This window comes from Brucella tritici (assembly GCF_008932285.1).
Taxonomy (GTDB): Bacteria; Pseudomonadota; Alphaproteobacteria; order Rhizobiales; family Rhizobiaceae; genus Brucella; species Brucella tritici.
In genome coordinates this window covers 853,301-910,367 of sequence record NZ_WBVY01000004.1, presented here as the reverse complement: position 1 = coordinate 910,367, position 57,067 = coordinate 853,301, and the positions used below count along the sequence as shown (strand labels likewise).

The window sequence follows — 57,067 nt, the reverse complement described above, 5'->3', positions numbered from 1 at the left end:
CAGTCGCCGTCATCGCGCAGCTTTCGCACGAAGATGCCATCCGTCTGCTTGACCAGCCGGAACTGCACCGTGCTACCGAAATCATCGCTACCCTCCCGCCCGGCCTAGCAAGCCTTCTGCTCGACGGCATGTCGGCCGACCGCGCAACCGACGTTTTTCAGGAACTGGAAGACGATGATCGTGCACGCCTGTTTCCCATTCTCGCGCCTGAAACCAAGGTCGCGCTGAAGAAACTGATGGGCTATCCGCCGAATACGGCGGGATCGCTCATGACCATCGAGTTCATCGCCGTGCCTTCCAACTGGAATGTTGGCCAGACGCTGGAACATATCCGCAAGGTCGAACGCACGCGCGAGACGGTTTATGCGATCTATGTGGTCGATCCGTCCAGCCGTGTCCTGTTGGGTGTGGTCAGCTTGCGCCGCCTCATCATCCGCCAGCCGGACGAACCGATTCTGTCCATTGCCCGCGACGAAGAGCCGATTACCATTTCGCCTCTCGCCAGCCGTGAGGAAGTGGCGCGCCTGTTCCGCAAGCACGATCTTCTGGCCGTGCCTGTCGTGGACGAAAGCCGCCACATCATCGGCATTGTGACTGTCGACGACGTGCTCGACGCCATGACGGAAGAGGCAAGCGAGGACGCGTATCGTTTCGGCGGTATGGAGGCTCTGGACCGGCCTTATATGCGCATTGGATTCGGCGAGATGCTGAAGAAGCGCGCCGGCTGGCTTGGTATCCTTTTCCTGGGCGAGATGCTCACCGCGAGCGCGATGCAGCATTTCGAGCTGGAGCTTGAAAAGGCTCTGGTGCTGACGCTGTTTATCCCGCTCATCATGTCATCCGGCGGTAATTCCGGTTCGCAGGCGACGTCGCTGATTATCCGCGCGCTGGCCTTGCAGGAAATCAAGCTCAAGGACTGGTGGCGTGTCGCCCTGCGCGAATTGCCAACGGGGTTGGCCCTTGGCAGTTTCCTCGGCGTCATTGGCATCATTCGCATCGCCATCTGGCAGACGCTCGGCATATACGACTATGGCGAACACTGGATTCTGGTGGCCGCGACCGTCGGTATGGCGCTGGTCTGTATCGTGACTTTCGGCTCGCTGACAGGCTCCATGCTGCCTTTCATACTGCAAAGGCTCGGATTCGATCCGGCCAGCGCATCGGCGCCTTTCGTTGCAACTCTGGTCGATGTGACCGGTCTTGTGATCTATTTCAGCGTCGCGCTGGTCATTTTGTCAGGCACGCTTTTATAAGGCTCAGGCATGTCGCGAAAAAGTGGAAACCGGTTTTTCGATAACGACATGCCCGAAAAGAATTCAAAAAACTGTCAGAATGACAGTGTAAAAACGCAATGAAATTCGGGTTTTTCGGGTTAATTGAGGGGCAGTTTCGCGCTGCCCCTTTCTAAAATGCAAAAAAACCTGTAAGAGCGCCGCATTGTTTTTCCGCGCGGGTCTGTTGGCGCGGCTCCCAACTCATATAGAAGTGATCTCCATATGGAATTGCGTAATATCGCTATTATCGCACACGTCGATCATGGCAAAACCACTCTGGTCGATGAACTCCTGAAGCAGTCCGGCTCGTTCCGCGACAACCAGCGCGTCGCAGAGCGCATGATGGATTCCAACGACATCGAAAAGGAACGCGGGATCACCATTCTCGCGAAGGCCACTTCGGTTGTCTGGAAAAACACGCGTATCAACATCGTCGACACGCCAGGCCACGCCGACTTTGGCGGTGAGGTTGAGCGTATCCTTTCGATGGTGGATGGCGCTATCGTTCTCGTTGACGCTGCCGAAGGCCCGATGCCACAGACGAAGTTCGTCGTTGGCAAGGCGCTGAAGGTTGGCCTGCGTCCGATCGTTGCGATCAACAAGATCGACCGTCCGGATGGCCGTCATGAAGAAGTCATCAACGAAGTGTTCGACCTCTTCGCCAATCTCGACGCGACCGACGAACAGCTCGACTTCCCGATCCTTTACGGTTCAGGCCGTAACGGCTGGATGGCGCTGAACCCGGAAGGTCCGCAGGACGAAGGTCTGGCTCCGCTGTTCGACCTCGTGTTGAAGCACGTGCCTGCGCCAAAGGTTGCTGAAGGTCCGTTCCGTATGATCGGTACGATCCTCGAAGCCGATCCGTTCCTGGGCCGTATCATCACCGGTCGTATCCATTCCGGCTCGATCAAGCCGAACCAGGCCGTCAAGGTTCTCGGTCAGGATGGTTCGCTGCTCGAAAATGGCCGTATCTCGAAGATCCTCGCATTCCGCGGTATCGAGCGTCAGGCCATTGACGAAGCCCATGCAGGTGACATCGTCGCTATCGCCGGTCTTTCCAAGGGCACCGTTGCCGACACCTTCTGCGATCCTTCGGTAAGCGAGCCTCTGGCTGCGCAGCCAATCGATCCGCCGACCGTGACCATGTCCTTCATCGTCAATGACAGCCCTTACGCGGGCACCGAAGGCGACAAGGTGACGAGCCGCGTTATCCGTGACCGTCTGCTCAAGGAAGCTGAAGGCAACGTTGCGCTCAAGATCGAGGAATCGACCGAAAAGGATTCGTTCTTCGTTTCCGGTCGCGGCGAATTGCAGCTTGCAGTTCTGATCGAAAACATGCGCCGTGAGGGCTTCGAGCTTGGCGTTTCGCGTCCGCGCGTCGTCATGAAGGACGGCGAGAACGGCGAAAAGCTGGAGCCGGTGGAAGAAGTCGTCATCGACGTCGATGAAGAATATTCCGGTACGGTTGTGCAGAAGATGTCCGAACGCAAGGCCGAAATGGTCGAACTGCGTCCTTCGGGTGGCAACCGCGTTCGCATGGTGTTCTACGCTCCGACCCGTGGCCTTATCGGCTATCAGTCGGAACTCCTGACCGATACGCGCGGCACGGCGATCATGAACCGCCTGTTCCACGACTATCAGCCGTACAAGGGCGAAATTGCTGGCCGCAACAACGGCGTTCTGATCTCCAACGATCAGGGTGAAGCTGTTGCTTATGCATTGTTCAACCTTGAAGATCGCGGCCCGATGATCATCGACGCTGGCGTCAAGGTCTATCAGGGCATGCTGATCGGCATTCACAGCCGTGACAACGATCTGGAAGTCAACGTGCTCAAGGGCAAGAAGCTCACCAACATCCGCGCCGCAGGCAAGGATGAAGCAGTGAAGCTCACCCCGCCGATCAAGATGACGCTGGAACGCGCCCTGTCGTGGATTCAGGACGACGAGCTGGTTGAAGTGACGCCGAAGTCGATCCGTCTTCGCAAGCTCTACCTCGACCCGAATGAGCGCAAGCGTTTTGAAAAGAGCGGCAAGTCCAGCGCTGCGTAAGTTCGACAACATAAAAGAGAACGGTGCCTTCGGGCGCCGTTTTTGTTTGCACGTTTAACGTGAACTTCAGCTCTTTGGTCGATTATGAGATCAATTGGGGGCGCTGATGATATTCTCGCGTTATGAGCGATTTGTTCTGACTGTCGTTGGTGCGTTGGGCGCAATCGACATTCTTCTGATTGCCGCGAAGGGCATTCGCGTAGACTGGACAGGCTACGGGATGATCGGGATGATCGGTCTCGGAACGATCATGCTCGGCTTGTTTTATCGCTTCATAAGGAATGATGCCCGGATTGCGGAGACACTCATTCTGACTGCGGGCTTCATATTGTTCACGCTGGTGGGGTCGGTCTTCAACTATGTGTTGCTGCCGATCCATTTCCCGCGAATTGACGACTTTCTGGTCGGCGTTGATCGACTGATGGGGTATGACTGGCCAGGTCTGGTCACATACATTGCGCAGTGGCCCGATGTTTCAGCACTGTTGAAGATAGTTTACTTCACTTCCCTGCCGCAGTTGGTGATGGTTGTTCTGTTGCTCGGCTTTTCGGGGCAATCGGAAAAACTTGCTCATTTCCTGGTGACTGGAATTGTCGGCGCCCTTCTCAGCATCGTGGTGTGGGCCTTTTTCCCCACATTCGGTACATCGGCTGTATGGAACCTGCCTGATGACGTTGTGAGACGTGCAGGATTGGCTGTCGGTCCGTCCTATGGACTGGAATTGGTTCGTTTGTCGAAAGAAGGGGTAGATTATCTGACGCCAGCCAATGTGCTTGGTCTGATCGGATTCCCGTCATTCCATACCGTCATGGCTGCAATGTCCGTGGTCTTTACATGGCGCATCCCATGGGTGCGTTTGCCGGTGCTGGCTCTGAATATAATCATGGTGCCCGCGATCCTGCTGCACGGCGGACACCATCTGAGCGATTTCTTTGGTGGACTGGCAGTTTTCACCATCGCCTATTTCATCGCGCACTATGTGATCAACGTTCTCCGCGACGATAGGGCTGCATCAGCGCCTGCGGAACACGTGCACGTCGCGCCATGACGATGAGCGCCAAAATCGACATGATATAAGGGATCATCAGGAAAAGCTGGTAAGGCACCACCTTACCGTAAACCGTTTGCAAGCGGAGCTGGAAAGCATCGAACAGCGCGAACAGCAGCGCACCCAGAAGTGCGCGTGCAGGCTTCCATGACGCGAAGACGACGAGCGCAATACAGACCCACCCGCGCCCCTGCATCATCGTCGGGAAGAACGAATTGAAGGCGGAAAGCGTAAGGAACGCGCCGCCGACAGCCATGAGCGCGCTGCCGAACATGATCGTAAAGATGCGCACGCGGATCGGGTTGATGCCCTGCGCTTCGGCTGCATGCGGGTTTTCGCCAGTCATGCGGATCGCAAGGCCGAGCGGCGTGCGGAAAAGCACATAACCAAGCAGCAGTGCCAGAGGAATGGCGATCCACGTGAGGGCCGTTTGCGTGCCAAGCACCTGTCCGACGAACGGGATATCTGCAAGCCAGGACGGATTGACCGGCTGGAATGGTGTGATCGTCGGCGGAGTTGAAGAGAGAGGCACCAGAAGACGAAACAGGAAATAGCTGAGGCTCGATGCAAATAATGTGATGCCCAAGCCCACGACATGCTGCGACAGGCCGAGCGGCACAGTGAGGGCTGCATGAAGCAGGCCGAACACGGCGCCCGATGCTGCTGCCGCAAGCACGCCCACCCAGAGGTCTGCGCCATTATAAACCGTCAGCCAGCCGATCATCGCGCCGAAGGTCATGATGCCCTCAATGCCGAGATTAAGCACACCCGCCCGTTCGCAATAAAGTGCGCCGAGCGTGCCGAAGATCAGCGGCGTTGCAATGCGCAGGACCGAGACCCAGAGGCCTGCGGAGAGCAGGATATCCATCAACTCGTTCATCGGGCGATCCTGTATTGTGTGAAGAACAGAGCGACCAGCATGGTCAGAAGTGACAGCGCCACAGTCACATCGGCAATGAAACTTGGAATGCCGATGGCACGGCTCATGCCGTCAGCACCGACAAACATGGCGGCTGCAAAAAGTGCCGAGAATATCGCGCCGATGGGATTCAAATTGGCCAACATGGCGACAATGATACCGGAATAGCCGAAGCCCGGTGAGAGGTCAGTTGTGACGTAACCCTTAACGCCCATGACCTGTATTGCGCCTGCAAGGCCCGCAAGACCACCGGAAATGCAGGCGACTTTCACCAGCGTCTTGCCAAGCGGAACGCCTGCAAAGCGCGCGGCTTGCGGATTGAGACCGGCGGCCTTGGTTTCAAGCCCGAAGACGGTGCGCTTCTGTACATAGGCGATGATGAGCGCCAGAGCGATTGCGATGACGATACCAATGTGCAGTCGCATGCCCGCCATGATTTTCGGCAGCACCGCCGCATCCGGCACAGGCTCGGATTGCGGCCAGCCAAAGGCGAGGGGGTCTTTCATCGGCCCTTCGATCATCATCGAGACGATGAGCACGGCAACAAAGTTCAAGAGTAGTGTTGTCACCACTTCATCGACACCGAAGCGCAGGCGAAGCCCGAGCGGAATAAGCAGGAAAATCATGCCTGCAATCGCACCGACCACGAGCAGCAGCGGAATGAGAATAGCGGCTGGAAGCTGCAATTGCGTGCCACAGGCGACGACCGCAAGAGCCCCCATATAAAACTGGCCTTCGGCGCCGATATTCCAGAGTTTTGAGCGAAAGGCGACGGCAGCGGCAAGGCCGGTCAGCATCAAGGGTGTTGCGCGGGTGAGTGTTTCGGTGATCGAAAGCTTGTTGCCGAAAGCGCCGATGGCTATCTGGCGGAAGGATTCCAAAACAGGCGCACCAGCCGCGGCGATCAGCAGACCGGCAAGCACGAAAGCGGTCAGGACAGCGATAATAGGTGCGGTTGCCACCAGAGCCATGGGCCGTGTTTCGCGTCGTTCAATACGCATCAATTGAGCCCCTTCTTGGTATTTGTCTGCCATTCGCCAGCCATCATCAGGCCCAGCCTCTGTGCATCGGCTTCTTCCGCGTCAATGGGTGGGGAGAGGCGCCCCTTGACAATCGCTTGAACACGATCCGCCAAGCCAATGATTTCATCCAGATCTTCCGAGATCAGCAGTACTGCCGCACCTTTGGCACGCGCCTCCAGAATGCGGGCATGGATGGCCGCAACGGCACCTTCATCAAGGCCACGCGTCGGCTGCGCCGCAATCAGGATACGTGGAGCGGTTTCCAGATTACGACCCAGAATGAGCTTCTGCATGTTCCCGCCGGAAAGCAGGCGAATGCGACTATCAGGCGTGCCGCCGCGCACATCGAAATCCTTGATGATGCGGTCGGTAAATTCCCGCGCGGCTGTGCGGTTGACAAGAAGACCATTGGAGAACTGCGGATCGCGCACGCGTTCCAGCACAGCATTTTCCCAAAGTGTCAGGTCACCGATTGCGCCTTCCGCATTGCGATCTTCCGGAATGCGGCCAATACCTTCCGCCACAAACTGGCGCGGGTCGAATTTGGTAACTGTCTGCCCGAACATGACAAGTGAGCCGCTCGCAGGCTGGCTTAGGCCGGAAATGAGACGCCCGAGCGCTGCCTGCCCATTGCCCGACACGCCAATGATGCCAAGCGTTTCGCCAGCGCGGAGGTGAAAGTCGAGATCGCTGAGGCGTGTCGCGCCATCTTCCACGACCGTTACATTCTTTGCTTCCAGCAAGGTTTCGCCGGGCGAGGCCGCCGCACGCGAAGGGCGCGAAACGCGACGGCCAACCATCAGTTCGGCGAGTTCCTCTTTTGAGGTTTCGGAGGCCTTGCGCTCAGCGACAAGCTTTCCGCCGCGCAGGACGACAACACGGTCGGCTGCCGACATGACTTCATGCAGCTTGTGCGAGATGAAGATCAGCGACAGCCCCTGACGTGCCATCTCTTTCAGTGTCGCAAACAGGTTTTCGGCTTCCTGCGTGGTCAGAACGGCGGTCGGTTCGTCGAGGATCAGAATATCGGCGTCGTTATAAAGCGCTTTCAGGATTTCCACGCGCTGTTGCTCACCCACCGAAAGATCGCCAAGCCGTGCATCGGGATCAACCTGCAGGCCGAAGCGTCCGGCGATGTCGGCAATCTTGGTGCGCGCGGGTCCATGTGCCGATTTAAGTTTCCAGAGGCTTTCAGTGCCGGTGATGATATTTTCAAGCACTGTGAGGTTGGGCGCGAGCGTGAAATGCTGGTGCACCATGCCCACGCCCGCATCGATGGCAGCGCGCGGCTTGCCTTGCGGGATTTCCTCGCCTTTGACGAAGACGCGGCCTTCGTCCGGCACATAATGGCCGAACAGGATGTTCATCAGCGTGGTTTTGCCTGCACCATTCTCGCCAAGAAAAGCGAGGATTTCGCCGCGCTCAAGTTTCAGGGAAATATCGTCATTGGCGGTAAGCTGGCCAAATCGCTTGGTGATGTTCTGCAGTTCAAGAACGGTCGTGGTCATATGTTCAACCCCGCAACGGGAAATCTGTGCTGCCAGCGCTGATCCTCCTCCAGACGCTGGCCAAGGTTCAGAAGCAGCCGGTCAGCGCCCATTGGCGCCACGAGCTGCAAGGCGACTGGCATGTCATTGGCGTCGGTTCCAAAGGGAAGCGAGAGCGCCGGGAAACCGGAAATATTCGCAAGCGCCGCATAAGGCGCGAAGGCATTCATCTTCTGCCAATGCGCATCGACATCGCCGTGATCCATGGGAAAGGAGCCGAGCGGCATCGGCCCGCGCGCGAGCATAGGCGTAATCAGCACGTCGATGTCGCGGAAAATCTGCCAGAGCATATGTGCGGTGCTGACGCCTCCGTTCATGGCGCGGTAAAGCGCGGTGGCTTCCATGCGCCGCCCGCGCTCCGCAACCGCACGGGTAAGCAGTTCAAGCTTGTCTTCATCAAGGGCCAGAAAATCGATTGCAGCCGCAAGATTGACGGAAATGATGCGGTCGAAAGCGCGTGCGCTGGAAGCGATCAGCGGGCTGAATTCCGAAGCCGGGATTTCGCGGATTGTATGACCTTGTGCTTCCATGAAATGCGCTGCATCGGCCACAATCTGCAGGCGCTCCGATGTGATTGGATAGTTTGCGAGATCGCCGGTCACGATGCCCACACGAAGGCGGTCCGGCAAATCACCTGCCTGCATTGCCGGGTCGGGCAGAAAACCTTCTGTTTTGCCTTCGACAAGCGGCAGAAGCGCTTTCGCATCACGGACGGAGCGACAAAGCGCAAATTCGCTCGCAATGCCTGCAAGATAATTGCCGAAATGCGGACCCGCTGGCATGGCGCCACGGCTTGGTTTCAGGCCGACAAGACCGCAGGTTGCGGCGGGCACACGGATGGAACCGCCAGCGTCGGTGGCGTGCGCAATTGCGACAATCCCGGCTGCAACCGCTGCTGCCGCTCCGCCGGATGACCCGCCAGGTGAAAGCGCTTCATCGAAGGGATGGCGTGCAGGCGGTGCTCCCGCTGGCTCGCTCGCAAGCGCCAAGCCGAATTCTGGCACGGTGGTGGTGCCAAAAAAGTTAAGTCCGGCTGCGCGCAGCCTGCGACCGAGTTCGGAATCCATCTGCGGTGAGGCATTGAGGAATGCCTTTGAGCCGAGCCGGATCGGCAGACCGGCACAGGGCCCGCCCAGATCCTTGAACAGGGAGGGAACGCCCGCGAAGGCCGCTCTGGATGGCGCGGCATCGAATGCAATGGCACCGGCACGGCCCAGATCGCGATCGAGATATGCAATGGCGCCCAATGGGCGCCATTTTTCTGCTGCGTCGAGAGCGGCATCCATGGCCTGTTCGGCACTGAGGATTCCTTCCGCAATCGCCTGCGCGAGCGCGGTTGCATCCTGCTGGTTCATGTCGATTGCCACGATGTGCTTGCCCGTCCTGAGAGGTTACTTCGGTTCGGCCGGGTTCGGCTTGTACTCGAACTTGCCTTCCTTCAGTTCCACACGACGGGCTTCCATCTTGGCTTCTGCTTCGGCAGGGGCGATGCCCTTGACGTAGATGATGTCGTTGCCGCCTTCCTTCATCAGGCTGAATGGCGTGTAATCCTTGCCGGTTGCCTGGCTGGCCTTCACGTCGGCGATAGCCGCATTGAGGATCGGGCGGAAATTCCAGATCGCATTGGCAAAGACCGTATCGGGATAGCGCGGCGTATAGTCGATCAGCGAGCCGATGGCCTTGATGCCGCGTTCCTTGGCGGCGTCAGCCGTGCCGATGCGCTCGCCGAACAGGATGTCCGCACCAGAGTCGATCTGGGCAAGACCGGCTTCACGTGCCTTTGGCGGGTCGAAGAAGGTGCCGATGAAAGACGCGATGAACTTGGCGTCAGGGCGGGTTTCCTTCACGCCGTCCTGAAAGGCATTGATGAGCATGTTGACTTCCGGAATCGGCACGGCGCCGACCGAGCCGAAGGTGCCGGACTTGCTCATCGCGCCTGCCAGCATGCCTGCGAGATAGGCAGCCTCGAAGTTCCAGGTGCCGAAAACACCGAAATTGTCGCCCTGCGGCTTGCCCGATGAGCCCATGACGAAAGCCGCCTTCGGATAATCGCCTGCCACCTGGCGCGCTTCGCGTTCGACGGCATAGGATTCGCCGACGATCAGCTTGATGCCCTGTTCGGCATATTCGCGCATGGCGCGGGGGTAGTCGCTCGCCGAAACGCCTTCGGAGAAGACATATTCGATGACGCCTTCGTCATTGGCCTGCTTCAGTGCATCGTGGAGACGCGAATTCCATGCGTTTTCGACTGGCGAGGCGTGGATGCCTGCCACTTTCAGCTTTTCATCGGCAGCGAAGACGCGGGTGGTGATTGCCGTTGCGCCCAGTGCTGCGGACATTGCGAGAATGTCGCGACGAGTAAAGTTCGGTGTTTTGATGATTTTTGTCATTTGGTCAGGGACCCCTCATGTGTGTTTTCGGCGCGTGGGTGCGCGCAGCCGGTTGCTTCGTTTTGACGTGCGGATTTCATGAGCAACGATTTCCATCATTGCCCAAACCACCTTTAATTCAAGAAGATTCTAAAGCTGGCCGACTGGCGCGTAGTCAGCCCCGTCAACCGAAGACGGACGGCCTTCGAGGTTGAGGCGGCTTATGCGCTGCGGGGTTTCGGCGATGACCTTGCCACGCTTCACGACTTTGAGGCGGTTTGCCTTGAGGCGCAGCGCTTCAATCGGGTCGCGTGCCTGCAGCACCACAAAGTCGGCATTGCAGCCTTTTGCAAGGCCATAGCCTTCGAGGCCGAGCGCCTTGGCGGAATTGACGGTGAGCGCGTCGAAAACCTGCTTCTTGCCTTCGATGGAGGTCATCTGTGCGACATGGATCGCCATGTGGCCGACTTCCAGCATGTCGCCGGAACCCATCGAGTACCAGGGGTCCATCACGCAGTCATGGCCGAAGGCGACATTGATGCCAGCAGCCATCAGTTCCGGCACGCGGGTCATGCCGCGGCGCTTCGGATAGGTGTCCGCACGGCCCTGAAGCGTGATGTTGATGAGCGGGTTCGGAATGGCATTCATCTTTGCTTCCGCAATCAGCGGAATGAGCTTCGAGACGTAATAATTGTCCATGGAATGCATGGAGGTCAGATGCGAGCCGGAAACGCGACCCTGCAGGCCAAAACGCATGGTCTGCGCGGCCAGCGTTTCGACATGGCGCGACATCGGATCATCGCTTTCGTCGCAATGGATATCGACCGGCAGGCCGCGTTCGGCGGCAATGCGGCAGAGTTCTTCCAGCGAGGCTGCGCCATCGGCCATGGTGCGCTCAAAATGCGGAATACCGCCGACGACGTCGAGCCCCATATCGAGCGAGCGGTTGACGAGATCGACCGCGCCCGGCGAACGGTAATAACCATCCTGCGGGAAGGCTACGAGCTGCAGGTCGATGTAAGGCTTCACCTTCTCACGCACTTCGATCATCGCTTCAGCGGTGAAGAGGCGCGGATCGCTGACATCGACATGGCTGCGGATTGCCAGCAGGCCCTGCGAAACGGCCAGATCGCAATAACGCAGCGCGCGCTCGACCATGGCCTCAACGGTCAGTATCGGCTTTAGTTCGCCCCAGAGCGCGATACCTTCGAGAAGCGTGCCGGAACGATTGAGGCGCGGCAGGCCGAGCGACAGGGTCGCATCCATATGGAAATGCGGGTCGACGAAAGGTGGGGTTACGAGCCGGTCGGTCGCATCGATTTCCTGCGCCGCCTGATGCTCCTCTTTGGAGGGCACGATATCGGCAATCTTGCCGTCCTTGACCAAAATGTCCTGCTTCTCGCGACCGTCGGGGAGATTGGCGTTTCTCACGATCAAATCGAACATCGGCAGGACCTTTCATCTGGATATGCAAGAACAGAGCTCAAAAATATGGGCTCATTTTTCAATTGCCTTATACCCTATATCCGGTGGGCGCAATGCCAGGGGAAGCTGGAAGGGGTCGTCATCCTCAATGGAAAATGCTAGGCCCCGAAATCATCTTTGCAGGATTGCCATGTTCACGATCAGTCGCGTCGAAACCTATAGTCAGGAGATCAAGAAAAGTCGGTTTCTGGCCATTGCCGCGCCTGTGGCGAGCGAGCAGGCGGTGAAGGACTTTTTGAGCGAGCATTCCGACCTGTCGGCAAGCCATAATTGCTGGGCCTGGCGCATGGGGCAGAACTACCGTTTCAGCGACGATGGCGAGCCGAGCGGTACGGCAGGAAAGCCGATCCTGCAGGCAATCGACGGCCAGCAACTCGATAATATTGCAGTTATGGTCACGCGCTGGTTTGGCGGCATTCTTCTGGGAAGCGGCGGCCTGATGCGCGCCTATGGCGGCACGGCTGCAACCTGTCTGCGACAGGCGGAGAAAACAGAAGTTATTCCGCAGGTCGGATTTCAGTTCGCCTGCGATTTTTCAGACCATGCGCTGCTGAAAGCCCGTCTGACAGCGGTGGAAAACCTCGCCATCGCGCAAGAGAACTTCACCGGCACCGGCGTGGAGATCGCGGGCACCATGCCCATTGCCATGCGGGATGAACTATCCCGCCTCGTTACCGATCTGACGCGCGGCAAGACGATTATCGCATTTGATGACTAGATCATGCCGCTCGTATATTGCTGACGCTTGTTCTCATACATCAGCAGGTCGGCGCGCTTGGCAACGGTTTCCAGCTTTTCGCCCGGCATGCTGGTTGCAGAGCCGATGGAAAGATTGAGCTTGAGCTGGGAATAATACTGGTTGTTGATCTCGACCAGCCGCTGAATGTCATCGACCATCGCTTCGGCGCCGCGCTCATCCACATAAGGCAGCACAACTGCGAATTCGTCGCCGCCGATGCGCGCCGCGTGGCCCGGCTGTTTCACGGCTTCATTCAGCACTTCGCCGATGCGCCGCAGCAATCCATCGCCCGTCGCATGGCCCCATTGGTCATTGGCGGCCTTTAGGCCGTTGAGATCGATGATGATGACCGAAACGGGCGTATGGCCCTTCCGCTCAAGCCGGTTAAGCTCGTCGACATAATAGGCGCGATTGTGAAGCTTGGTCAGAACGTCGTGTTTGCCCAGATATTCCAGATAGGCTTCTGCCTTCTTGCGCGCAGTGATATCGGTAAGCGCGATCTGCACCAGAGACCAGTCCGTCTCATGTCCCGGCAAAACGGAGAATTGCAGAAGCACATGCCTTTCGGTGCCGTCGAGCGCGTAGTTCACCACTTCGCGGCGCTGGAACAGGACACCGTTCCAGAGATCAATCAACTGTTCGCGGAACGATGATTCCATCTCGTCCTTGAAGATGTGCGGCAGGTTCTGCAGCAGCGTCTTCTTGTCGGATGCGAGGAAGAGGGCAGTTGTCTCGGTGTTGACTTCGAGAACCCGGATTTCGCTCATGCACTGGCGTACGAATTCCGGATGCACGTCGGTAAATACCCGAAAATCAACGATGCCGCGCTGGCGCACATCGTCCATCAATTGCTTGATGCGGCTGAAATCCTCGACCCAGAGCGACACGGGAGAATGTTCGAAAAGGCCCTGCGCGTGCTGCTTGTGGCGGTCCTGTTCGCGGCGGGCGTCCTCGCGGGCGGTAACATCCTCGATGGAAAGCAGCACCCGCTCCCAGGTGTGCTCATAGCCGGGAAGCACGACGCCCTTTAGCTGTATGTCGAGCCGTTTGCCGCCAAGCGAATAGTTGATGGTATCGCTTGAGAAGGCATTGCCGCCATTCCAGAGCTGGACCATCTCGTCGATATGCGGGTCCAGCATGTCGTCGCGAAACACGCGCTCGAGATTGGCGACCAGATGGCTGACGCTGTCTGCCTCGAAAAGCGAAAGCGTCTTGCGGTTGACCTTCAAAACCCGGATATGGCTGGTGCAGATGCGAAGCCGGGTCGTGTCTTCGTGCAGGAATGCCTTGAGATCGGTAACGCCAAGCGCGCGCCATTCTTCGAACTGCTTGCGCAGGCCGCTATAATCCTCAAGCCACAGGGAAATTGGCGCAAGGTCAAAAATATTGGCGCTGTCGCTCAAGGCAGACTCGATATTCATGGATTTCCCGCTCTACCACTGGCTTCCCGCATTTCCGAAACTGAGACGTTCAGGATATGCGCTCAAACCGGATTCTCTTTTCCCATCGGGAAAAGCCGCGATGGTTTATTGGGAGCGCGTTATATTACGAGCGGCTCAGATAAACTAGAGGTTTTATTGTTCTGCAACTTCGCTTTCTACGCAAAACACAAAGGGCGGCTCCCAAAGGCGCCGCCCCTGTTCATATGTAGGTCGCTATCAATTCTCGATCGGCAGCCGATGGCGTACAAGTGTGGTCCAGTATGAACAACCCCAGGCGATGACATCGTCGTTGAAGTCATATTTGGGGTGATGGAGATTGGCACTCGGGCCATTGCCGATATTGATCATTGCGCCCGGCACTTCGTTCAGCATGAAGGCAAAGTCTTCACCGCCCAGCGTCGCCGGCATGTCGCGCGTCACACGGTCGGCGCCTGCAACTGCATCGGCAGCGATTGCCGCCAGTTCCGTTTCGCGCTCGTGATTGACGGTGACCGGATAGCTGCGATGATAATCGAGCGTGGCCTTGGCGCCGAAAGCATCGGCAATGCCCTGCACGGCGCGGGTAAGCTTTTCCTCGATATGGTCACGCACTTCCTCGCGAAGCGTACGAACCGTGCCGGTCAGCCGGATTTTCTGCGGAATGACGTTGAACGCGTCGCCACCCTGAATGGTGGTGATCGAGATCACCGCGGAATCCAGCGGGTCGATCGTGCGTGCCGTCAGCGTCTGGATTGCCTGAATGAGCGCTGCCGTGACGGGAATGGGGTCGATGGTCTGGTGCGGCGAAGCGGCATGTCCGCCAACGCCCTCAATGGTGATGTCCAGAACATCGACCGATCCCATGATCGGGCCGGAATTGATGGTGAAATGACCGACTGCGAGGTTTGGACGGTTATGCATGCCGTAAACTTCGTTGACCGGCCAGCGCTTGAACAGACCGTCGTCGATCATCGCCTTGGCGCCTGCGCCACCTTCTTCGGCGGGCTGGAAGATCACGATGACTGTGCCGTCGAAAGCGCGGCTTTGCGCCAGTTCGCGCGCAGCGCCCAGAAGCATGGTCGTATGGCCGTCATGGCCGCAGGCATGCATCTTGCCCGGCACTTTTGACGACCATTCAGCGCCGGTTTCTTCGAGGATCGGCAGTGCGTCCATGTCGGCGCGCAGGCCGATGGCGCGACCCGAGCGGTTCGACTGACCGCGAATGACGCCGACGACGCCGGTGCGCCCGATACCAGTCACGACCTCATCGACGCCAGCGGCGCGCAGCGCTTCGGCAACTTTTTCGGCAGTCCGGTTCACATCGTAAAGCAGCTCGGGGTTTTCGTGCAGGTCACGACGGAACGCGACGAGTTCGTCAAGCTGGTTCGATGTCCAGTTTTCAACCGGCATGTCAGGCTCCTTTTGTGTTGTCTTCAGTCTTGTCGAGGCGGTAGCGGAAATCGCAGTGGCTTGCGCCCTTCATGATGGTCTGCGAGCGTTCCAGCTTCATTTCGGGATTGTAGCCGATGCAGAAATCGCCATCGCGATTGCAGGACAGCAGGTGACCGATATGGCCAAGACCCATCTCGCGGTACATTTCCGAATAACGGCAGCGCGTAACGTTGAAATCAAAATGATCTTCGCCCTGCGAAATCACGTCGATCTCCAGCGCGTTTTCCTTCGTCCATAGCGGCTGGATGTCGGCAAAGTCCTGTATTGTCGGCGTGCGACCCAACTCATCGGCAAAGCTCTTGCCCTGTTCGATGGCCGAGCGGCTGACTGCTTCGCCGATTGCAGCTTGCGCTTCTTCTTCGCCGGAACGTTCGCGAATAACCTCGTAGACGTTCTTGAGAACCAGCGCTTCAATGCGGCGACGTTCGAGAATTGACATTTGATTCATGGACCTGACCTTTCACATGAACGTTGAATGAGATGAGTTAGAGATTTGGCTCGGTGAGATCCTTGCGCCGAAGCCATGCGAGATAGAACGGCGCGATCTTCCGCGCGACTTTATGAAAAGGCAGCGGTGCCGGTTCCGAGACGGGCAGGGCAAGTTCCTGCACAGGCTCGCCATCGAGCGCCCGTGCGAATTCACGCCCGAGCGATGTGCCAAGCGCAACACCGCGCCCGTTGCAGCCGATCCATGCCCAGCCATTGGGGCCGAGCTGATGAACGCGCGGGAAACGATCCCATGTCATGCCGATATAACCGCTCCACACATGGGTGATTTCCGGCTCGCCAAGTGCGGGGAAAGCTTCCGCCATGTTACGCGCTGTCTTGCGCTTGACGCGTTCGGCCACGTTGAAATTTCCCATCACCACGCCGCCGGTAATCAGCCGGTTGCGGGCATCGTAGCGGAAGAAGCGCAGATCGCCGCGCGTATCGGAAACCGCCTGCCGTCCGGGCAAAATCGTCGCCCGCAGATTATCGCTGACGGGCGCGGTCGCCATCTGCCACGAGAGTACTGGTACGATGGTGCGGGCCAGGCGCGGGGCAAGCCCTTCGCGCAGTTCGCCGGTATAGGCGTTGGTGGCGAGCAGAAAGCCCTTGGCACGAACTGTGGCGCTGGCGGTCTTGACTTCCCAATGGTCGCCAACCTGGGCATAGGAGATGACCGGGCTTTGCTCGTGAATGATTGTGCCGTGGCGTTCGGCTGCGGCTGCAAGCCCGCGCGCGAAAGCCAGCGGATTGATATGGCCGCCGGTCGGGTTGAACATGCCGCCATACCAGAAATCGCTGCCCAACAGCCGCGATGTCGCGGCGCGGTCGAAAAACTCTGCCGGGAAGCCGAAGCGTTTCCATGCATCCACGCGGGTTTGCGAAAGCTTCACCCGGCCCGGCGAATGGGCAGGCTGGAACCAGCCGTTCTGCTCGGCCTCGGCTTCGATATTTTCATCACGCACGATGGAGAAGAGAGTGTCGGCGCTATTGCCAATCAGTCTGGCAAAACGTTCACCCGATGCGCCGTAGCGTTTGGCGATGGCATCGGGTTCCGCCGAAGTCATGGTCGGGATGACCTGTCCGTTGTTGCGTCCCGATGCGCCCCAGCCGACGGCATTGCCTTCCAGCAGGATGACGCGCTTGCCGCGTTTTGCCAGATGGAGCGCCGCCGAAAGCCCAGTAAAGCCACCACCGACGATGGCGACATCGGCTTCCGCGTCATTGGCCAGCGGCTTTGCAGGTGTGCGGGCAGGGGCAGTGGCAGCCCAGATGGAAGGTGGAAAGGCTATCTTCTGCATGGCTCTAGGCATTTCCCAAACGAGGCGGTGTCCAGCCCTTGCCAGGAATGGAGGCAAGCAGGCGCTGTGTATATTCATGTTGCGGGTTGGCGAAGACTTGCGCCGTCAGACCGGCTTCGGCGATCTCGCCCTTCGACATGACGATGATGCGGTCGCAGAGCTGGGCTGCCACACGCAAATCGTGCGTTACGAAAAGCAGCGACAGGTTGAGCCGTTCGCGGAGGTCGGCAAGAAGACGCAGAACCTGCGCCTGCACCGAGACATCGAGCGCCGACACCGGTTCGTCCGCGACGATGATGCGCGGCTCCAGAGCCAGTGCACGGGCAATGCCGATACGCTGGCGCTGCCCGCCCGAAAACTCATGCGGAAATCGGTCGGCGGCAGCGGGCGATAGTTCGACCAGCTCCAATAATTCACGCGCTTTCGCATGGGCCTGTTCCTTCGGCACGCCATGGACGATTGGACCCTGCGCAATCAGGTCAACGACGCGGCGGCGCGGGTTGAGCGAGGCCATCGGGTCCTGAAAGACCATCTGGATGTCCTTGCGCATGGCACGCACTTCCCGCGGGCTGGCGCTCAGAAAATCTTTGCCATTCACATCGACCTTGCCGCTATCTGCTTCCAGCAGACGGGTGACAATGCGCGAAACGGTTGTCTTGCCCGAGCCGCTTTCGCCAACGACGCCGAGCGTTTCGCCCTGACGCAGCTCGAACGAAAGGTCCTTGACGGCAGGAACGGCACTTCTTTTGCCGGTGAGCAAACCGCCGCGCGCCTTGAAGGTTTTGCGTAAAGCGCTGGCCTTGAGAATGACCGGCTGAGCGTCCACAGATGGCTTCGGTTCGGGCGGGGTGAGGGCTGGAACCGATGCGATAAGCGCCTTTGTGTAAGCGTGCTGCGGATGGTTCAGCACTTCATTTGCCGGGCCTTGCTCAACCAGTTGCCCGAGCCGCAGCACGGCGACGCGGTCGGCAATTTCCGCCACTACGCCGAAGTCATGCGTGATGAACAGAATGCCGGTATTGTGTTCGCGTTGCAGGTCGCGGATCAGTTTCAGGATTTGTGCCTGCGTGGTTACGTCGAGCGCCGTGGTTGGCTCGTCGGCGATGATGAGGCGCGGTTTCAGGATCAGCGCCATTGCAATCATGACACGCTGACGCTGTCCGCCGGAAATCTGGTGCGGATAGGCGTTATAGGCAGATTCCAGGTCCGGAATTTTCACCTCTGCCAGCATGTTCAGCACGGCGGCGCGGCGCTCCTTGCGACCGAGCTTCGTGTGCAGGCGCAACACTTCATCGATCTGCCAGCCGACTGTCTTCTGCGGGTTGAGCGCGGTCATCGGCTCCTGAAAGATCATGCCGATGCGGTCGCCGCGCAGCTTCTTCATATCGGCTTCGCTCAGCGAATAGAGATCGGTGCCTTCAAGCCTGATCGTGCCATGGGTTACGCGCACATGCGGTTCCGGCAGAAGGCGCATGATCGCGCCCGCCGAAAGCGATTTTCCGGAGCCGCTTTCGCCGACGAGGCAGACGATTTCACCGGGGTTGATGGTCAGTGTCAGGTCCTGCAGGGCGTAAGGGCGGTCGGCGCCCTTTGGCAGCGCGATCTGCAGGTTTTTGATTTCGAGAACGGGTGCGGCGGTCATTATTTCTTCTGCCTCGGATTAAGCGCGTCGTTCAGGCCTTCACCGAGCAGGCTGAAGGAAAGAACGGTGAGCAGAATGGCGATGCCGGGAATGACCGAGCAGAACCAGTCGGTGCGCAGCACGGCGCGACCCTGGCCGATCATGTTGCCCCAGCTTGCATAGTTCGGATCGCCGAGACCAAGGAAGGCGAGAGCGCTTTCCATCAGGATGGAGGTGGCCATCACCACGGATGCGAAGACGATCACCGGCGGCAGGGCATTCGGCAGGATTTCGCGGAAGATGATCGAGGCATTGCCAACACCGAGATTACGCGCAGCATCGATGAATTCGCGCTTGCGCAGCGCCAGAAATTCGGCGCGCACCATGCGGGCAGGCGCGGTCCATGAAACGATGCCGATGCAGATGATGATGTTTTCGATCGATGACCCGAAGATTGCCACCAGTGTCAGAAGCAGAACGAAGCTTGGAACGGTCTGGAAAGCTTCGGTGATGCGCATCAAAACGTCATCCACCCAGCCGCCATAATAGCCGGCAAGAGCGCCGATGATGATGCCGATCACGATGGAAATGAGGGTGGCCACCACGCCGATCAGAAGCGAGATGCGCGCGCCATGGAAGATGCCTGCCATGATATCGCGCCCGAGCTGGTCGGTGCCAAGCGGCGTTGCAGCATTGACGAATGGCCAGACGAGCGGATCGCCAGCGCGCCGCAGCGGGTCACCGGGCGTAATGACATCGGCCAGCAGCGCAATCAGGACCACGGCGATGAAGAGGATAAGGCCCAGCACGGCGGCGCGGTTGCGGCTGAAACGCTGCCACAGAATTTTTGCGCGCGAGACCTGTGGGCGGGTGAGGGAGAGGTCCTGTGAAGTCATGACAGTTCGATCCTGGAATCAAGCCGCGCATAGATGAGATCGGTGATGAAATTCACGATCACCACCAGCACCGAGCACAGGAAGATGATGCCCATCAGCGTGTTGAGGTCGCGCTTGATCACGGAGGTGTAGGCAAGCTGGCCGAGGCCAGGCAGCGAGAAGATTGTCTCGATCACGACGGAGCCGCCAAGTACGGTCGAGAACTGCAGTCCGAGCAGCGTGACGACAGGCAGGAATGCGTTGCGCATGATGTGATGGAACATCAGCCTTGCACCGCTGGCGCCCTTGGCTCGTGCGGTACGAACATAATCGAGGTCGGCCACTTCCAGCACGCTGGTGCGCATCAGGCGCATGTAGAATGCAAGATAGATGAGCGAAAGCGCTGTCGTCGGCATGACGAGGTGCACGGCAATATCCCAGACATTCTTCCAGCCGGTGTAAAACCCGGCAATCGTCTTGTAACCGCCGACCGGCAGCCAGCCGAGCTTGACGGAAAAGATGAACATCAAGATGAGGCTGAGAAAGAAGCTCGGCATGGCATAAAAAACGAGGCCGAGCGTGGAAATCGCATTGTCGGTCAGCGAATATGCCTTGCGCGCCGCAAAAGCCCCAAGCGCAATGCCGAAAATAAAGGCCACCGAAAGCGAGGAAACCATGAGCAGGAGCGTCGGCACAAGGCGGGCCATCAGCACATCCAGCACCGGCTGCTCGTAGACATAGGACCAGCCGAAATCGAACTGCGCCAGCTTGGTCATGTAAATCCAGAGCTGTGTCCAGACCGGCTGGTCGAGGCCGTATTCGGTGCGCAGATTGGCGACGAATTGCGGATCTGCGCCGCCCATGTCGCCGACAAGTGCGTCCACAGTATCGCCGGGCGCGAGCTTGATCAGCAGGAATGACCCGATCATGATGAGAAGAATGACGGGGATCGCCTGTAAGATGCGCCGCAGCGCAAAAGTCAGGATCGGGGGCAGGGGCATTGCGGGTTATCCTGCAAGATATTCATTTCAGCATTCATAAAACTGGGGAGCCGCTGCCGGATGACCGGCAGCGGTTGGTATTGTTTATTGATCGATCCACAGATCGTACCAGCTGGAAGAATCCCAGCGCGGCGTGTTGTGGTGGTTCTTCAAGACCTTGTTGGTCACGCCGACGAACGGATGTTCAATGGCGAAGATGACCGGCAGGTCCTTCATCTCAAGCTGCTGGATCTGGTGATAGAGATCGGCGCGCTTGGCCGGATCGAGCTCGCTCGCAGCCTTGTCGATCAGGCTGTCCATTTCGTCGGACTTGTAGTCGAACTGGTTGGACCATGCCGTGCCGACAGGAGCGCCGGAACGCAGCCAGACGGTGGTGGAGACAGCCGGATCGGAGCGGAACTGATGCCAGCCGCTTGCCGTGTCGAAGTCATGATCGCGATAGACGCCGTTCAGGAAGCCCGGTGCGTCATTGGTGAGAATTTCGACGTCGATGCCGACTTCCTTCATCGCCTGAGCATAATACTCGGCCCAGAGTTGCGTATATTCACCCCATGGTGCCGGGCGATGACGCAGCTTGAAGCGAATGCCGTTCTCCTTGACCGGATAGCCGGCTTCGTCGAGCAGTTTTTTCGCCTTTTCAACATCATACGGGTAAGTCTGGACCTGATCCGTATAGTTGGCGCCGCCGGTGCTCGGGATCGGGCCACGGCCCGGCTTGGCATAGCCGCGCATGATCGTCTTGATCGCGAAATCGATGTCGAGCGCGTGATAGATCGCCTGACGAACTTTCAGATTGGCAAGGATCGGATTGCGCAGGTTGAACTCGATCGTCGAGTGGGCAACGTTGTTCTCAAAACCCTTGGTGCCGGTGTCGAAGCGGCCATCCTTCTGAAGGCGTTCGGTATCCGACATGGAAATGCCGTTGAAGGCGGTTTCCATCATTTCACCGGCTTCAAGCGCGGCGGCTGCTGCGGCCTTGTCCGGCATGAAGCGCCAGACGATGCGGTCGAGATAAGGATATTCCTTGCCGCGCCAGTAGTCGTCATTGCGCTCGGCAATGATGTGCTGGCCGCGCTCATATTCGACGAACTTGAACGGTCCCGTGCCCACCGGCGCGGCGTTGTACTTGTTCTTGAGAATATCAGTGCCTTCATAAAGATGCTTCGGCACCGGATGGCCGAGATCAGGCATGGCTGCGACGAGCAGTTCCAGCGGCATCGGTTTGGAATAGCGGAACACTGCTGTGTAAGGATCGGTGCAATCGACAGCTTCGAGATTGGCCTGAAGCGTGGTCGAATAGTTGAGGAGTTTCTTCCAGAGGTTCATCGCGCTGAACGAAACGTCATCGCAGCTGAAAGGCTGGCCGTCATGCCAGCGCACATTCTCGCGCAGCTTGAAGGTGATGGCCTTGCCGTCTTCCGAGGACGACCAGCTTGTGGCCAGAACCGGCACATAGCCCTCATAGGTGCGGTCGATCAGCGGCTCCATGATGCGGCCGGTGATCTGATAGACGCCGGTGGAGGCGCGCAGCGCAGGGTTAAGCACACCCTGCTCGGTGTTCATATGGACGATGACAGTGCCGCCGCGCTTCACTTCTTCGGCGTGCGAAGACGCCGTCGCAAGCGAAAACGCCGCAAGAAACAGGCCAAGGCCAGCTTTTCTGATATGCATTCTCTGTTCCCCTGAAGGACGTTGAGGGAGGGCTTTCCAGCCTCTTTTCCCGCACGTCCCAATATTGTTCAAGCCCCTGAAATCGCAACGAAATGCCACTTCAAAGGGTCTTTGTTGTATGCAAGCATTGATATGCTAGAATCCGTGGCGATAATGTCAAGATAAACTAATATGTCGGGCAAAATTGGTAAAATTTCTCGACCGGCCTGCGTTAATAAATGTCGATTTTCTACGACGGAGTTTGTTGATGAGCCAGAATTCCCCCGAGCAGAACGCAAACTCGGGTAAAAACGACCGCGGCGCTGTCTGGATTACCGGCGCCGGGTCTGGCATCGGTGCTGCCATGGCGCGACGTTTCGCGCATGAAGGCTGGCGGGTCGCGCTGACGGGCCGCAAGGCAGATGCGCTTGCCGCGATTGCCGAGGAAATCGTCTCCAATGGCGGGGAGGCGCAGATATTTCCAGCCGATGTTCTCGACCGTGAGGCTGTGGCCGCGACTGTTGGGGCAATCGTCGAATGGGCAGGTCGTCTGGATGTGCTCTGCAACAATGCCGGTCTCAATATTCCGCGCCGTAGCTGGGCGGATATTGATTTCGATTCATGGGACGATGTCATCGACATCAACATCAAGGGTGCGATCAACGTGATCGCGGCTGCCCTGACGCCTATGCGCGCGCAGGGCGGTGGGTTGATGATCCACACATCGTCATGGGCAGGGCGGTTCTCGTCTCCCGGCGGCGGTGTTCCTTATGGTGCGTCCAAGCATGCGCTCAACGATCTGAGCGCCAGCCTGAATGCGCAGGAAGGGCCGAACGGCATCCGGTCGACCGTGCTGTGCCCCGGCGAGGTGGCGACGCCGCTTCTGGCGCGTCGTCCGGGCTTCGATCTCTCTCGCATGGATGATGTCATCCAGCCCGAGGATATGGCTGAAACCGCGCTCTATGTTGCCAATATGAATCCCAAGGTTACGATCCACGAGATCGTTCTGGCTCCGACCAAGAAATAGAAAAGGAAGTTTTGCATGTCTCATCCGGTCAAAGGCGTCGATCATATTTTCCTGCTGGTCGGCGATCTTGAGAAAAGTGCCGAGCAATATCGCCGTTTCGGATTTACGCTGAGCCCGCGCGGCCTCCACAGCAAGGAGAAGGGCACCGGCAACTACACTATCATGTTTCCGGAAGATTATTTCGAGCTGCTCGGTATTGTCGCCGAGACGCCGGGCAATCTGCATCAGCGTGAGAAACTGGCAGCGCAGGGCGAAGGCCTCCATGCCATTGCCTGCCGCATCGACAATGCGCGCGAAGCCAAGGCGGAACTGGACGCACTTGGCATCAAGACCGGCGAGGTTGGCGCGTTTCAGCGTCCCGTAGAACTGCCGGGCGGCGGCGAGGGTGTTGCGGCTTTTGAAACTGTGCCTTTCTCGGAAAGTGAAGTGCCGCAAGGTATGGTCTTCATGTGCCAGCACAAGACCCGCGAAACGGTCTGGCTGCCGGAACTGATCGAACATGCAAATGGTGCAAATGGCCTTTCCGCCATTGTTGCCATTTCATCCGATCCCGAAACTGCGGCCAAAGGTTTTGCACGCCTGTTCGCGGACGGGAAGGCAGAGGCGCAGGATGGCGGCTGGAAGGTTTCGACAGGCTCACGTTCGGCAGACATATGGGTTGTGAGTGAGGAGAAAGCCGCTGCAATCTATCCCGGTGTGGATTTTGCCCGGACACCGGGCAAGGCTTTCGCCGTTTTGCGCATCCGGGTCGCTTCGCTGGACAAGGCGCGCGGCGTTCTCGATACCAACGGAATTTCCCACGTGAAGACATCTGCGGGCATCGCCGTGCTGCCGGAAAATGCCAGCGGCACGGTTCTGGAATTTTCCGAACAGTAAGAATTTGAACAGGCGGGGCTGTGAGGCCCCGCTTTGCTAATCAGCGCGGAAAGCGCTGGTTTTCTTCCAGCACGTTCAGGTCCATGTGGTTGCGCATATAGCGCTCGGATGCCTTTTGCAGCGGCTGGTAGTCCCACGGATAATAGGCGCCGTTGCGCAATGCCGGATAAACGACGTGGCGACGAGCCTGACTGGCCCGGACGTCGGCATCGTAGCGTTCCAGATTCCAGCGTGTTTCAGCTTTGGCCAGAAGGTCGTCCAGAACGGTTTTGAATTCCGGCAGTTCCGCCAGATTGCGCAGCTCGTCGGGATCGTCGGCAAGGTTGAACAATTGTGGCGGGTCGGCGCGGCAAAGGTTGAGCTTCCAGTCACCATCCCGTAGCGAGACCATCGGCGCTATGGTGCCTTCGGCTGCATATTCGATTGGAACCGCGCCGCGTTCGGCGGAATCTGAAGCAACACCAGTCAGTGAAACGCCGTCGGTCCACGGCATGATGCCCTTGAGGTCGATCCCGGCAAGGTCGGCCAGTGTCGGCAGAACGTCGAGCGTCGAGACGGGCGCATCCACGCGGCCAGCCTGCAATTGCGGGGCCGCGATCATCAACGGGACGCGAGCGGAGCCATCGAAGAAGCTCATCTTGAACCACAGGCCGCGTTCGCCGAGCATATCGCCGTGATCGGAAGTGAAGACGACAATCGTGTCGTCCGCCATGCCGCAACGCTCGATAACATCGAGCAGGGCGCTGACCTTTTCATCAACATAGGAGATATTGGCGAAATAGGCCTGACGTGCCGTGCGAACCTGTTCGCGGGTCAGGTCGTAGTCCTCGGCCTTGCAGGCCCGTAACAGGCGTTCGGTGTGCGGGTCGATCTCGCTTTCAGGCAGGGGTGCGATTTTGGGATCAAGTTCGGGAATGTCCGCATAGAGATCGAAGAAGCGCTTGCGTGCTACGTAGGGATCGTGGGGATGCGTGAAGCTGACTGTCAGACACCATGGCCGCTCGTCGTGGCCGCGCGCAAGATCATAGAGCTTTGCTTCGGCCTGATAGGCGACTTCGTCGTCATATTCGAGCTGATTGGTGATTTCGGCGGAACCCGCTCCGGTGATCGAGCCGAGATTGTGATACCACCAGTCGATGCGTTCACCGGGTTTGCGATAGTCCGGCGTCCAGCCGAAATCCGCCGGGTAGATGTCGGTGGTGAGCCGCTGCTCGAAACCGTGTAGCTGATCCGGCCCGACGAAATGCATCTTGCCGGAAAGCGCCGTCTGGTAGCCAGCATTGCGGAGATGATGCGCATAGGTCGGGATTTCAGACGAAAACTCCGCCGCATTGTCATAGACGCCGGTTCGAAACGGCAACTGGCCCGACATGAACGACGCGCGCGCAGGCGCACAGAGGGGGCTCGCCGTGTAGCAATTGGCAAAACGTGCGGAACGTTCTGCAAGTTTTCTCAGATTTGGGACGTGAAGGAATTCGGCCGGGCCGTCCGGAAAGAACGTGCCGTTCATCTGGTCGACCATGAGGATGAGGATATTCGGCTTTTTCATTGTGCGGGACCGTTGGCAAATGTGGGAACGCGAAACGGCGGGCGCTGAAACGCCCGCCTGCAAACTGCGTGTTGTTCGCGGTCAAAGACCGAGGCTTGCCTTGACGGCTTCCGCGCCCGGTTCGCCCTTGAATGTGGTGACGCCCGCAAGCCACTTGTCGATCTGGTCCGGATGCGCCTTCAGCCATTCCTTGGCGGCTGCAGGACCTTCCGCGCCTTCATCCAGAATCTTGCCCATCAGCTCGTTCTCGATATCGACGGTGAAAGTGAGGTTCTTGAAGAAGGTTGCAGCATTGGGGCACTGTGCGGCCCAGCCGGTGCGGCCAAGCGTGTAGACTTCCGCGCCGCCGAAATTCGGGCCGAAATAGTCATCGCCGCCAGCCAGATATTCGATCTTGAGCTTGTTGTTCATCGGGTGCGGTGCCCAGGCCAGGAACACGACCCAAGCCTTGTCCTTGTTCTTGCGGTCCACCTGCGCGAGCATGGCTTGCTCGCTCGATTCCACCAGCTTCCAGCCATCGAGCTTGAATTTCTGGTCCTCGATGATCTTCTGGATATTCTGGTTGGCAGGCGCGCCCGGCTCGATGCCGTAAATCTCCTTGCCGAACTTGTCGGCATGGGCGGCAAGATCGGCAAAGTCCTTCACGCCCTCGCTTGCCACATAATCCGGCACGGCCAGCGTGAACTTCGCTCCTTCGAGATTCTTGACGATGACTTCTGCGGCTTTCGCCTTGTCGAGATCGTCGCGGAACTTCTGCTGTGCAGGCATCCAGTTACCGAGGAAGACGTCAAGATTACCGGTCTTGAGTGCCTCATAGCCGATCGGCACGGACATGGTCTTTACATCGGGCTTGTAGCCAAGGCCTTCCAGCAGCACGCTTGCGACGGAGTTGGTGGAGGTGATGTCGGTCCAACCCGGATCGGACAGCCGGATGGTTTCGCAAGCTGCGGGATCGGCAGCGGAAGCCGCTCCTGAAAGCCCCGCCAGTGCCGTGAATGCCAGTGCCGCAATCTTTAAATAGCGCATTTGGTGACCCCTCCTATAGATTAAGACCAGTTATGTCTTATGTTCCTACTTTAAGGAGAACATCATTTAGGCTAAGGAAAAACCCATTCATTTTTTATCGAAGCTATAGAAAGTATTTATGGTTTCTCCATCCTGGGACCTTGGCAGCCTCGGCGTTTTCGAAGCGGTGGGACGATTGGAAAATCTGACCCTTGCAGCGCGTGAACTCGGCATGACGCAACCGGCGGTCAGCTATCAGATAAAGCGCATCGAGGAGCGTCTGGGCGTTGCGCTATTCGCGCGGCGGGCCCGCGGCGTCGAAATATTGCCGGAGGGGCGCATTCTTTATGAGGCCGTGCGCTCCGGTCTCGATGGAATCGATGAGGCGGTGCAGCAGATCAAACGCCGCCAGCGCGCGCCGGGACTGCGGATCGCGACCGACTATGGCTTCGCGACATTCTGGCTGATGCCGCGTGTTGCGCAGTTTCGCCCGAAACATCCGGAGGTGGATGTACGCATCACGGCCTCGTCCATGCTTCAGCCGCTCGACCGGCGCGACGCGGATATTGCGGTCCTTTTCGGCGGGCGGGAGGATTTTCCGAAGGACGCCATCGCCTTCATCAGCGAAAAAGTCGTGCCGGTCTGTTCGCCGACCTATCTTGCCGAGCATGGCCCGTTTCCGGATGGGAAACGGCTCGGCGCCGCTTCGCTTCTGCATCTGGATACGTTGCAGGGCGATCGCTGGTTCACATGGCAGTCATGGCTCGATGCTATCGGTGAGGATATAGAGGACGGCAATTACGGGCTGGTCTTCAATACCTATAATCTGGTGATCGAGGCAGCCATTGCCGATCAGGGCGTGGCGCTTGGCTGGGCGGGGCTGATCGACGGGGCCGTGCAGCGCGGACAGCTTGTTCATGCTTGCGAGGTGTCGCAGACGAGCGACAAGGGTTACTGGCTGGTCTTCAATCCCGATATTTCTGCGGGTGCGCGAAAGCTCGCACTGGAATTGCTGCAAGCAGCAGACGAAAGCTGATATTGCAAGAAAGCAGTCGCGATCCTACTTTTGCACATCATTCAATGTCTGCGGCGCTTGCGAAAAGCGCGCAGTTTTTTAAGAGGTGTCGGCATGATTACCTGGAAACGGATCGATGAAACGAATTGAACTTCTGATCGAAAATATCATTCTGGCGTCGCGCTGGCTCTTGGTGGTTTTCTATCTTGGCCTCGCCGTTGCGCTGGCAATCTATGCCGTATCCTTCGTAGGCAAGCTGTTCGATTTTGCAACGAAAGTTACCGCGCTGAATGATACCGACACGATCCTGAAAGTCCTCGGACTTATCGATGCGGCGCTGATCGCCAGCCTCGTGGTGATGGTCATTATCTCTGGCTACGAGAATTTTGTCAGTCGCTTCGATCAGGCCGGCGACGAGGTGCACTGGCTTGGCACCATCGATGCAGGTTCGCTCAAGATCAAGGTTGCCTCGACCATCGTTGCAATTTCATCGATCCATCTGCTGCAGATATTCCTCAACGCCACCACCTACACGTCGAGCCAGTTGATGTGGTTCACCATCATCCATCTGGCATTCGTGTTCTCGGCGCTGTTCCTCGCCTATATCGACAAGCTCACGGCCAAGGGCAAGGGCGGGATAAAGGCAAAGGGGAAGCTCGAGCCGAATATCTGACCTTCACAGGCATAATCCATTGAAAAAGCCCGGTTTTCGCCGGGCTTTCGCTTTTTAGAGTGCTAATTTAGCGATCTTGATCGCAATCAATGAAATCTGATCCTGATGGGAGTTGACTTGGGGGTGACGGGGCAGGCGCGTGTTCCATATTGCTGATGGGACGCGATGCATTGCCATTCACCAATCACTCAGGAAAGGATGAATCATGTCGGTAAACGGTAAAGTTGCTCTGGTTACGGGCGCAGCACAGGGCATTGGACGCGGTATTGCGCTGCGGTTGGCCAAGGACGGCTTCGATATCGCGCTGGTCGACCTGAAGGCCGACAAGCTGGATGCGGTCAAGAAGGAGGTCGAGGCGCTGGGTCGCAAGGCATCCACCTTCTCTGCCGATGTCAGCAAGCGCGACGATGTCTATGCTGCGATTGACCATGCGGAAAAGTCGCTTGGCGGTTTCGATGTCATCGTCAACAATGCCGGTATCGCGCAGGTTCAACCCATAGCCGACGTCAAGCCTGAAGAGGTCGAGCGGATTTTCCGCATCAATGTCGATGGGGTTCTGTGGGGCATTCAGGCAGCGGCTGCCAAGTTCAAGGCACGCAAGCAGAAGGGCAAGATCATCAATGCCTCTTCCATTGCAGGCCATGACGGGTTTGCGATGCTGGGCGTCTATTCGGCGACAAAGTTCGCGGTGCGTGCGCTGACCCAGGCTGCGGCCAAGGAATATGCGAGCGCCGGGATCACCGTGAACGCTTATTGCCCCGGCATTGTCGGCACCGATATGTGGGTCGAGATTGATGAGCGCTTCTCGGAAATTACCGGTGCGCCGAAAGGTGAGACCTACAAGAAATATGTGGAAGGGATCGCGCTTGGCCGCGCCCAGACGCCGGACGATGTGGCGGCTCTGGTGTCGTTCCTCGCAAGCCCGGATTCCGACTACATCACCGGTCAGGCCATCCTGACGGACGGTGGTATCGTCTATCGCTGATTGCCTTTGTCCCGCACCTCTCGGGGTGCGGGACGGCTAGTGTGGTGGATTTGAAGTTCCTGTCATTTGCATGGCGTCATCGTCCAGGAACTTCAAATCCGCAAACCACGCGAGATTTATTGGGTTCCTAGTGTGGCTTTGAATCCGAAATTCGTTCGCAACCCGGCTCCAGAGTGATACGAATTTCGGATTCGCCACACTGGCGTTTACGCTGTTTCACCCTGTGTTAAACTGGCCTTCTTTGAGAGGAAGGGCTGACCATGACACGTCTGACGGCGAAGGATTTCCCGCAAGAACTTCTCGAACTCTACGATTTCTATGCCCATGGCCGGATAACCAAACGCGAGTTTCTGGACCGGGCCGCAAAATTTGCGGTCGGCACCATGACGGCAACAACCATACAAGCCTCGCTCAGTCCTGATTATGCGATGGCGCAACAGGTCGAATTCACCGATCCCGATATCCATCCCGAATATATCTCCTATCCGTCACCGGAAGGAAATGGGGAGGTTCGCGCTTATCTGGTGAAACCGGCCAAACTGCAAGGCAAGCTGCCTGCCGTGGTGGTGGTGCATGAAAACCGGGGCCTCAATCCTTATATCGAAGATGTCGCCCGTCGGGTTGCAAAGGCCGGTTTCATCGCGCTTGCGCCCGATGGCCTCACTTCGGTCGGGGGCTATCCCGGTAACGATGACAAGGGCCGCGAATTACAGCAGCAGGTCGATCCGACCAAGCTGATGAACGACTTCTTTGCGGCGGTCGATTTCATGATGAAAAGCGATCTGACGACCGGAAAGGTCGGCATTACCGGCTTCTGCTATGGCGGCGGTGTTGCCAATGCGGCGGCGGTGGCCTTTCCGGAACTCGCAGCCGCCGTGCCTTTCTATGGCAGGCAGGCTCCGGCGGATGAAGTGCCGCGCATCAAGGCGCCGCTGCTATTGCACTATGCCGAACTCGATACGCGCATCAACGAGGGCTGGCCCGCCTATGAGGAAGCATTGAAAAAGAACGGCAAGACTTACGAGGCTTATATCTATCCGGGCGTCAATCACGGCTTCCATAACGATTCCACGCCACGCTACGATGAAGCGGCGGCGAAGCTCGCATGGGACCGGACAATCGAATGGTTCAAACGCTATCTGGCATGAAGTTAGAGCATGGCTCCCGAAAGTGGGAACCGGTTTCGGGATAAAGACATGCGTGAAAACAAACAGATCGAAACGCGCTCTAGGCCTTTTCTTTCAGGGCCTTGAAGATGTTGACGGCAATCACAACGACAATGCCGATCAGGATGGCGAGCACGGCCTGCAGGAAGGACGTGGCAATCCATTCGAAGGCGGCTGAAAACCGGGTGCCTTCGGTTGGCAGGTGCGAGACGATGGAATGGATGAAGGCTTCAACGCTATGGATGCCGATGGAATCCAGCCCGTGTACGATGATGCTGCCGCCGACCCAGAGCATGGCGATGGTGCCGACAGTGCTCAGAACCTTCAATATGATGGGCATGCCCGCAACCAGCCCCTTGCCGAGCTGCCTGCCAAAAGCCGTATGACTGTTGCGCACAAGCGAAACGCCCATATCGTCGAGCTTCACGATGATGCCGACCACGCCATAAACGGCGAAGGTGATCAATATGCCGACGGCTGCGAGGATGGCCGCCTGCGTGTAAATGCTCGACGGAGCCAGACCCGCAAGCGTCAGCGCCATGATTTCCGCTGACAGGATGAAGTCCGTGCGGATCGCGCCGCTGACGGTTGTTTCCTCGATCTCCTTGGCGGTAGTGCCCTTGGTTTCCTCATGCTCCTCTTCCTTGTGCGGGATGAAGAACTCCACCAGCTTTTCCGTTCCTTCAAAAGCCAGATATACGCCGCCGATCATCAGAAGCGGCATGATGAAGGAGGGGGCGAAATAGCCGAGGATGAGCGCCAGCGGCAGCAGGAAGATAAGCTTGTTGCGCAGCGATCCCTTGGTGATTTTCCAGATGACCGGCAACTCACGTTCCGGCTTAAGCCCCACGACGTATTTGGGTGTGACGGCCGTATCGTCTATCACGATGCCTGCCGCCTTGGCGCTGGCCTTTGCCGTCTGTCCTGCAACGTCATCGAGCGAAGCTGCCGCCATTTTCGCAATGGCTGCGACATCATCGAGAAGCGCGAACAAGCCGGACGCCATGGGGAACCTTTCTATATTGCTGTTGCACGTAGCTAAACTTTGAATGAGTGCTACGTCCAGATGGAAATCGCCACCCCCTGCAACTGTATCTGAAATCGATACAATCTGTGCATGATTGTCAATATTTCAATACTCATGCTGATGGCTATATTGGTGGTAACACAACAGGAGAGATAGCCATGCTTAATCAGATCAAGGGCCTCCACCACGTTACCTCGCTTGCCGCCGATGCGCGTTCCAACAACCGCTTTTTCACCGATGTTCTGGGACTGCGCCGCGTCAAGAAGACAGTCAATTTCGATGATCCGAGTGTCTATCATCTCTATTATGGCGATGAACTGGGCACGCCCGGCACCGTCATGACCTATTTCCCATTTCCCGGCATGCCGCGTGGACGCGACGGCACTGGCGAGGTGGGGACGACTGTATTTGCCGTGCCGCAGGGTTCGCTCGGCTTCTGGAAGGATCGTTTCGAGCAATCCGCCGTCAAGGTGGAATCCGAAGATGAGGCGTTCGGCGAAAAGCGTATCCATTTCCGTGGACCGGATGGCGACAGCTTTGCCCTGGTTGAAGTGAAGGACGACCCGCGTGCGCCTTGGGAGCATGAAGGGATCGATGCCGATCACGCCATCCGTGGCTTTCATTCTGTCTCGATGCGGCTTCGCGACGAAGGCGCGACCTCGGAACTGCTGAAATATATGGGATACCAGAAGCTCGATGCGAAGGACGGTGTCACTCGTCTCATCATGCCGGAAGGCAATGGCGCGGGCGTCATCGATCTGGAAACCCTGCCAGCGGTTGCTCGCAACCAGCAGGGCGCCGGTTCCGTGCACCATGTGGCATTTGCCGTCGAAAACCGAGAGAAGCAGTTGGAAGTGCGTAAGGCGCTGATGGATACGGGCTATCACGTCACGCCGGTCATCGACCGCGATTACTTCTGGGCAATCTATTTCCGCACGCCGGGCGGCGTGCTGTTCGAGGTGGCGACCAACGAACCCGGTTTCGACCGCGACGAGGATACGGCCCATCTCGGCGAAGCGCTGAAGTTGCCGGAGCAGCACCAGCATCTGCGCGGCTATCTCGAAGAGCATCTGGACAAGATCTGAAGAGGTCGGGACAGGAGATCGAACATGACCATCCAAACCTATGAGCACCGGCTGAAGGCCGGTGCGAACGGAGCGCCGCTCTTCATCGTGTTTCACGGTACGGGCGGCGATGAGAACCAGTTTTTCGGCCTGGCGGAACAGCTTTTGCCGGAAGCGACCATTGTGTCGCCACGCGGTGACGTTTCGGAATATGGCGCCGCACGCTTCTTCCGTCGGACGGGCGAGGGCGTCTACGATATGGAAGACCTTGCTCGCGCTACCGACAAGATGGCCGATTTCATCGCAGGACTTGTGGCTGAGCACAAGCCATCCGAAGTGATCGGGCTCGGCTATTCCAACGGCGCCAATATCATGGCGAACCTGCTGATCGAGAAAGGCGGGGTGTTCGACAAAGCAGCACTTCTGCATCCGCTGGTGCCATTCAGGCCGAAGGACAATCCGGCGCTTAAAGGTACGAAAATTCTGATGACTGCCGGGCGGATGGACCCTATCTGCCCCCCGGATCAGACAGAAGCGCTTGCACATTATTTCGAGCGCCAGCAAGCCAATGTCGAGCTGGTCTGGCATCCGGGCGGGCACGAATTGCGCCAGACGGAACTGGCTGCCATTCAGTCATTCCTCCGGAATTAGAGCGCATCCCGAAACGTGTGAAACGGTTTTCGGATATGTTGCGCGCTAAAACAAACAGTTAGAGCGCCGATCTGATTCAATCAGATCGGCGCTCCAAGCTCAAAGCCGCCGTTTAGTTTTGAACGGCGGCTTTTTTGATCTGGTCCCTCTTGTAAAAATCAATATACGTTATATTTAATTGTATACTGATGATGAGGTGCCAGGATGGATGCGACTTCGGGCGGCGCGCCCGCTCTAGAAAACAAGATGACGCGCACGGAAATGGAGGGGCGGGCAACCGAGGTTGCCGAACTTCTCAAGACGCTGTCGCACCCGGCGCGGCTTATGCTGGCCTGCACCCTTGCAGAGCGGGAATATTCCGTCGGCGAGCTTGAAGGCGTACTCGGCATTCACCAGCCGACGCTGTCGCAGCAACTGGGCGTGCTGCGAGAAGCGGGCATCGTCGAAACCCGCCGTGATGCGAAGCAGATTTTTTACCGGCTGACGGAAGCCAAGGCCGCACAGCTCATTGAGGCGCTCTACGGCATTTTCTGCACACCGGAGGCCCGGTCATGATTGCAACCTATCTGCAATCGCTGGCGGGTGGCATGCTGCTCGGCCTTTCCGCAGTCCTGCTTCTCGTGTTCAACGGGCGCATAGCCGGGATCAGCGGCATCGTTGGAAGGCTTCTGGGTGGTAAACAGATTCCAGCCAATGCGGTCTTTGTCGTCGGCCTCGTTCTGGGGCCGATCATCTATGCTGCGATCTATGGTTCCTTCCCCCCGGTCACAATGGCCATGTCCTGGCCCGTTATTGTCGTGGCGGGACTTCTGGTCGGTATCGGCACCCGCATGGGATCGGGCTGCACATCCGGTCATGGTATCCTCGGCATGGCGCGGTTTTCCAGGCGGTCGATAGCCGCAACGCTCACCTTTCTTGTAACCGGCATTGTGGTGGCCAGCATTTCGGGAGCACTCCTATGAAACAGTCGGCATATGCGCGTCTGGCCATGACGCTGCTTGCGGGCGCGATCTTCGGTTTTGGACTGTCTCTGTCGGGCATGATCGATCCGTCGCGTGTGACGGGCTTCCTGAATGTTACCAGCGGCCATTGGGACCCGAGCCTTGCCTTCGTGCTCGGCGGTGCTCTTCTGGTGGCGGTCCCCGGCGTGATGCTGCAGCGGCGTATGGCGCGGCCAGTGCTGGACCAGTCTTTCCATCTGCCGGAAAAGACCGAAATCGACGGGTGGCTGATTGTCGGCTCTGCCATTTTCGGCGCGGGGTGGGGGTTGGCTGGCTTTTGTCCCGGCCCTGTCGTGTCCGCACTTTCCATGGGGCTGCCGCAGGTCTGGTTGTTCGTTGCGATGATGGTTTTGGGAATGATTTTCCACGATCGTATTATGACGCGGTCGTCATAGGAAAATCATTCCGGATAGCGAAATTCCAGACAAAAGGCAGCAGAAGCATTCAAATCTTGAACTCTTTGGTCAAATTACCCTTTTAATAGGGAGATGAATGAGTTAGGCACCCTTTGAAAGATATTGAGGGAGCCACGCCATGGCTGGATTGCTGAAACGCTTTGCCGGATATTATCGTCCGCATCGTGGGCTGTTCGCGCTGGACTTTACCAGCGCGGTGGCCTCTGGCCTGCTTGAGCTTGCCTTTCCGGTCGCCGTTACGCTTTTCATAGACAAGCTATTGCCGACCGGCCAGCTCGGCGTGATCGCCATTGCCGCGGTCGGCCTGCTGGCCATTTACGTCGTCAATGCCTTCCTGCAGGTCATCGTGACCTATTGGGGGCATATGCTTGGCATCAAGATCGAGACGGAGATGCGCCGCAAGGCCTTCGATCATCTGCAGAAACTCTCCTTCGGCTTCTTCGATAATCAGAAGACCGGCCATCTTGTGGCGCGACTGACCAAGGATCTGGAAGAGATCGGCGAAGTGGCGCATCACGGACCGGAAGATGTCTTCATCGCGATCATGACCCTGATTGGCGCCTTCATCCTGATGCTGTGGGTGCATCCGCCGCTGGCGCTGATTACTGCTGTCATCGTTCCGCTGTCGGCCTATGTCACCGCCCGCTATGGCGGGCGCATGACGAACACGTGGCACGCTCTTTACCGGCGCGTCGGCGATTTCAACGCCCGTATCGAGGAGAATGTCGGCGGCATCCGCGTCGTTCAGGCCTTTACGAACGAAGATCACGAACGCCAGCTTTTCGCGGAGAGCAATAACAAATATCTCACCACCAAGCTCGCCGCCTATAAGATCATGGCTGCATCGATGTCGCTGTCCTATCTGTCGATGCGCTTTGTGCAGGTGGTGGTGATGCTGGCAGGCGCCTGGTTCGTGGTGCGCGGCGAACTGACCGCTGGCGGATTTGTCGGCTTCCTGCTGCTGGTGAATGTGTTCTTCCGCCCGATTGAAAAGATCAATTCAGTCATCGAGACCTATCCGAAGGGCATTGCCGGTTTTCAACGCTACACGGAGTTTCTCGACACGCGCCCGGATATTGCAGACCGCCCCGGTGCGCAGTCCGTTGCACGTCTGACCGGCAATATTGACTATCGCGATGTCAGTTTCGGCTATAGCACCGAGCGCCCCATTGTCGACGGTCTCGATATTTCCATTGGTGCTGGCGAAACGATTGCCTTCGTTGGTCCTTCCGGTGCAGGCAAGACGACGATCTGTTCGCTGCTACCGCGCTTCTATGATGTGACGAAGGGCGCAATCCTTGCCGACGGCATCGACATTCGCGATATGACCCTGAAGTCTCTGCGGTCGAATATCGGTATTGTCAGTCAGGATGTGTTCCTGTTCGCCGGAACGATCCGCGAAAACATCGCCTATGGCCGTCTCGATGCGACCGACGCGGAAATCGTCGAGGCTGCGCGCCGCGCGCGACTTGATGGCGTGATCGCCAATCTGCCGGAAGGTTATGACACGGTTATTGGCGAGCGTGGCGTCAAGCTTTCCGGCGGGCAGAAGCAGCGCATGGCCATTGCGCGCATCTTCCTGAAGAACCCCCCGATCCTGATCCTCGATGAGGCGACTTCCGCACTCGATACGGAAACCGAACGTGCCATCCAGCAATCGCTCGCCGAGCTTTCGCGGGGGCGCACGACGCTGGTGATCGCACATCGCCTTGCAACCATCGTCAATGCCGACCGCATTCTGGTGGTGGAAGGCGGGCGGATTGCCGAACAGGGAAGTCATGCCGAGCTTCTGGCTATGAAGGACGGACGCTACAAGCGCCTGCATATTGCCCAGGCCGGGCTGGATCAGGGGCATTATTCAGCGGCGGAATAGGCCGAACAACTGAAACAAAAAAGGGAGGCGTTAAACCTCCCTTTTTCATGCAGCTTTGTTGCCGTGTTTTAGAGCGCTGATCTGATTGGATCAGATCGGCGCTCTAATCTTTTGTTTTTACGCGCATCTTTTCCGAAAACCGTTTCACACTTTTCGGGATGCGCTCTAGTAAAGCACGTTCTTGGCTTCCGGCTGGTCGATATTGTCCTTGGTGACGACGACAGCGCCCGTATCGACGACCTTCTCGACCTTTTCCTTGTTCAGCACCTTCAACAGGGTTTCGATGCCCTTTTCGCCCATCTGGTAGGAACCCTGAACGACGATGGCATTGAGCGTGCCGTCCTTGACGAATTCCTGCAGGTCCTGATTGCCGTCGAAGCCGATGGCAGTCAGCTTGCCGGACTTGCCTGCCTGCTTGATCGCGCGACCCATGCCGATGGCTGTCGGTTCATTGGCACCGAAGATGCCGACGAGGTCGCCATTGGCTGCCAGAACGTCGGTGGTCTGGTTGAGCGCCGTCGCCATCTGCGATTGCGAGTAGTAAGGGCCGACGACTTCCAGCTTGGAATTGGCCTTGATGTAATCCACGAAGCCGCCGACGCGACCGATTTCCGAGCCAGCGCCCGCAACATAGGACATGACGGCGATCTTGCCGGTCGTACCGGCCTTGTCGATCAGGGCCTTGGCTGCCGCTTCACCAGCCTTGCGGTTATCGGTGGCGAGGAACGACTGGTAGTATTTGTCGGCGCCATCGGCGAGCTGCGAGTCGATGATGACGACCGGAATGCGGGCTTCCCACGCTTTCTTCACGGCAGGTGTCAGCGCATCCGGATCGGATGGGGCAAGAAGGATTGCATCCACTTTGCGGTTCACGGCATTTTCCACCATGTTCACCTGATCGGCGATGGCCGATTCAGCCGCCGGACCCTGGAAGGTCATGGTGTGATCCTTGGAATCCTTGATCGCAGCTTCGGCACCCTTCTGAACGTTCTGCCAGAAAGTCGAATTCACGGTCTTGACGATAACGGCGATTTCGCCCGCCGAAGCGCCTGCCGCCCCCGCAAGCACAAAGGCCGAAGCCATCAATGCAGAAACCAGTTTACGCATGTTTTCCTCCTGTTATCGAGCTCTTGGCTCTACCCTTTTCCGGAATGCCTGACGCATTCCGTCTCCCCTCTCATCGACGGTTGCGCATCTGGTCGATCCATACGGTGACCAGAATGACGAGGCCGATGATGATCTGCTGTGTGAAAGCGGAAATGCCGTTCATGTTGAGGCCGTTCCGCAGGATTCCGATGACGAACGAACCGATGAACGTGCCCGAAATCGTACCTACGCCGCCGATGAGCGAAGTGCCGCCGATGACCGCGCTCGCAATGGCGTCGAGCTCATAGGCGACGCCTTCATTTGGCTGTGCAGTCACGAGGCGGGACATGAGAACACAGCCCGTCAGGCCAGCCAGTGTTCCCGATACGACATAGGTGAAGGCCGTTACGCGGGCGACGTTGACGCCCGAAAGCCGCGCAGCCTCGGCATTCGATCCGATGGCATAGATATGGCGACCAAGTACGGTGCGATTCAACACGAGTGCTGCCGCAATCGCGATCACAATCATCAGCACCACCGGGTAGGGGATGCCGGGAAAGGTGACGACCGGAAAGCCCTGTTCGTCAATGCTCTCGATGCGAAACAGCGAGCCGTTGCCCAGCACGCCGAAGGATTCGCCAAGGCCGGAGACGGCGCGCGCACCGGTGATCTGAAGAGCGACACCGCGCGCAATCAGCATCATACCGAGCGTGGCAATGAAGGGTGGCAGTTTGAGTTTTGTGATGACGACGCCGTTGATGAGGCCGCAGAGCGATCCCGTCAATATGCCGAGCAACATGGCGAGCGGGATGGGCAGCGAAAGGTCCTTGACCGCAAGAGCTGCTACCACACCGGCAAGCGCCAGAACCGAGCCGACCGAAAGATCGATGCCGCCGGTTATGATGACATAGGTTGCGCCGATGCCGAGAAACGCGATCGAGGTCACCTGCAAGGCGATGGTCATCGCATTGTTGACGGTCATGAAGGCGCTGCTGGTGACGGAAAAGATCGCCGCCAGAATGATAAGGCTGCCGACAGCCGCAAATTTCTGGATGATATCCTTCTGACGGTCGCTGAGCCCCTTGGATTTTGCCGTCTGCTGGGGCTTGTCCGTAGTGATTTCGGCCATTACTGCGTCCTCATTTGTCCTGCCGGCCCCGACCGGAGGCATAAGTCATGATTTCTTCCTGCGATGTCGCAGCCGTGTTCAGGACGGCGGTGATGCGTCCCTCGTGAAAGACCGCAACGCGGTCCGAAAGCCCCAGAATTTCCGGCAGTTCCGAACTAATCAGCACAATGCCGATACCCCTTGCGGCGAGTTCGTCCATGATCTGGTAGATCGCAAATTTTGCACCGACATCGATGCCTCGCGTCGGCTCGTCGAAGAACATGATACGCGGTTCGCGGAACAGCCATTTGCCGATGATGATCTTCTGCTGATTGCCGCCCGAAAGCAGTCGAACGGGCTGGGCCAGCCCCGGCGTCTTGATATTGAGAAGATCGACATAACGCTGGCTCGCCTGTCGTTGCCGCTCGAAATCGATCACGCCATAGGCGCTGCTGATCGCTTCCATATTGGCGAGCGTGAGATTGGCATCGACTGGCATCTTGACCGCCAGTCCCTGCGCCTTGCGGTCTTCCGACAGATAGGCGACGCCTGCCTCGATGGCGTCGCGGGGGCTGGAGATGGAAAGCGTTTCGCCTTCGAGCACGATGGTTCCGGCATCGTGCGGATCGGCGCCGAAAATAGCGCGCGCTACTTCCGTGCGCCCCGCACCCATCAGTCCGGCAAAGCCGAGGATTTCTCCGCGCTTGAGTTCAAAGCCGATATTCTCGAAGAGGCCGTTCCGCGTCAGTCCGGCGACGGAGAAAATCACTTCCTCCGTTGGTTTTCTTGTCGGTTCCGGAAATTTTTCATCAAGCGAGCGCCCGACCATCCCGGCTACGATTTCATCGACGGTCACAGCGTCAAAGTCCTTGGTCCAGACATAGCGTCCGTCGCGCAGGATGGTGACGCGGTCGACGATCTCCGCCATTTCATCGAGACGGTGCGAAATATAGACGATGCCGGTGCCTTGCGCTTTCAGTTCGCGGATGACCTTGAACAGAAGCTGCGCTTCCTGTTCGGTTAGCGAGGAGGTCGGCTCGTCCATGATGAGGACAGAGGCATTGAGCGATAGTGCCTTGGCGATCTCAACCATCTGGCATTGTGCGACTGACAGGTTCAGCACCTGCGCGGACGGGTCGATCTTGACGCCAAGCCGGTCGAGGCAGTGCTGCGCGTCCTGCTTCAGCTTGCGACGATCGACGAAGAAGCCGCGTTTCGGCTCGCGTGCAAGATAGATGTTTTCGGCAACGCTCAAATGCGGAACGAGGTTCAGTTCCTGATGGATGATGGCAACGCCCGCCGCTTCCGATTCAAGTGTCGAGGCAAAACGGACAGGTTGGTCGCGATAATGGATCGTCCCGCCATCCGGCTGATAGACGCCGCTGACGATCTTCATCAGGGTCGATTTGCCCGCGCCATTTTCGCCGCAGACGGCATGAACTTCGCCCGCCCGCAATTCGAAGCTGACATTCGACAGGGCTTTGACGCCCGGAAATTCTTTGGAAACGGAATCCAGCTTGAGCAAGATAGGCGCGGTATCGGCGCGCGCTGTCGCTGACGGCAATCCTCCCATCGCGCTTCCTCCCTCGCGCAAAGTTTCGTCACCTATGAATGGAAGAAGTAGAAGCCTGCTGGTTTCTGGTCAAGCCAATTTTGCGCGAGCGGTAAAAAACCCGCTGCATAGCTGGCAGGCTCACCTGAATTTGGACTATTAGACCTAATTGGCCTGACCAGACGGTGGTTTTACGGTTTTACCTGCATTATGAATCATTTACTGGAAAGAAGAGAAAAGGCGGGCGCCACCGGCCAGAAGAGAGCGAATAACTACTGCAAATCTGCCAGTATCGCAGTATTTTATGCGGCCGCCTCTGGAAAGAGGGGCGGTTCCTTTCTATCATTATATTCCGATTATCTGATCCCGAGGGGCAGTTTTGTACTTTGAAATAATTACGGTCGTGCTGTTGACGATCCTCAATGGCGTTCTCGCCATGTCGGAACTCGCAGTGGTTTCCTCCCGTCCGGCACGACTGAGGGTATTGGCCGACAAGGGCAGCCGCGGCGCCCGCATGGCCATCGAGCTTGCCGATAATCCCGGCCGTTTCCTGTCCACCGTCCAGATCGGCATAACGCTGGTAGGCATTCTGTCGGGTGCATTTTCCGGCGCGACGCTTGGCGCACGCCTATCGGGTTGGCTTCTGGGACAAGGTTTATCGCCAGCCCTTGCCGATGCGCTCGGCGTCGGTTCGGTTGTGGTGCTCATCACCTATCTGTCGCTGATCGTTGGCGAACTCGTGCCCAAGCAGATCGCGCTGCGTGAGCCGGAAGCCGTTGCAAGCCGCGTCGCCCCGACGATGACGCTATTGTCCAGGCTGGCGGCACCTTTGGTTTGGCTCCTCGATACTTCGGGCCGTCTGGTGCTGAAGCTGCTCGGCCAGTCGGGTAAGACAAGCGACGGAGTGACCGACGAAGAGATCAAGTCCGTGCTTGCCGAAGCGCATAGTGCAGGCGTGATCGAGACGGGGGAATCCCGTATGATCGCAGGCGTGATGCGCCTGGCCGACCGGACGGCGCGCGGGTTGATGACGCCGCGCATGGATGTCGAAATGGTCGATATAGACGATAGCTTCGATGAAATCCGCGAACAGTTGCAGAATACAAGCCGGTCACGGCTTCCGGTGCGCGGCGAGGATTCCGACGAGGTGATCGGCGTCCTGCAGGTGCGCGACTTCTTCAATCAGCTCTCCTCGAAAGGCAGCGTCAATCTGCGCGACATCGTGCGGGACGTTCCGGTCGTGTCGGATTTTTCCGATGCGCTTGACGTGGTGGAAGCCATTCGCGGTACGCCGACGCATATGGTGCTTGTCTATGACGAGTACGGCCATTTTGAAGGTGTGATTACTGCGGGCGACGTGATCGAGGCCATTATCGGCGCGATGCAGGATGAAGATCACGTCGAGGAAAAGGCAATCGTGCGCCGTGCGGATGGTTCCTATCTCGTTTCGGGCTGGATGCCGATTGACGAGTTCTCCGAGTTTCTGCGGTTCCCGATAGACGACGATGCGGAATACAATACTGTTGCCGGGCTGGCGCTTGAGGAAATGAAGCATCTGCCAGATGTGGGCGAAACATTCGTCAAGCACGGATGGGTGTTTGAAATTGTCGATCTTGACGGGCGTCGGATCGACAAGCTGCTGCTGACAGCGGAAGAGCAGCCGACAGAGTAGTTTGCGGGTGGCGCGCCTTAACTATTGTTGAGAGCGTGCCGCAATCAGCTTGTCGTTAGAGCATTTCCAATGTTTCAGTTTAAACTGGAAATGCTCAATCTCTTTGTTTTTCGCATGCCTTGATCCCAAAACCGGTTCCACTTTTGGGGGCATGCTCCGGCATGCCTTCTTCACCAAAGTAATCGTCTTGATTGAACTGCCGTACCATTGGCATTTTAGATTACATGCATGTTATACTTGCCAATTGGGGGCAGGTTTGCTGTCATTCCTTTTTGATCAGGACAGGAGGGGCGTCCTGATCAAAAAAGCTGAACGTGCTCTGGCCAGTGGTGGCGTTTAAATGGGGTCGAGAACTGAATATTGGCTTCAACTGGTCAGGTCGGCATATGGCAGGCAGGACAGTCCGATAGCCGACAAGATACTTGCGGACCAGCTCAGGGAGATTTGCGACGGCGCGCGCTTTTCGATGCCTATCAGCACGATTCTGTCCGTGCTCATATTGCTGGTCCAGATTGCTGCCGGGCATTTCTGGATGCCCATTATCTGGTTCGCGCTGGTCAATATCATCAATGCGCTGCGCTTTATCGATGCCATTGCCTATTATAGAAGCCCGGCTGCGCCAGTTGAGAATATGGCAGTTCTTCAGCGCCAGCTTGCCCGCTTTCAACTGCTTGGCGCACTGGCCGGTGTCGTCTGGGCTGGCGTTGCCATTCTTTCCCATGGGTTCTCTGATCCCCAATCGTCAGTCTATCTGGTCATCCTGGCTGGCATATGCGCGGGCGCCGTTACCTACGGCTCGTCCTATGCTGTCGTTGCAATCAATTTCATAACGCCGCCCCTTGTCGTGACGGTGGTGTGTCTGGCCCTGCAGGCCGACTTGCAATATGGCGTCATTGCTGTTGCCGTGGTGCTGTTCTGGGTCGGGCTTACACGCGGCGCACTTTTGGGGCAGAACCGCTTCATTCAGACGAGCAGGCTGAAACATGAGGCCAAGCAGCTTGCAGACGAAATGGCGCTCAAATCACAGGAAGATCCGCTGACGGGGCTCTTCAACCGGCGCGGCCTTGAAACCTCCATTCGCCTTTATCCTGTGAAGGAAGGCCCGTTCATCGTCATGCTGATCGATCTGGACGGGTTCAAGTCAGTCAACGATACCTATGGCCATAAGGTGGGCGATGATCTTCTTGTCGCCATTGCGCAGCGTATCCGTCAGGTCTCGCCGGAGCGTTCCGTTCTGGCGCGTATCGGCGGCGATGAATTCGTGCTCGTCTATCCCGAACCTCCGGCAAAGATCGAGGCCGGATTGGTGGCCGCCCGCATTATCGGCAGTCTGACCGCCCATTATGAGGGTATTTTGTCGGTGGAGATCGGCGCCTGTGTCGGTATCTGTCGGCTGGAGCGTCTTGATCCGGTCGAGATGCTGCTGCGCGCCGACTTTGCGCTTTATGCCGCCAAGAAACGCGGTCGCAACGAATATTACTTTTTCGAGAAGCGACTTCAGCACGAGTGGGAGCGCAAGCAAAGCATCGAGCGTGATCTGCGCATCGCAATCGAAACCGGGCAGGTGCAAACCTATTTCCAGCCGGTGGTGGAACTCTCCAGCGGGCACATGATCGGTTTCGAGGCTCTGCTGCGCTGGGATCATCCGCAGCACGGCACAATTCCCCCGCCGGAAATCATCGATGTCGCCTGCGAAGTGGGTGTGGTGCGACAACTCACGCATAATGTGCTCTTCAATTGCTGCGAGATGATCGACAAGCTCACCGAGAGCGGACGCAGCGATTTGACCGTCGCCATGAACCTGTCGCCGCGCGAGCTGGCAGGCGGCCGGATTCCGCATGAAATACTGTCCCAGATGGAAAGGCGTGATCTGACGATTTCCATGCTCGAGATCGAGATTACGGAGGAAACTCCCTTCGATCAGCGCGGGATGAACGACAGTCTGGGCGCGTTGTCGAACGCCGGTGTCTCTATCGCGCTGGACGACTTCGGCACCGGCTTTGCGACCTTCGCCTCGTTGAAGAAGGGGCTCATCACCAAGATCAAGATCGACAAGGTTTTCGTGCGCGGTATCGCCGATTCCGAGGGCGACCAGCATATCGTGCGGGCTATGGTCGAGCTGGGCGATGCCCTTGGCATCAAGGTTACTGCCGAGGGCATCGAGACGGAGGAAGACCGCGATACGCTATGTAAACTTGGCTGCAACAGCGGGCAGGGTTTCCTGTTTGCGCCCGCTCTGCCGATGAGCATGGCGCTGGATGCACTTGCACGCTCAAGCGCCAGTTCACGGCTCGATCAGGCTGTCCGGTAGTTCAGGCGGATAATCCATCTCGATCTCGTCCAGACCGTAGATTGGGTTCTTGAGGTTGGGGCCAGTCACAACAGGGCGAATCTTGTATTTCCCGACAGCCAGTCCTTCCGGGAAGAAGGACGAATAGGCGTCGTCATCATCAACAGGGTGATAGATCACATATTGGCCGTTTCGCTTCTGGACGGGATTATCGTCGAGCGTTTCGCTCTTTCCCGGCTCCAGGGTCTTGTTGAAGAGGTCATAGAGCTTATGCGTGGTCTGCTGGCCGTCGACAGATGTGAAAATCAGGTGCAATTCGCCATAGCTCAGTTCCACGGCTTCGCGGCTTTCATTTGCCAGCGTCAGCGTGAACAGGTGCTTGTAGTAATCCTGATCCTTGTCGACCCCGCTGTAATCCGCGAGACCAAGTTCCAGTGATTGCGGCTTTTGTCCGTTATCTGCCTGCCATACCGCAAGATCATAGGCTTCTTTCAGGGATATCCAGCTTTCCAGCGGTCCGGTTTTGCCCTGATAGGCGATCTTCATCCAGTCATCACCGGCATAAGCAAGTTTGCGTACCTTGTCGCCTCTGGCCAGATGGGAGCTTGTAGCGCTTTGCCGGTCAGGATTGCTGTACAGGGTCAGCTTTTCCCGCGGGACTTCCCAGCCTTGTTCCGTTTCATCCGGTGCGAGAGGCACTTCAAGAACGCTGTTTCCCTGTGCGTCATAGGTGACCATGCGCATGGGTTTTATCAGGTAGGGCCAGCCGGACATCTGCTCTTCCGGGCGCGACTGTTCGACAAGCCGCACCGTCTGGTCGCGATCGATCGACAGGATGTCTACCCGGCTATAATGCCCGTCCAGACTGCAACTGCTTTTGATGAGCTTTCGCTCCGGGATGCGCTCGACATTCCATAGCTCGCCGCAGTTCAGTTTCCCGCCGATTTCGTCCTCGATTATCAGGGGAGAAAAGGCTTTGACCTTCGGATTGTAGAGATAAATCGCAACGCCGACATCGAGGCTTCCCGCTTCCCGCGCGCTCAAAGCGAAATCGGTGTAGCCATCGAAATCGTAATCACCAGTTTTAAAGCCGACAGGCCCGTCCAGCCCGTTGAGCCAGTCGGAATCCAGCAAAACGAGTTGCGACCCATCGGGCTGGACCAGAACATAACCCTCTTTGCGTCTTTCGACATGCGCGCTCACGCCGGGTTCTGGCAGGAGGCGAGGAAGATTTTCTTCCGCGAAAGCAAGGTTGATCTGGCCCGGCGATAGAAATGCCAGAGCAATCCCGAGTGCCGCAAGGTTGAAAAATCGTCTCATTGCCATCTGCTTGTTTGGTGTGGTCAGCTTTGCTTACACGAGGCGGGGCCGAAACGGGAGTTGTTCTTTCCTGTCATCCAAAGCTTGGTTGCAAACCAGATGAGATGTTATGGTCGCCTCAATGAGGGAGCGGCGGACGATGAACAGTGGAGGAAACGCGATGACCGATAAAAAACCTGACGGTCCGGTGCTTTTGTCGGGCGGCAATCCCCAGATTGCAAAAGGGGAAGGGGACGCGCCGGTTCAGGCCTATATCGCCGCCATGCCGGGCTGGAAAAGCGAAGCAGGTCGCCGCCTCGACGCTCTTGTCGTGCGGACCGTTCCCGACGTGCACAAGGCGGTTAAATGGAATTCTCCCTTCTATGGTTTGAAGGGGGAGGGCTGGTTCCTCAGCTATCATTGCTTCGACAAATATATAAAGGTGGCCTTCTTTCGTGGCGCAAAGCTGAAACCGATGCCGCCGGTCGAATCCAAGAGCCAGGACACGCGCTACTTCCATATTCATGAGCACGACGATGTGGATGAAGCCCAGCTGACGGACTGGATCAGACAGGCAAGTCTGCTGCCAGGCGAAAAAATGTAGGTTTGAGCGCAGATCGAAACGCGCTCTGGGAGGAGATATTTCATGGCAGACGATAATGAGGCTTCAAAGCTTATCGATGGGCGGATTGCCGAGCTAGGCGACTGGCGGGGCGCGACGCTTGCCAGAATGCGGGCGCTCATCAAAAAGGCCGATCCGGACGTGATCGAGGAATGGAAATGGCGCGGCGTTCCGGTTTGGTCGCATGACGGCATCATCTGCACCGGCGAAACTTACAAGAAGGTTGTCAAGCTGACCTTTGCCAATGGCGCAGCGCTGGACGATCCGGCCAGCATCTTCAATTCCAGTCTGGACGGTAATACGCGCCGCGCGCTCGATATAAGCGAGGGTGATAAGGTCGACGAGAATGCCTTCATTGCGCTCGTTCATGCCGCCATAGCGCATAATACAGCCAAGCGGGCGCAGCGAAAAACCAAACGCGGCTGACGACGTATCGGGCAATTGTGAGTATTGTCATGAGGTCCGCCGATTTTCGGCGGATTTTTCATGTGCATTCTGGTGTGTCTCGTGTTCGCCCTGTCGTGAAAACGGTTGTTTCAAAAATCGTGGGCACGAGAAATCGGAAAGCTAAAACATATATGTAGCTTGATGTTTATTACTGATGATTCCTCTTGTTCGATAATATTTATTTTAGCAATATCTAATTAATGCAAGAATAATTTCTATTTAATAATTTGTAATACTGATTCATTATCGTCCCAATCAGAAAATTAGTCATCGTTAGAACGATGATCTTTTTGCTGTGGCGATAACGAAGGGTATTCGGATGTGTATAGCCTGTAATCCTGGTATGGTGGCGTTCCTGCGGTCCACGGCCTCAAGACGTGATTTTCTCAAATATCTCGGCGCTGCCGCCGCAACTTCGGCTTTCGCCTGTTCTGCGCCGGGTATGGCCTTGGCACAGCAGGCTGCGGCACCGGCGGGCGACATCATCTTCAAGGGCGGGACGATCCTGACCATGAACGACAAGGCGCCGCGTGCCGAAGCGATTGCCGTTCGCGGCAACAAGATTTTGGCTGTTGGCAAGCTGGATGACGTGCAATCGGCCATCGGTTCCGGCGCGCAGGTGGTGGACCTTCAGGGCCGGACCCTGATGCCCGGCCTGATCGATCCGCATATGCATTTCGTGTTCACGGCCTTCGAGGATTGGATCGATGTCAGCCCGATCACGACACCGGATTACGCGACCGTCTGGTCGAAGCTGCAGAAGGGCGTGGCGGATGCCAAGCCGGGCGAATGGGTACGCGCACAGCAGTTTGATGCCAGCATCACCCGCGACGCCAAAATTCCGACGATTGCCGAACTGGATGCGCTTGCGCCCAACAATCCGTTCTTCATGCAGGAAAGCAACGGTCATATCGCCTATGCCAATAGTGCGGCCTTCAAGGCGGCAGGCATCACCCGCGAGACGCCTGATCCATCCGGTGCGCGCTTTGTGAAGGATGCCAATGGCAACCTGACCGGGCGTCTGGAAGAGATGGCGGCGCAGCAGGAATTCCTTGGCGTCATGCCGTCTCCGACGGCGGCGGATATGATCGGGCGCGTCCAGCGTTTTCTGGATCACGCAAGTTCCGTTGGCTGCACCATGCTGCACGATTGCGGCATCGGCATCATGGCTGGTGCGCAGGACCTGAAAATCCTCGATGCGGTTCTGGGCGAAGGCAAGGCCCCGGTGCGTTATCGCGGCATGCTCGTGTCCACGATCATGGATGAATGGGAAAAGGAAGGGATCAAGCCCGGTCGCGGCAACGATCTTTTCCGCGTCGATGGCATCAAGGCGTGGGCGGATGGCTCCAATCAGGCGCAGACCGGCTATATGCGCGAGAACTATCTGGGCACCGATGAACGTGGCGCACTGAACTACAGCCTGGAACAAGTCACGGACGTAATCCGCCGGGCGCATGATGGCGGCTGGCAGGTTGGCGTTCACGCCAATGGCGATGCGGCAATCGATATGGTTCTGGATGCTTACGAGGCCGTGCTCGGAAAGACCTCGAACAGCGATCTTCGCCATCGTATCGAACATTGCAGCGTTTTCCATCCGGAACAAATGGTGCGCATGAAGGATATGGGCGTTTCGCCGTCTTTCCTGATCGGCCATGTGCGCTGGTGGGGCAAGGCGTTTCGCGACCGTCTTCTGGGGCCTGAACGCGCCCGCTTCTATGATCCGTGTGCGTCGGCGCTGGCAGCGGGCCTCAAGATATCGCTTCATTCCGACTGGAACGTGACGCCGATCGAACCGCTGCGTTATGTCGAGGATGCCGTCACCCGCGTGATGAATGAAGGCGGCGACGTGTTCTTCCCTGAAGAGCGCATCCCGGTGGATGCAGCGCTGCGCGCCGTCACCATCGATGCGGCCTGGCAGTGCCATATGGAAGACCAGATCGGCTCGCTGGAAACCGGAAAGTTCGCAGACTTCGCCATTCTGGAAGAAGATCCCACCGCGCCCGATGTGAAGATCGGCAAGATCAAGGTCAGCGAAACCTGGATGGATGGCACCAAACGTTATGCGGCCTGAACGGAAAATCCGGCGACAGTGTGAAGACTGTCGCCGGATTGGTTCGGCTTTATAGAATATCGGCGGCGCGGTGATGCTTATCGACGCCGTCGATCAGAAACACCTCTCCTTCCGATCCTTGCCTGCGCCATTCGATGATTGCCTGATAGGCAGGCGAGGCATACCAGTTGCGCGCCGTCGCGAGATCGGGAAAAGCGATGACGATCAGATCGTCGGGTGACAGACCTTCCAGTTCATCCTTCGGTCCACCGTGAATGATGAAGTGTCCGTCGAAAGGCGCCAGAGTTCCATCGATGGCTTTCAGATAATCGACAATTCCCTGGTTGACCCGGACATTGCGAAGCTGTGCGATTGCATAAGCGGTCATTTGATGCCTCCGTTCGATCAGAATGCAGCTTGAAGCGTACGGGCGGCGCGAACTTCGAGCCCGGTGAGCACAGTCACTGCCGCGGCCTGACCAACGAGAAAGACCCAGCCGAACAGATTGGGGGTAATCATCCCCGCAACAGGCAGGAAAAGGCTGGCTGCTACCCATGCGCCATTGCCAAGAATGACGAGGTTCACCGCCCATGCTGGCGGATTTGCGCTCCGCGACACCCAGGCCATAAAGGCCGCCACTGGCAGCAGCAGTACGCCTGCCCAGTAAAGCAACGACGCTGGAATTCCAGTCAGTTCGCCCATCGGTGCTGAGGCGACGACAAGTGCGACACCCATTGCAGCGCAGGTGATGGCATCAATGGCGATGAGTGGCTTGAGAGCAAATACGGTTTGTGGGGTTTTCATCCTATCGACCTTTTATTTTGACGTCCCGTTCTTCGGGCTGGCTGCATATTTGCCCTGTTGCGTTATGGGGTCGATTACGTGAGAGGTAATTGTTGCTATGAATTTTGCGGCGCATTCCAGAATGCATCTGCCAGCCATGATGGGCAGTCAAATCGTTGAAAGGATCGGACGGGCCTATGACCGAAACGCAACAGACAGTCGGTTCGCTTCTCAGGGAATGGCGGCAGCGTCGCCGGTTCAGCCAGCTATCCTTGGCGGTGGAGGCCGAGATTTCGCAGCGTCATCTGAGTTTTCTGGAATCCGGGCGCTCGGCGCCAAGCCGCGAGATGGTTCTGCGTCTGGTCGAGCATCTGGACGTGCCGCTGCGGGAACGCAACCGGATACTGGCTGCTGCCGGATATGCCCCGGTTCATGGTGAGCGAGGGTTGGAAGCGCCGGAATTTGCCGCTGCGCGAAGCGTGATCGAAGCCCTGCTGCACGGACACAACCCGCATCCCGCACTTGCTATCGACAGGCATTGGACACTGCTTCTGGCGAACAAGGCGGTAGGTGTTCTGACCGAGGGGGTGGCAGAACATCTTCTGCAGGGGGAGGTGAACGCGCTTCGCCTCAGCCTGCATCCGGAAGGGCTGGCCCCGCGCATCCTGAATTTCAGGCAGTGGCGCAGCCATATTCTTGCGCGCCTCGCCCGCGATGCGGACAATTCAGCCGATCCGCGACTGGCAGCACTTCTCGATGAACTGAAATCCTATCCGGTCCCCGCGCGCGCAGCCTCTTCGGGCGGGGGTACTGTCACTGACAATCCAGTGGCCATTCCGCTCAGGATCGATAGCCGCGAAGGCCCGTTGGAGTTTTTGAGCGCGACGACGGTATTCGGCACCGCCGTCGATATCACGCTGTCGGAAGTGGTCATCGAGACCTTCTTCCCCGCCAATGAGGAAACGGCAGCCGCCATGCGGCGGCTCACCGTTGAGTCTTAGAGCATTTCCTGTTTTGATTGGATCATTGGAAATGCTCTATCTGCTTGTTTTTACGCATGTCTTTATCCCGAAACCGGTTCCCACTTTCGGGAGACATGCTCTAGTTCAAACAGCCCGGGTCAGGCCGCCATCCACGCGGAGGTTCTGGCCGGTGATGTAGGCGGCGCCATCCGATGCGAGGAAGGCGATCGTCGCTGCGATTTCCTCGCTCTTGCCATAGCGCTGCAACGGAACACTTGCCCGGCGCTCTTCGGTCTTCGGCAGGCTGTCGATCCAGCCCGGCAGAACATTATTCATGCGAATATTGTCTGCTGCATAGGTGTCGGCGAAGATCTTGGTGAAAGAGGCTAACCCGGCGCGGAACACCGCCGAAGTCGGGAACATGGCGCTCGGCTCGAATGCCCATGCGGTCGAGATATTGATGATAACACCTGACTTCTGCTTCTGCATCGTCGGCACGACCAGACGGGACGGGCGAACTGCATTCAGGAAATAGGTGTCCATTCCCTTGTGCCAGTCTTCATCGGTAATTTCGAGGATCGGCGCACGCGGGCCATGGCCTGCGCTGTTTACCAGCACGTCGATACGGCCCCATTTTTCCAGAACCGCGTCCACGAGGCGCTTCAGATTTTCATTCGACTGGTTCGAGCCGGTAACGCCGATGCCGCCCAGTTCCTGCGCAAGCGCTTCGCCCTTGCCGGACGACGAGAGGATTGCAACCTTGAAGCCGTCTTGCGCAAGCCTGCGCGCGGCGGCTGCACCCATACCGCTTCCTCCAGCCGTTACAATCGCTACTTTTTCTACTGTCATGATGCGTTCCTCTTTCCGAAGTAATGCGCAAAGTCGCAACTGCCGATAACCATTCTTTGACGTTATAGCGGAGAGCTACTATCCTGACGAACGAAAATGCGTAACGTTAGACAGTAGAAAATCTATTCGGTTTTTCCATGAAAAGACTTCCCTCGCTCAATGGTCTGCGTGTGTTCGAAGTCGTCACGCGACATCTGAATTTCCGGCTGGCAGCGGAAGAACTTGGCGTGACGCAGGCAGCGGTGGCCCAGCAGATACGCGGTCTTGAGGCAGAGCTTGGACTGAAACTCTTTGAACGCCAACCCCGCACGCTGGTCATGACGGAACCGGCACGTGCATACATTGCCAATGTGCGGCGCGCGTTCGACCTGCTTTCGGAGGCGACCGAAATGCTGCGGCCTGAACCGCAGCACCTGACGATCAGCGTAACGCCGACCTTTGCATCGAAATGGCTGATCCCGCGATTGGCGGAATTCACGCGTGCGCAGCCCGATATAGAATTGCGCATAGTCGCCAGCGACAAGGTCGCCAATTTCCAGACCGATGCCGTCGATCTGGCGGTTCGCTACGGCGAGCCCCCTTTCGGTCCGGGCCTAAATGCGGAGCTACTTTTCGAGCATGTGATTGTCGCTGTGGCAAGCCCGGCGCTGGTCGAAAAGCTGGGCGATCCGGGCGAGCCAGAAAATCTGGAGCGTTATCCGCTGCTGCACGACGCGCATAATTTCTGGCCGCAATATCTGGAGAAGGCTTTTACGGGCGGTGTGTCGACATCGGCGAAGAATATTCGCTTCAACCAGACGTCACTTGCCATCGATGCGGCGATTGCCGGGCAGGGACTGGCACTGGCAAGCCGTTTCTTCGTGGAGAAGGAAGTTGCAGCGGGTAGTCTCGTCCAGCCATTGGCCACAGAATTGCGGGTGGGCGCAGATTTCTATGCGGTTTCGCTGCGAAAGCCGCGCCATCCGGAATCTGTTGAGGCAGTGAAAGACTGGCTTAAGGCATGTCAAGCCGAGGCTTCTGGTGCTTCCAGCGGCGTTCTCTGATTGCGGGTGGGTATGGTGATCCAGACAAGGCAGATGACAACCAGAAGAACACCAAACCAGCCGAGGGTGGAAAGCCGTTCGCCAACAATCACCACCGCGAAGAAAGCGGCGACAACCGGTTCGAAGAGCGTGGTCGTCGTCGCTACGCTTGTTTCAACGCGGCTCAACCCGTAGCCGAAGCAGACATAGCCGAGGAACATGGGTACGAAAGCCATGTATAGGCCGACAGCCGCATTGTTCCACGAGGCGAGGAACGGTCCGCCGGTGACAATCAGAACCGGCATCAGCAAAAGACCACCTATGCCGAAGGTTGCGCCCATGGCGGTTGTCGACGATATGCCGCGCTGCATCAACTGGCGCGCGCATGAGGAATAAAGCGCATAGGTAAAGCCTGCGATCAGTCCGACCATAGAGCCTGCGAGGGTTGAACTCCCGGCGGATTCGGCATGAGCACCGCCATGCTCCGACATGCTGAGCAGGACCATGCCGATAATTCCGACCGTCGCACCCGCCAGCCAGCGCAGCGAAGGGCGAAAGCCGCTTTGCCGATACTCGATTGCTGCCGAAAGAAGCGGGGCGGAACCAAGCGAAATGACCGTTCCGATGGTCACGCCAGCCATCCGCATCGAGCCATAGAAGGCAAGGGGATAGATTGCGACACAGACCGCGCCCAGTATGAGGATGCGCCATTGATCGGCGAGCGCCTTTCGCGAGGCGATCAGTCCGCGCCATGCGATTGCCGCTTGCGCCAGTCCTCCAAGGCCCATGGCCGCGGCACCGATTGCAGCCGCGCCAACTTCAGGCGCAAAGGTTGCCGCAGTGCCGGTCGTGCCCCAGATGGTGGAAGCGACGATGATGGCTGTCACGCCCAGAAGATAGTTTTTCGATGACTGCATTTTATTCAGACTTCAAAATCGTCGCGACCATGGCCTTGGCTTCGCCAAGACGTGCACTGTTGCCTTCAAGGCCAGCCCGCATGATTGCTCCTTCGAGAATGAAGGAAAGCTGCACGGCGAGCTGGCGGACCCGAGGCGGGTCGTCGGGGATCAGGCCGGTGAGATGTGTCACAAGCAGGCCCTCGACCTCCTCCTTGTGTTTTCTCACCGCCTCGCGACCCGGATCGCCAGCAGGCAGTTCGGCTGCCGCATTCAGCAGGCCGCAGCCTCGAAACCCGTGTTCGTAGGCAAATTCTGCATGATCGCGATAGGCGTCGAATATGGCCAGTATCCCGTCCATCGGGCTTGCTGCCTTTTCCAGTCGCTTGTCATAGAGGCCCAGCCATTCGGCATGACGGTGCTCCAGATAGGTTGCCACCAGTTCCGCCTTGGACGTGAAGTTGTTGTAGAGGCTCTGCTTTGCCACGCCCGCACGCTGGATGATCGCGTCGATTCCGGTCGCCGAAATACCCGCATCGTAAAACAGTTCTGCTGCCGCTTGCAGAAGCCGCTCACGTGCCGGTTTTGAACTGGGCGTCGCAGGATCGTTCATCACATTTGGTCCATCTATTAGGTAGACCAGTCTACCTAATGAAAAGGCGGAGTCAATCATCATTCTCGTGCGCCGATGGTTTTAACCCCTTGTCCCTTGGGAGAGATTCACGTATCCGCTCTATTAGGCAGATGGAACGGGAGGTCGTCCGGTGCCGCAGAGAATTTCCCCCCTTGCGCCTTTCCAATACAAAACATTTCGGGCGCTCTGGTCAGCTACATTGGTTTCCAACCTCGGCGGTCTGGTGCAGACGGTCGGCGCTGGCTGGATGATGGCAACCATCGCCCATTCGGACGATATGGTTGCACTTGTGCAGGCTTCGACAACCCTGCCTGTGATGATCTTTTCAGTTGCGGCAGGCGCCTTGGCCGATAATTTCGACCGCCGCCGCATCATGCTCACCGCCCAGGTTCTGCTGCTGATTATTTCGGTCGCGCTGGCGGCGTTTGCCTATCTTGGCATCCTCACGCCCTGGATGCTGCTCAGCTTCACGTTCCTGATCGGCTGTGGCGGGGCCTTGCATAACCCGTCCTGGCAGGCTTCGATGGGGGATATCGTACCCCGCACCGATCTGCCTGCGGCGGTGGCGCTCAACAGCATGAGCTTCAATCTCATGCGCAGCATCGGGCCGGCTATCGGCGGTATCATCGTTGCGGCGGCGGGCGCTGCTTTTGCCTTCATTTTCAATGCGTTCAGCTATTGTGCGCTCATTCTGGCGCTATGGCAGTGGAAGCCGGAAACGGTCAAATCCACCCTGCCGCGCGAAACGCTTGGACCGGCCATGCTGGCAGGGCTGCGTTATGTCGCCATGTCGCCGAACCTTCTCAAAGTGATGTTCCGGGGCTTTCTGTTTGGCCTGTCCGCGATTGTCATTCTGGCGCTTTTGCCGCTTGTCGCGCGCGATCTCGTCCACGGCACTGCACTTACCTACGGCATCATGCTGGGCTTTTTCGGGCTTGGCGCCATTGGCGGCGCCTTGCTCAGTGCCCGGCTTCGCGAACTTCTTGGCAATGAATGGCTGGTGCGCGGTGCTTTCGTCGCCTTTGCGATCAGTTGTGCCCTGCTGTCAATCGGCCGGAATATGTGGCTGAGCTGCATTTTCCTGCTGCCTGCGGGTGTTTCGTGGGTTCTGGCGCTGTCGCTGTTCAACGTTACGGTTCAACTTTCCACGCCGCGCTGGGTGGTGGGGCGTGCTCTGGCGCTCTATCAGACGGCGACTTTCGGCGGCATGGCGGCAGGCAGTTGGCTCTGGGGTGCGGTCGCTGACGAATATGGCGTGCCGGGTGCGCTTCTGGCTGCTGCCGTGGTGCTGATGTTCGGCGCGCTGATCGGTCTCCTTCTTCCGCAGCCTGAATTTGAAGACCTCAATCTCGATCCCCTCAACCGTTTCAGCGAGCCGCAGCTTCGGCTGGATCTTCGTTCGCGCAGCGGCCCGATCATGATTATGGTCGACTACAAGATTGCGCAGGGAGATGTTCCGGCGTTCCTTTCAGCCATGGCCTTGCGCCGTCGTATGCGTATCCGCGATGGTGCCCGGCAATGGGCGCTGCTGCGTGATCTGGAGAACCCGGAAACCTGGACGGAAAGTTATCACGTGCCGACCTGGGTTGAGTATGTCCGCCATAACCAGCGCCGGACCCAGGCCGATGCTGAAGTGTCGGAACGACTGCTTGCCTTGCACAAGGGAGACAAGCCGCCGCTCGTTCATCGCATGATCGAAAGGCAGACTGTTCCCATCCATGACGACATGCCGATCAAGGCGCATCTGGACCTGTCGTGACTGCCGATTTCAAATTAAGGCAAGTTCGGGATTTGTGCTCGTTTGCTGCAAAAACGGCATTTCGGCGAGAAAAGCCTGCATATTTGCATGGAATTTTGTGGCGACGGGCGGACAAAAGTAAGGCGAAATAAAGGCTAGAAGCCCAGGCGCTCCCGCAAAGGCTTTCGATAGGAACGTGAGACGGGCCATGCCTGATCGATGCCGCGCATCCTGACCAGCCATTTGTCGATCATGCTTCTGTCTATGTCCGAGACCTGTAGAACGTTTATGAACGTGGTGCGGTGAATGCGGAAAAAGACACTTGCCGGAAGAATGCCTGCCCATATGCCGAGCGGTCTGGAATCGAGAACCATGGAACCGTCGCCAAGCCATATCTCGCTGTAATTGCCTGCCGAACGAACCCCGATGATTTCCTCCGGGGCAATCCCGCGCATTACCCCGCGTTTGCTGACATAGATTATCGATGTCGGGTCGGGCTCTTCGTCTGAAACCGGCTCCTCATCGGGTGTCGCATATTTTGCCTGTGCAATCAGGTGCGCGCACTGGAACATGGCTTTGATTTCCGCGCGTGACCAGCGTCTGGCTTCCGCGGTCGTATCGAAGCCGATGATCCCCCGCAGCCGGCCCTGGTGAAAAACCGGTATGCTGAGAATGCTCTGGTTTCCCTGCCGCAGGAACTCTGCCTGAATGGGGCGTGCAGTGCGTGGCAGACCTCTGACATCGTGGACGGCAACGGCCTGTCCTTCGGTCAGATAACGGTGCAACCAAGCAATCAGTGTGGTGGGAGCTTCCTGAAGTTCGGAAATATAGGCCGTGGTGTCGCCCTTGCACCATTCATGCGTATTGCGAAACCGCAGAAGATCGGGCGCATATTCGATCATCCATGCCCGGTCGGCTCGCGACGCATTACCAACGAAGGCCAGAAACTCTGAAATCGCGCTTTCGACGGGTTTCCGGAGCAGATGCAGCGCGCAAACATAGGGCCAGTCAAGTGCCGGTGCTTCCGCGCACTCCTTCTCGGAATAAATCCGGTAGGCTCCAACAGCGCTGTCCAAGCCGCTCCCCCAAAATGTTGCGTGATCGAAATCGGTCTTCCTATAATAGCTGGACAGTATATTGAATATAATTGCCCGCTATTTGCAATAGAAATCACACGGTCAATGCAACCGTTTCAGCGGGTGATTTACCTATTCATGCAGGGAAATAATCAGGAATAGAACAGATTTATGGGGTAATCCGGTCAAAAGCCCCGGAAAGCCTCGGTATGTGTGGTGATAGCATAATCATACCGAGGCTGCGCATTTGCCTGATTCCGCCGAAGCGGTGCGCCGGACCAGATTAGTGATCATTACGACAGAAAGAAGTCTTACTTCACAAGGCTATTGAATGGCTGTGGATCGATTAATCTGGACCCAAATTATTTCCATATCGCACGAATTTTATTTCAAA

The 57,067-nt window shown here is 57.6% G+C and carries 51 protein-coding genes (1 of these 51 only partly in view); 24 read left to right on the top strand and 27 right to left on the bottom strand.

The genetic code is table 11. From position 1 onward, the window contains the following. The 3 genes from mgtE to F9K94_RS18755 all read left to right on the top strand — a co-directional run. Nucleotides 1–1,253: the 3' portion of a magnesium transporter gene (gene mgtE, locus F9K94_RS18765; protein WP_061347741.1), read on the top strand. It extends 133 nt beyond the left edge of the window; the window shows 1,253 of its 1,386 coding nt (coding positions 134–1,386); its start codon lies off the left edge, out of view; it ends in the stop codon at nt 1,251–1,253. 243 nt (nt 1,254–1,496) lie between these two features. Further along, entirely contained in the window at nt 1,497–3,323 is a 1,827-nt protein-coding gene (typA, locus tag F9K94_RS18760) for a translational GTPase TypA (RefSeq protein WP_010658502.1), read from the top strand. A 106-nt stretch (nt 3,324–3,429) separates the two neighbouring features. Continuing rightward, nucleotides 3,430–4,371, top strand: a complete 942-nt coding sequence (locus tag F9K94_RS18755) for a phosphatase PAP2 family protein (RefSeq protein WP_151647612.1) — start codon at nt 3,430–3,432, stop codon at nt 4,369–4,371. Here the strand turns inward: F9K94_RS18755 and F9K94_RS18750 are convergent. The 6 genes from F9K94_RS18750 to F9K94_RS18725 form a co-directional block, all read right to left on the bottom strand. After that, nucleotides 4,307–5,251, bottom strand: coding sequence for an ABC transporter permease (locus tag F9K94_RS18750; protein WP_151647610.1), 945 nt, complete (start codon nt 5,249–5,251; stop codon nt 4,307–4,309). The two genes, F9K94_RS18755 and F9K94_RS18750, sit on opposite strands and share 65 nt — an antisense overlap. Continuing rightward, nucleotides 5,248–6,291, bottom strand: coding sequence for an ABC transporter permease (locus tag F9K94_RS18745; protein WP_010658505.1), 1,044 nt, complete (start codon nt 6,289–6,291; stop codon nt 5,248–5,250). The genes F9K94_RS18750 and F9K94_RS18745 overlap by 4 nt, the downstream gene beginning before the upstream one ends. Further along, entirely contained in the window at nt 6,291–7,820 is a 1,530-nt protein-coding gene (locus F9K94_RS18740; protein WP_151647608.1) for an ABC transporter ATP-binding protein, read from the bottom strand. The genes F9K94_RS18745 and F9K94_RS18740 overlap by 1 nt, the downstream gene beginning before the upstream one ends. After that, on the bottom strand, nt 7,817–9,214 hold the full coding sequence (locus F9K94_RS18735) for an amidase (RefSeq protein WP_151647744.1): 1,398 nt from the start codon (nt 9,212–9,214) through the stop codon (nt 7,817–7,819). Before F9K94_RS18735 ends, F9K94_RS18740 begins: the two co-directional genes overlap by 4 nt. Nucleotides 9,215–9,250: 36 nt before the next feature. Further along, nucleotides 9,251–10,249, bottom strand: coding sequence for a BMP family protein (locus F9K94_RS18730; protein ID WP_151647606.1), 999 nt, complete (start codon nt 10,247–10,249; stop codon nt 9,251–9,253). 129 nt (nt 10,250–10,378) lie between these two features. Beyond that, nucleotides 10,379–11,674 (bottom strand): amidohydrolase family protein, encoded by a 1,296-nt coding sequence (locus F9K94_RS18725; RefSeq protein WP_061347748.1) that lies wholly within the window; start codon nt 11,672–11,674, stop codon nt 10,379–10,381. A gap of 169 nt (nt 11,675–11,843) precedes the next feature. Here F9K94_RS18725 and F9K94_RS18720 point away from each other — a divergent pair, with 169 nt between their 5' ends. Beyond that, the gene (locus F9K94_RS18720) at nt 11,844–12,431 is read left to right on the top strand and encodes an IMPACT family protein (RefSeq protein WP_151647604.1); all 588 of its coding nucleotides are present in this window, start codon (nt 11,844–11,846) and stop codon (nt 12,429–12,431) included. On the opposite strand, the gene F9K94_RS18715 is transcribed toward F9K94_RS18720, so the two are convergent. The 8 genes from F9K94_RS18715 to F9K94_RS18680 form a co-directional block, all read right to left on the bottom strand. Next, the gene (locus F9K94_RS18715) at nt 12,428–13,873 is read right to left on the bottom strand and encodes a sensor domain-containing diguanylate cyclase (RefSeq protein WP_061347750.1); all 1,446 of its coding nucleotides are present in this window, start codon (nt 13,871–13,873) and stop codon (nt 12,428–12,430) included. The two genes, F9K94_RS18720 and F9K94_RS18715, sit on opposite strands and share 4 nt — an antisense overlap. Before the next feature lie 237 nt (nt 13,874–14,110). Further along, entirely contained in the window at nt 14,111–15,283 is a 1,173-nt protein-coding gene (locus F9K94_RS18710; RefSeq protein ID WP_061347751.1) for a M20 aminoacylase family protein, read from the bottom strand. A 1-nt stretch (nt 15,284) separates the two neighbouring features. Beyond that, the gene (locus tag F9K94_RS18705) at nt 15,285–15,773 is read right to left on the bottom strand and encodes an L-2-amino-thiazoline-4-carboxylic acid hydrolase (RefSeq protein ID WP_010658513.1); all 489 of its coding nucleotides are present in this window, start codon (nt 15,771–15,773) and stop codon (nt 15,285–15,287) included. A gap of 37 nt (nt 15,774–15,810) precedes the next feature. Further along, nucleotides 15,811–17,112: an NAD(P)/FAD-dependent oxidoreductase gene (locus F9K94_RS18700; RefSeq protein WP_151647602.1), complete on the bottom strand. Its 1,302-nt coding sequence runs from the start codon at nt 17,110–17,112 to the stop codon at nt 15,811–15,813. Between the two features lie 4 nt (nt 17,113–17,116). Beyond that, complete coding sequence (locus F9K94_RS18695) at nt 17,117–18,754, bottom strand: ABC transporter ATP-binding protein (protein ID WP_151647599.1); 1,638 nt, start codon at nt 18,752–18,754, stop codon at nt 17,117–17,119. Then, a complete protein-coding gene (locus F9K94_RS18690) occupies nt 18,754–19,629 on the bottom strand; it encodes an ABC transporter permease (protein WP_061347754.1) in 876 nt (291 codons plus the stop codon). Before F9K94_RS18690 ends, F9K94_RS18695 begins: the two co-directional genes overlap by 1 nt. Continuing rightward, nucleotides 19,626–20,609, bottom strand: a complete 984-nt coding sequence (locus F9K94_RS18685; protein WP_151556616.1) for an ABC transporter permease — start codon at nt 20,607–20,609, stop codon at nt 19,626–19,628. The genes F9K94_RS18690 and F9K94_RS18685 overlap by 4 nt, the downstream gene beginning before the upstream one ends. Before the next feature lie 84 nt (nt 20,610–20,693). Next, nucleotides 20,694–22,280 carry an ABC transporter substrate-binding protein gene (locus F9K94_RS18680; protein ID WP_061347756.1) on the bottom strand — a complete coding sequence of 529 codons (1,587 nt, stop codon included), beginning with the start codon at nt 22,278–22,280 and terminating at the stop codon, nt 20,694–20,696. 247 nt (nt 22,281–22,527) lie between these two features. On the opposite strand from F9K94_RS18680, the gene F9K94_RS18675 reads away from it, so the two are divergent. Continuing rightward, nucleotides 22,528–23,286 (top strand): SDR family oxidoreductase, encoded by a 759-nt coding sequence (locus F9K94_RS18675; protein WP_061347757.1) that lies wholly within the window; start codon nt 22,528–22,530, stop codon nt 23,284–23,286. A 15-nt stretch (nt 23,287–23,301) separates the two neighbouring features. Next, a complete protein-coding gene (locus tag F9K94_RS18670) occupies nt 23,302–24,162 on the top strand; it encodes a VOC family protein (RefSeq protein WP_151647597.1) in 861 nt (286 codons plus the stop codon). A 40-nt stretch (nt 24,163–24,202) separates the two neighbouring features. Here F9K94_RS18670 and betC read toward each other — a convergent pair whose 3' ends face one another. Then, nucleotides 24,203–25,711 carry a choline-sulfatase gene (gene betC / locus F9K94_RS18665; protein WP_151647595.1) on the bottom strand — a complete coding sequence of 503 codons (1,509 nt, stop codon included), beginning with the start codon at nt 25,709–25,711 and terminating at the stop codon, nt 24,203–24,205. A gap of 81 nt (nt 25,712–25,792) precedes the next feature. Next, on the bottom strand, nt 25,793–26,737 hold the full coding sequence (gene choX, locus F9K94_RS18660) for a choline ABC transporter substrate-binding protein (RefSeq protein ID WP_061347760.1): 945 nt from the start codon (nt 26,735–26,737) through the stop codon (nt 25,793–25,795). A 118-nt stretch (nt 26,738–26,855) separates the two neighbouring features. On the opposite strand from choX, the gene F9K94_RS18655 reads away from it, so the two are divergent. The 4 genes from F9K94_RS18655 to yghX all read left to right on the top strand — a co-directional run bounded on the left by F9K94_RS18655 (nt 26,856) and on the right by yghX (nt 30,537). Next, entirely contained in the window at nt 26,856–27,752 is an 897-nt protein-coding gene (locus tag F9K94_RS18655) for a choline sulfate utilization transcriptional regulator (protein ID WP_151647593.1), read from the top strand. A gap of 115 nt (nt 27,753–27,867) precedes the next feature. Continuing rightward, nucleotides 27,868–28,404 carry a TIGR00645 family protein gene (locus F9K94_RS18650; protein ID WP_151647591.1) on the top strand — a complete coding sequence of 179 codons (537 nt, stop codon included), beginning with the start codon at nt 27,868–27,870 and terminating at the stop codon, nt 28,402–28,404. Between the two features lie 205 nt (nt 28,405–28,609). Then, nucleotides 28,610–29,389 (top strand): acetoin reductase, encoded by a 780-nt coding sequence (locus F9K94_RS18645; RefSeq protein ID WP_151647589.1) that lies wholly within the window; start codon nt 28,610–28,612, stop codon nt 29,387–29,389. A 260-nt stretch (nt 29,390–29,649) separates the two neighbouring features. Next, entirely contained in the window at nt 29,650–30,537 is an 888-nt protein-coding gene (gene yghX / locus F9K94_RS18640) for a YghX family hydrolase (RefSeq protein ID WP_151647587.1), read from the top strand. A 79-nt stretch (nt 30,538–30,616) separates the two neighbouring features. Here yghX and F9K94_RS18635 read toward each other — a convergent pair whose 3' ends face one another. Continuing rightward, complete coding sequence (locus tag F9K94_RS18635) at nt 30,617–31,561, bottom strand: DUF808 domain-containing protein (protein WP_151647585.1); 945 nt, start codon at nt 31,559–31,561, stop codon at nt 30,617–30,619. 179 nt (nt 31,562–31,740) lie between these two features. Between F9K94_RS18635 and F9K94_RS18630 the strand changes: the two genes are divergently transcribed. From F9K94_RS18630 to F9K94_RS18605, 6 genes are all read left to right on the top strand, one after another. Then, the gene (locus F9K94_RS18630) at nt 31,741–32,667 is read left to right on the top strand and encodes a VOC family protein (protein ID WP_151647583.1); all 927 of its coding nucleotides are present in this window, start codon (nt 31,741–31,743) and stop codon (nt 32,665–32,667) included. 24 nt (nt 32,668–32,691) lie between these two features. After that, complete coding sequence (locus tag F9K94_RS18625) at nt 32,692–33,297, top strand: alpha/beta hydrolase (RefSeq protein ID WP_151647581.1); 606 nt, start codon at nt 32,692–32,694, stop codon at nt 33,295–33,297. Between the two features lie 204 nt (nt 33,298–33,501). Next, on the top strand, nt 33,502–33,852 hold the full coding sequence (gene bigR, locus F9K94_RS18620) for a sulfite-sensing transcriptional repressor BigR (protein ID WP_151647579.1): 351 nt from the start codon (nt 33,502–33,504) through the stop codon (nt 33,850–33,852). Further along, nucleotides 33,849–34,259 (top strand): YeeE/YedE family protein, encoded by a 411-nt coding sequence (locus F9K94_RS18615; protein WP_151647577.1) that lies wholly within the window; start codon nt 33,849–33,851, stop codon nt 34,257–34,259. Before bigR ends, F9K94_RS18615 begins: the two co-directional genes overlap by 4 nt. Next, nucleotides 34,256–34,693 (top strand): YeeE/YedE family protein, encoded by a 438-nt coding sequence (locus F9K94_RS18610; protein WP_151647574.1) that lies wholly within the window; start codon nt 34,256–34,258, stop codon nt 34,691–34,693. The genes F9K94_RS18615 and F9K94_RS18610 overlap by 4 nt, the downstream gene beginning before the upstream one ends. 139 nt (nt 34,694–34,832) lie before the next feature. Next, on the top strand, nt 34,833–36,587 hold the full coding sequence (locus F9K94_RS18605; RefSeq protein ID WP_151647572.1) for an ABC transporter ATP-binding protein: 1,755 nt from the start codon (nt 34,833–34,835) through the stop codon (nt 36,585–36,587). A gap of 165 nt (nt 36,588–36,752) precedes the next feature. Here F9K94_RS18605 and F9K94_RS18600 read toward each other — a convergent pair whose 3' ends face one another. From F9K94_RS18600 to F9K94_RS18590, 3 genes are all read right to left on the bottom strand, one after another. Beyond that, the gene (locus F9K94_RS18600) at nt 36,753–37,694 is read right to left on the bottom strand and encodes an ABC transporter substrate-binding protein (RefSeq protein ID WP_061347770.1); all 942 of its coding nucleotides are present in this window, start codon (nt 37,692–37,694) and stop codon (nt 36,753–36,755) included. A gap of 70 nt (nt 37,695–37,764) precedes the next feature. Beyond that, nucleotides 37,765–38,802, bottom strand: coding sequence for an ABC transporter permease (locus tag F9K94_RS18595; protein ID WP_140021091.1), 1,038 nt, complete (start codon nt 38,800–38,802; stop codon nt 37,765–37,767). A 10-nt stretch (nt 38,803–38,812) separates the two neighbouring features. Beyond that, nucleotides 38,813–40,354, bottom strand: coding sequence for a sugar ABC transporter ATP-binding protein (locus tag F9K94_RS18590; RefSeq protein ID WP_151647570.1), 1,542 nt, complete (start codon nt 40,352–40,354; stop codon nt 38,813–38,815). A 358-nt stretch (nt 40,355–40,712) separates the two neighbouring features. On the opposite strand from F9K94_RS18590, the gene F9K94_RS18585 reads away from it, so the two are divergent. Continuing rightward, nucleotides 40,713–42,005 (top strand): hemolysin family protein, encoded by a 1,293-nt coding sequence (locus F9K94_RS18585; protein ID WP_151647568.1) that lies wholly within the window; start codon nt 40,713–40,715, stop codon nt 42,003–42,005. Nucleotides 42,006–42,345: 340 nt separating this feature from the next. Then, nucleotides 42,346–44,316, top strand: coding sequence for a putative bifunctional diguanylate cyclase/phosphodiesterase (locus tag F9K94_RS18580; RefSeq protein ID WP_061347773.1), 1,971 nt, complete (start codon nt 42,346–42,348; stop codon nt 44,314–44,316). Here the strand turns inward: F9K94_RS18580 and F9K94_RS18575 are convergent. After that, entirely contained in the window at nt 44,290–45,615 is a 1,326-nt protein-coding gene (locus F9K94_RS18575; RefSeq protein WP_235920648.1) for an SH3 domain-containing protein, read from the bottom strand. The two genes, F9K94_RS18580 and F9K94_RS18575, sit on opposite strands and share 27 nt — an antisense overlap. A 160-nt stretch (nt 45,616–45,775) precedes the next feature. On the opposite strand from F9K94_RS18575, the gene F9K94_RS18570 reads away from it, so the two are divergent. From F9K94_RS18570 to F9K94_RS18560, 3 genes are all read left to right on the top strand, one after another. Continuing rightward, nucleotides 45,776–46,198, top strand: a complete 423-nt coding sequence (locus F9K94_RS18570; RefSeq protein WP_151647564.1) for a DUF1801 domain-containing protein — start codon at nt 45,776–45,778, stop codon at nt 46,196–46,198. A gap of 42 nt (nt 46,199–46,240) precedes the next feature. Beyond that, nucleotides 46,241–46,642 carry a DUF1801 domain-containing protein gene (locus F9K94_RS18565; RefSeq protein ID WP_151647562.1) on the top strand — a complete coding sequence of 134 codons (402 nt, stop codon included), beginning with the start codon at nt 46,241–46,243 and terminating at the stop codon, nt 46,640–46,642. Between the two features lie 340 nt (nt 46,643–46,982). Beyond that, nucleotides 46,983–48,734, top strand: coding sequence for an amidohydrolase (locus F9K94_RS18560; RefSeq protein ID WP_151647561.1), 1,752 nt, complete (start codon nt 46,983–46,985; stop codon nt 48,732–48,734). Nucleotides 48,735–48,783: 49 nt separating this feature from the next. Here the strand turns inward: F9K94_RS18560 and F9K94_RS18555 are convergent, their stop codons facing one another. Then, nucleotides 48,784–49,101, bottom strand: coding sequence for a DUF1330 domain-containing protein (locus F9K94_RS18555; RefSeq protein ID WP_010658552.1), 318 nt, complete (start codon nt 49,099–49,101; stop codon nt 48,784–48,786). A 17-nt stretch (nt 49,102–49,118) separates the two neighbouring features. Continuing rightward, entirely contained in the window at nt 49,119–49,517 is a 399-nt protein-coding gene (locus tag F9K94_RS18550) for a hypothetical protein (RefSeq protein WP_151647559.1), read from the bottom strand. 176 nt (nt 49,518–49,693) lie between these two features. Between F9K94_RS18550 and F9K94_RS18545 the strand changes: the two genes are divergently transcribed. Then, nucleotides 49,694–50,497 carry a helix-turn-helix domain-containing protein gene (locus tag F9K94_RS18545; RefSeq protein ID WP_151647557.1) on the top strand — a complete coding sequence of 268 codons (804 nt, stop codon included), beginning with the start codon at nt 49,694–49,696 and terminating at the stop codon, nt 50,495–50,497. A 105-nt stretch (nt 50,498–50,602) separates the two neighbouring features. On the opposite strand, the gene F9K94_RS18540 is transcribed toward F9K94_RS18545, so the two are convergent. Beyond that, a complete protein-coding gene (locus F9K94_RS18540) occupies nt 50,603–51,307 on the bottom strand; it encodes an SDR family oxidoreductase (protein WP_151647554.1) in 705 nt (234 codons plus the stop codon). A gap of 137 nt (nt 51,308–51,444) precedes the next feature. Between F9K94_RS18540 and F9K94_RS18535 the strand changes: the two genes are divergently transcribed. Then, the gene (locus F9K94_RS18535; RefSeq protein WP_151647552.1) at nt 51,445–52,350 is read left to right on the top strand and encodes a LysR substrate-binding domain-containing protein; all 906 of its coding nucleotides are present in this window, start codon (nt 51,445–51,447) and stop codon (nt 52,348–52,350) included. On the opposite strand, the gene F9K94_RS18530 is transcribed toward F9K94_RS18535, so the two are convergent. Both F9K94_RS18530 and F9K94_RS18525 read right to left on the bottom strand, forming a co-directional pair. Further along, nucleotides 52,311–53,246 (bottom strand): DMT family transporter, encoded by a 936-nt coding sequence (locus F9K94_RS18530; RefSeq protein ID WP_151647550.1) that lies wholly within the window; start codon nt 53,244–53,246, stop codon nt 52,311–52,313. The genes F9K94_RS18535 and F9K94_RS18530 overlap by 40 nt on opposite strands. Nucleotide 53,247: 1 nt before the next feature. Next, a complete protein-coding gene (locus tag F9K94_RS18525; RefSeq protein ID WP_151647548.1) occupies nt 53,248–53,838 on the bottom strand; it encodes a TetR/AcrR family transcriptional regulator in 591 nt (196 codons plus the stop codon). 151 nt (nt 53,839–53,989) lie between these two features. Here F9K94_RS18525 and F9K94_RS18520 point away from each other — a divergent pair, with 151 nt between their 5' ends. Further along, on the top strand, nt 53,990–55,618 hold the full coding sequence (locus F9K94_RS18520) for an MFS transporter (RefSeq protein WP_151647546.1): 1,629 nt from the start codon (nt 53,990–53,992) through the stop codon (nt 55,616–55,618). Nucleotides 55,619–55,752: 134 nt separating this feature from the next. Here the strand turns inward: F9K94_RS18520 and F9K94_RS18515 are convergent, their stop codons facing one another. Further along, nucleotides 55,753–56,673 (bottom strand): LytTR family transcriptional regulator DNA-binding domain-containing protein, encoded by a 921-nt coding sequence (locus F9K94_RS18515; RefSeq protein WP_151647544.1) that lies wholly within the window; start codon nt 56,671–56,673, stop codon nt 55,753–55,755. Nucleotides 56,674–57,067 lie beyond the last annotated feature (394 nt).

What these genes read in the sequence shown, in the direction of transcription:
- typA (WP_010658502.1), top strand. Translation starts at nt 1,497, where the DNA reads ATGGAATTGCGTAATATCGCTATTATCGCACACGTCGATCATGGCAAA.
- F9K94_RS18755 (WP_151647612.1), top strand. Translation starts at nt 3,430, where the DNA reads ATGATATTCTCGCGTTATGAGCGATTTGTTCTGACTGTCGTTGGTGCG.
- F9K94_RS18750 (WP_151647610.1), bottom strand. Translation starts at nt 5,251, where the DNA reads ATGAACGAGTTGATGGATATCCTGCTCTCCGCAGGCCTCTGGGTCTCG.
- F9K94_RS18745 (WP_010658505.1), bottom strand. Translation starts at nt 6,291, where the DNA reads ATGCGTATTGAACGACGCGAAACACGGCCCATGGCTCTGGTGGCAACC.
- F9K94_RS18740 (WP_151647608.1), bottom strand. Translation starts at nt 7,820, where the DNA reads ATGACCACGACCGTTCTTGAACTGCAGAACATCACCAAGCGATTTGGC.
- F9K94_RS18735 (WP_151647744.1), bottom strand. Translation starts at nt 9,214, where the DNA reads ATGAACCAGCAGGATGCAACCGCGCTCGCGCAGGCGATTGCGGAAGGA.
- F9K94_RS18730 (WP_151647606.1), bottom strand. Translation starts at nt 10,249, where the DNA reads ATGACAAAAATCATCAAAACACCGAACTTTACTCGTCGCGACATTCTC.
- F9K94_RS18725 (WP_061347748.1), bottom strand. Translation starts at nt 11,674, where the DNA reads ATGTTCGATTTGATCGTGAGAAACGCCAATCTCCCCGACGGTCGCGAG.
- F9K94_RS18720 (WP_151647604.1), top strand. Translation starts at nt 11,844, where the DNA reads ATGTTCACGATCAGTCGCGTCGAAACCTATAGTCAGGAGATCAAGAAA.
- F9K94_RS18715 (WP_061347750.1), bottom strand. Translation starts at nt 13,873, where the DNA reads ATGAATATCGAGTCTGCCTTGAGCGACAGCGCCAATATTTTTGACCTT.
- F9K94_RS18710 (WP_061347751.1), bottom strand. Translation starts at nt 15,283, where the DNA reads ATGCCGGTTGAAAACTGGACATCGAACCAGCTTGACGAACTCGTCGCG.
- F9K94_RS18705 (WP_010658513.1), bottom strand. Translation starts at nt 15,773, where the DNA reads ATGAATCAAATGTCAATTCTCGAACGTCGCCGCATTGAAGCGCTGGTT.
- F9K94_RS18700 (WP_151647602.1), bottom strand. Translation starts at nt 17,112, where the DNA reads ATGCAGAAGATAGCCTTTCCACCTTCCATCTGGGCTGCCACTGCCCCT.
- F9K94_RS18695 (WP_151647599.1), bottom strand. Translation starts at nt 18,754, where the DNA reads ATGACCGCCGCACCCGTTCTCGAAATCAAAAACCTGCAGATCGCGCTG.
- F9K94_RS18690 (WP_061347754.1), bottom strand. Translation starts at nt 19,629, where the DNA reads ATGACTTCACAGGACCTCTCCCTCACCCGCCCACAGGTCTCGCGCGCA.
- F9K94_RS18685 (WP_151556616.1), bottom strand. Translation starts at nt 20,609, where the DNA reads ATGCCCCTGCCCCCGATCCTGACTTTTGCGCTGCGGCGCATCTTACAG.
- F9K94_RS18680 (WP_061347756.1), bottom strand. Translation starts at nt 22,280, where the DNA reads ATGCATATCAGAAAAGCTGGCCTTGGCCTGTTTCTTGCGGCGTTTTCG.
- F9K94_RS18675 (WP_061347757.1), top strand. Translation starts at nt 22,528, where the DNA reads ATGAGCCAGAATTCCCCCGAGCAGAACGCAAACTCGGGTAAAAACGAC.
- F9K94_RS18670 (WP_151647597.1), top strand. Translation starts at nt 23,302, where the DNA reads ATGTCTCATCCGGTCAAAGGCGTCGATCATATTTTCCTGCTGGTCGGC.
- betC (WP_151647595.1), bottom strand. Translation starts at nt 25,711, where the DNA reads ATGAAAAAGCCGAATATCCTCATCCTCATGGTCGACCAGATGAACGGC.
- choX (WP_061347760.1), bottom strand. Translation starts at nt 26,737, where the DNA reads ATGCGCTATTTAAAGATTGCGGCACTGGCATTCACGGCACTGGCGGGG.
- F9K94_RS18655 (WP_151647593.1), top strand. Translation starts at nt 26,856, where the DNA reads ATGGTTTCTCCATCCTGGGACCTTGGCAGCCTCGGCGTTTTCGAAGCG.
- F9K94_RS18650 (WP_151647591.1), top strand. Translation starts at nt 27,868, where the DNA reads ATGAAACGAATTGAACTTCTGATCGAAAATATCATTCTGGCGTCGCGC.
- F9K94_RS18645 (WP_151647589.1), top strand. Translation starts at nt 28,610, where the DNA reads ATGTCGGTAAACGGTAAAGTTGCTCTGGTTACGGGCGCAGCACAGGGC.
- yghX (WP_151647587.1), top strand. Translation starts at nt 29,650, where the DNA reads ATGACACGTCTGACGGCGAAGGATTTCCCGCAAGAACTTCTCGAACTC.
- F9K94_RS18635 (WP_151647585.1), bottom strand. Translation starts at nt 31,561, where the DNA reads ATGGCGTCCGGCTTGTTCGCGCTTCTCGATGATGTCGCAGCCATTGCG.
- F9K94_RS18630 (WP_151647583.1), top strand. Translation starts at nt 31,741, where the DNA reads ATGCTTAATCAGATCAAGGGCCTCCACCACGTTACCTCGCTTGCCGCC.
- F9K94_RS18625 (WP_151647581.1), top strand. Translation starts at nt 32,692, where the DNA reads ATGACCATCCAAACCTATGAGCACCGGCTGAAGGCCGGTGCGAACGGA.
- bigR (WP_151647579.1), top strand. Translation starts at nt 33,502, where the DNA reads ATGGATGCGACTTCGGGCGGCGCGCCCGCTCTAGAAAACAAGATGACG.
- F9K94_RS18615 (WP_151647577.1), top strand. Translation starts at nt 33,849, where the DNA reads ATGATTGCAACCTATCTGCAATCGCTGGCGGGTGGCATGCTGCTCGGC.
- F9K94_RS18610 (WP_151647574.1), top strand. Translation starts at nt 34,256, where the DNA reads ATGAAACAGTCGGCATATGCGCGTCTGGCCATGACGCTGCTTGCGGGC.
- F9K94_RS18605 (WP_151647572.1), top strand. Translation starts at nt 34,833, where the DNA reads ATGGCTGGATTGCTGAAACGCTTTGCCGGATATTATCGTCCGCATCGT.
- F9K94_RS18600 (WP_061347770.1), bottom strand. Translation starts at nt 37,694, where the DNA reads ATGCGTAAACTGGTTTCTGCATTGATGGCTTCGGCCTTTGTGCTTGCG.
- F9K94_RS18595 (WP_140021091.1), bottom strand. Translation starts at nt 38,802, where the DNA reads ATGGCCGAAATCACTACGGACAAGCCCCAGCAGACGGCAAAATCCAAG.
- F9K94_RS18590 (WP_151647570.1), bottom strand. Translation starts at nt 40,354, where the DNA reads ATGGGAGGATTGCCGTCAGCGACAGCGCGCGCCGATACCGCGCCTATC.
- F9K94_RS18580 (WP_061347773.1), top strand. Translation starts at nt 42,346, where the DNA reads ATGGGGTCGAGAACTGAATATTGGCTTCAACTGGTCAGGTCGGCATAT.
- F9K94_RS18575 (WP_235920648.1), bottom strand. Translation starts at nt 45,615, where the DNA reads ATGAGACGATTTTTCAACCTTGCGGCACTCGGGATTGCTCTGGCATTT.
- F9K94_RS18570 (WP_151647564.1), top strand. Translation starts at nt 45,776, where the DNA reads ATGACCGATAAAAAACCTGACGGTCCGGTGCTTTTGTCGGGCGGCAAT.
- F9K94_RS18565 (WP_151647562.1), top strand. Translation starts at nt 46,241, where the DNA reads ATGGCAGACGATAATGAGGCTTCAAAGCTTATCGATGGGCGGATTGCC.
- F9K94_RS18560 (WP_151647561.1), top strand. Translation starts at nt 46,983, where the DNA reads ATGTGTATAGCCTGTAATCCTGGTATGGTGGCGTTCCTGCGGTCCACG.
- F9K94_RS18555 (WP_010658552.1), bottom strand. Translation starts at nt 49,101, where the DNA reads ATGACCGCTTATGCAATCGCACAGCTTCGCAATGTCCGGGTCAACCAG.
- F9K94_RS18550 (WP_151647559.1), bottom strand. Translation starts at nt 49,517, where the DNA reads ATGAAAACCCCACAAACCGTATTTGCTCTCAAGCCACTCATCGCCATT.
- F9K94_RS18545 (WP_151647557.1), top strand. Translation starts at nt 49,694, where the DNA reads ATGACCGAAACGCAACAGACAGTCGGTTCGCTTCTCAGGGAATGGCGG.
- F9K94_RS18540 (WP_151647554.1), bottom strand. Translation starts at nt 51,307, where the DNA reads ATGACAGTAGAAAAAGTAGCGATTGTAACGGCTGGAGGAAGCGGTATG.
- F9K94_RS18535 (WP_151647552.1), top strand. Translation starts at nt 51,445, where the DNA reads ATGAAAAGACTTCCCTCGCTCAATGGTCTGCGTGTGTTCGAAGTCGTC.
- F9K94_RS18530 (WP_151647550.1), bottom strand. Translation starts at nt 53,246, where the DNA reads ATGCAGTCATCGAAAAACTATCTTCTGGGCGTGACAGCCATCATCGTC.
- F9K94_RS18525 (WP_151647548.1), bottom strand. Translation starts at nt 53,838, where the DNA reads ATGAACGATCCTGCGACGCCCAGTTCAAAACCGGCACGTGAGCGGCTT.